The organism is Ralstonia sp. AU12-08 (assembly GCF_000442475.1).
Classification (GTDB): Bacteria; Pseudomonadota; Gammaproteobacteria; order Burkholderiales; family Burkholderiaceae; genus Ralstonia; species Ralstonia insidiosa.
Map to the genome: position 1 here is coordinate 1 of NZ_ASZV01000010.1, position 57671 is coordinate 57671.

Sequence of the window (57671 nt, forward strand, 5' to 3'; positions counted from 1 at the left end):
GATCAAAGGCCAGCTGTTTGCGTTGATGTCCCATGATTTTTCACCTTACGCCCGTCATCGAATGCATCTTTGCGTCGCCGGCCATAAGCGCGTCCAGTGTTATCGGAGGCGCCTTTCTGGATGAATTCTTGCGTGGCTTATTCTCCGTAAGAGTAGGGCAGCCTACCTTCAGCTTCAACACGTCCAGCGCGTTGCGTTCTGACACGTTTAGAGATTCCTCGGTGTAAGACTCGACGATCTTGATTTTCCGTTCCTCTTGCAGTTGAGCAGCCATTGATGCAAGTGGCGATGGCACCTCAAACGGACAGAGCAAGTCTTTGCGCGGTTGTATGCCGTTGACCATATGCGCGAGGAGCGCTTCGACTTCGGATCGATGCAGATTGTCGGGAGAAAGATAGGCTTTTCGGAGATCCTCGATGGCAACTGACGAGCGCCCCTCTTGCCTCATATGACGATACGCAAGGCAAATGAGACCGATGACGATTCGCTTCAAGCCGAACGTCATCTGAAAGAGCTCACGTTCATACGTCAGGACTGGCACCTTAAACCAGCTACCGGCCACGCGCTTGCACTCCGCCAAGTAGTCGCGCCAGTCGTCTGTCCCCGCACTCTCCGGTTGCAGGACGATGGGCCGAGATAGCAGGCGGTGTTGGTCCTGTTGGGGGCGCGTTTTCAAGGTATGACATAAGCTGTAGTTGGCTACGTACACGAGCGGCACGTTGAGGCCAAGCAGTGTCAGCAATGTGGATGTCGCTTTGGCGCTAGAGGTGCTGCCATGAGTGATGAACTGGCACTCGTCGGCGAACATCAATACAGAGAAATCACGGAATGCCCGCCATCTCGCATGCTTTGTGAGCTGATCTAGTCGAGCCCGAGCTGGCGCGGACTCCTCGTCGGGATAGGCGCATTTCCTTAGCGATGCCGCGACGGTAGGGTGAGTCCGAAAGCTCAAATTGATGCAGTGCGCTGCGGGAAAGGGGTCATGGCCGTTGCCAACAGCGATAGGGTCTTCGATCTGAAGCAGTCGGGCGATGGCTTGCGTCAATGCGCTCTTCCCGGATCCCGCCAGGCCGGTGAGGCAAATGGCGGCCGCGTCCGGAAAGTCATCCGCGAAATTGCGGTTGTACACGAGGCGAAGATACTCAAGACTGTCCGTATAGCGGGTGGCAGAGAAGCCGATTGATCCTCCAACCAGTTGCTTGATGATCTGACGTACCTGAGCTGTTGGGACGAACACGCTCTTGAGCGCAATCCGGAGTCTTTCCTCGGCAGCAGCAGGCGGCTCACCCGCGACCGCTTTTGCCGGTGCCGGCCGGACACGTGTTTTTGCAGCAATGACCGAGTCGTCGAGCAAAGGAGCGATTCGATCATAGAGGTTGTGCTTGAGGGTATTCATCGTGCGCTCCGATGTGCCGTGCCGAGGGCAGCTTCCGTCGAGGCTTGTTTGGACGCCTTTGATCGGGGACTGGGGTGGCCGGCTTTTCTTTTACCCGCATCCCAATCCATACCTGTCGTCTGTTCAAACAGCTGTCGGACCTCGCTATCAATGGCATTTATGTGCTCGCGAAGCTGCGATTCCGAAATCGCTTGTTGAGCTGCGAGGTCTTGCAACTCCGCGAATGAGAGCAGATAGTCCTGATCGCGTATCGCAAACACCGCGTCAACCTGGATGATTCGCCCCCGAATATCAAGCCAGACGTGGCGTACACACATGTCGAGAACGTAGCCCCGGACATTGATGGTTTGACCGTTCGCCAGGCTCTCAAAGATCCCCGTCTCACGCAGCGCTTGGGAGTTAAAGCATCGGTGTAGCAGGTAAGCTCCGTCGCTCCTGAGCGTGAATGTGGTAGGGGAGAGAAAGGACCGAACGGCTCTGTCGAAACTAATAGGGTTAGCGTCAGTGCGCCCGCGCGCAGACAAGTAGCTCCAAATTCCAGCTGATGTCGGCAGCACGCCCGCAGCGATCATGTCGGGTGTAAGCTTTGCCGATACGTCGCGTTTGTGGTTGTCCCTTACCACGCGCAGGATCTCGCGCACTGCCATCCGAACCGGACTGAGGTCGCTTTGCACGTAAGCGGGTTGGCCTTCCACTTTGATTTTTCGAGGGTTGGAACTCTCCACGGTGGCTTTGGATTGGGCAAACCAACTGGGAGTGCACTCCCGCATGGGAATACTGGTCTGGTCGAACTCGACAGCCAGCAGCTTTTTGCCCGGACCGTTGTCCGCGATCAAGAATGACGGAAGCCCTTCGCATTCCCAAGCGCCGTCGAAAAGCGTAAGCCCAAATAACTCGGCGAAGCGCTTCTTCGGAATGGCCATGCTGAACAGCGCCATTCGGTAAGCTTCTGACGTCTCGCTATTCAGCGAGAAGCCGACTCCTACGGTGCAAGAGGATGCAACGTCGACGATAGCGACGACACACAATGGTGGCAGGAGCGTCTTGCAATGTGGCGACGTCGGATAATCCTTCGTGTATCGTCCGTCAGCTTCCAATTTTTCCATCACGTTGGCGACCGCTTGAGAAAATCGCCCTTCGGGCGCACGCAGTCTGTTGCGTGTGCGAACGTCACCGTAGACGGAACGCTGCACCTGGTCTTGACCGAACGCTTTCCTGACGTGATACCTGTATTGCCCGTAGCTTGGAAACGGTTTTCCTGCAGGGTGGAAATACCGTTTAGCAAGGCGGCCGTCTGTGGAGACCTTGCATCCGAATACGTGATTCATCGCCTTACTGTAGATGGACGCGAGTGTCACCGCCGGCCCGCGATAGGTCACGTATGAGTCTTCAATGGCTTTCGCCATCGCTTCGTCAACGGGCCAACCACTACCTTTGCCTCGCGAGAGCGACGAGCGGCCAGCCTTCCTAGTCTGGTGCGCTCTGCTGTGGCGTCCAATATTGGAATAGTTCGGGCAAAGCGCCCAGGGCTCACGCCCAAACGCTAGATACGCGATGAACCAGAGGCGCATGCGTGTTTCGTTCTTTCCGAGTTCTCTTGCCATGCGGTTGATGATCTTGTTCGCCGTATCCGAGCGAAGAATTTCTTGCTCCCTTTCGAGAAGCGGGGCGATCGCAGAAAAACGTTCCTCAACGCGCTCGGTCAGCGTCTTCTTGGACTTGCTCCGGAGAGCATCGACAGCCATGAGTTCACCGTAACTCAGATCATGGGTGAACCAGAAGGGCCTGGTTCTCGGTTGAGTTGCTACGACGATGCCACCACTGAGTAGGCCTTCTTCAAATTCTGAGCGAGGCATACCGATAATCGCGCTGTCAGGGTGGTCATTGGGTCCTTTCCAAAACCAGGCGAGGTAAACCTGCGGGTTGGCGGCGCTATTGCTCAAGAAATGGTAAGTAACGCCCATGTTCAAGCTCTTGTGGCCGTTTGGCGCGACAAGTTGCGTTCCCATCATCATCACGCAGCCCTCCCGAACCAGTGCCCATAAACCTCCAGAACGTCACGCGACTCTGGCTTGAGTGGATGATCAAAGGTAATTGGACTAAACAGGTCGACGCGTAAGCGTCTGTTCCAGACGCCCTGATACAAAATCGTTCGACAATCGTGAAGATCGCAGCCGAACTCTTCAATAATGGTGCGAGACACATCGATCGGTGCTACATGCTTGCCGATGATTGACCGAAGTTTCTCTTCGATCTTTTGCCGTATTTCGGCAGAAACGCTTATCCGGTGTTGTTGGTATCCGTAGAGTTGTCGCAAATTGCACGCTACATCGAAGTCGATCTTCGCTTGTGTTACCTGTACGGTCCGAATGCCGGCATCTTCGTAATAAATACACTCCAATTCATGGCGGAACTTCGCGCGTTGCTGCCGGTTTTCTTCTCGAGTTCGAGTGCTTTTCAGGTCCAGTCCGCGCTTGAAGCCATTATCATCCTTCTTTACCGTCCAATTAATACAAAACGGCGTGTTGTCCTCGTCACGCAGGAATAACAACAGGTCGCCCATGAGTGGGATGGGGACGCGGAGATTGGTCTCGGGATCGCTTGGGTCACTGACGACAGTTGACGGATGGAGCTTAAGTTGCCCAAGGCGATCGGCTACGCTGACTGTCCCCTTAAACGCTGGCAAATCCAGACCACGAGTATCGCGGTGGCCACTCAAAGGATGGAAAGCCGGGCGAGGTGAGAGGACGCGTTGCTCATGTAGATCGAAGAGTCCGGGGTGATACAGGGCGAGGAGGCCCGCATATTGCTCCGGCGTAGACAGAAAATGGATGTCCCGCCTGAGTTTTGCCGAATAGATGCAAGACCGGCGTGAGCAACTCGGAGCCACGTCCGAGAAGGCAGTAATCGGCGGCTGGTAGGAGTCAGTCCATCCGTTCAGAGTGCGAGCGTTGAGGCGGGCGACATACCCTGGGACCCCCAGTTTTTTTGCAATCCAGCCGAAAATCGAGCCCAGCATGGAGGAGGCTGTCATGATTCTTCCTTATCAAGTGAACAGGCCGTTGGCTGCCAGAGCAGTAACGGCTTGGGTAGTGACACTTATGCCCGGGAAGAGACCGATGCAACGCGTAGGGGCGAACACCTCCACCAGTCGCCTTGACAGGCGTCTGGGGTCGTCACAGAATGACAGCGTCAGGCAACAACCGACACTGCAACTCAAGGGCCGCTACCTTTGCCGAGGTAGTGGCCCTTTCCGTATTCCAGGCTTCATGCGCGCGTGCCGTCATTGTTCGTGCATGTTTTTCTCCTGTTTGTTGGGCGCTGGTGCATGTAAAGGCGCTCTGCCTTCCTGATGCCCACATCGATACGCCCAACGCGTTAAATCAATCGCCTTCCGAAGGGCAACTTGAGCCCGAGTGGCTAGGCGTATCTCTTTCTTCCATCTACATGCGAGGATACTTTCAGGGTGCTGCCGCCATCACACTGGAACTGATCATTTCCGGTCGCTAGATGGAGCAAATCTCCTCGTAAGCTGATGCTGTTCTGTCGACCGCAAATTCTTTGCTTCAATTGGGGCGATTTCACTGGAAATCAGTATAGATGCGCAAATCGACTACATCATTCCGGCGCGAGCGGAATTTTATAGTTGCGTTCAAGCAATCTTTGATTATATCATTTCGCATTTTCTTTGTATAGAATTTTTTAATAGTCCGTTTAATGATACGTCTAGGATTTCTTTTGAATCGTGTGCGTATGAGGAGCGATGCTTTGGGTTTCGGTTTTTCGCCCCTCTTTGTCGTGGGCGCAGCGAGTTGGTTCGGGCTTGGCGCATCGAGCGGCATGGTTGATGCAGATGTTAGTGGACATGGCGCTCAGGTGGCTTGCGCCTTGGCACCCGGACAGTCCGCTTGTGGCGCGGTGTTGCCATGCTGAGGAGGGTTGTGCCTGAACTGGGCGAGTACATTCGCGGACACGCAGGGCGGTTGAGCTTGTGGAACGGATTCCTCTCCGCAGAAGAGCTTCTTCTGTTCCTAAACGGTGGAGCTCGCGGGAGGGAGCGAGACCCAGTCTATCGATTGATGGCGTCTCTTAGCGGACTGGATCCGGTAAGTTATCTGAAGGCTAACTCACTTCTTCCGTTCTGCTGTGTAGGCACTCGCAGTGATGACGTGTTCGACTATGAAAGCCCTGGTAGCTTGACGCAGAGAACGGCATGGAGGCAACTCAAGGAAGGCGCCTACCTTTGTTCGAGCTGTGTTGCGAAAGACGAGGGCACGCTAGGCTATTCGTACTGGCGTGCGTTCCATCAACTGCCGGGTATCGACACATGTCCGACTCATGCTACCGCGCTTGGTGTTGTGGAGGACATCGGCGCTTTTGATCTGCCACCTGCGTTTTGGGCTGCGACTGCGCAGCCAGTCTATGATGAACTTGTGTCCCTGCGCACGATGCCTGTTGTTGCTCGCTATGCGGAGATCGCTCATGCATTTATGACTGCGGGACGAAGGGTTTCGGGGGTTGTCGCTGCCAGATGTGTGGGTCCTCGAGCGGCCGCAATGAGCTTCCCAATCGGCACGCACATAGCTCGGTCTACGCTCGCACATTGCGTTCGTGATGCTTTTCCGTCGGTTTGGTTGGACGCGCACTATCCTAAACTGAGTGGAAGCGTGGATTGTTCAAGGGTCCAATCAGTTAACGGACTCTGCGGCGGCAGTGTTGTGAGTGGGGTGGTGTATGCGATGGCGCTCGCGGCGACTTTTTCAACGAGTGAGGAAGCCATCCAAGCTTTTTACGCAACGCCAAGCAGTCGCACTTTGAAGAGATCCCCTGCTTGGAGGGCAGGGGCGTTGCCGGAGCATCGCGAGCGCATCCTTCCCTACTATAATGCGAGCGAAGGGATCGTAACTCGCGTAGCCGAGATGCTCGGTTTCGAGAAAATGACGGCATTTTCCCGGCTTAGGGCGGTGGGGCTGCCGCCTCTTGGGCGGCTTCCTAAGTCGGATAGGCAACTAGTGATCGCATTCCTATCGAAAGCGTCAAAGACCGAGGTTGATCGTTGGATTGCGGCCGGATCGAGTGTCAGCGAAATTTGTAGTACTGAGAGCAGACGAGGGCGGCGTATGCAACGGTGCCGGGGCGCTGGCGATTAGCAGGATCGAGCTGCTGTTTTGTAGTGGTCAACTCATCCCGGACACTGCGTTAAGTTTTTCTTCTGCAACGGCCGGCGCCAGTCCGTCATTGAACTGATGTGGCCGTATCCAGTTATACCGGTGCATCAGGTAATGGCTGATGTCCCAGTGTGCTTCATGCACCGTCATGTAACCCACTGACGGTAACCACTCGGTCTTCAAGCTGCGGAACAGCCTCTCCATCGGAGCGTTGTCCCAGCAGTTGCTACGGCGGCTCATGCTCTGTTGTATCCGATAACTCCACAGGCGTTGCCGGAACTTACGGCTTGCATACTGGGTGAATTCACCCTGGCCACCTTGGTCCGAGTGGAACAACAGCCCCTGTGGTCTGCCACGCTGCTCATAGACCATGTCCAGTGCTTGCACGACCCGATCGGCATCGGGGCGTGTCGAGAATGCCCAGCCTACGACCCGTCGCGTGAGCAGTTCGAGCACTGCCGCCAGGTAATGCCAGCGGCCCTGAGCCCACACGTAGGTGATGTCACCACACCAGACCTGATTCGGCGCATCGACCGCAAACTGACGATTGAGCCGGTTCGGGATGTCGATTCGCTCCACCGTGGCCTGTTTATAGGTGTGGCCGCCGGGCAGCTTGCAGATCAGACCCAACTCCTCCATCAGGCGACTGACTTTGAAGCGGCCAATCACCGTGCCTTGTTCGCGCATCATGCCCATGATGCTGCGGCTGCCAGCCGAGCTTCGGCTCTCGACGAACAACTCGTGCACTCGGCTGCGCAGTGCCATGCGCTCGCTGTCAACTTGCTGGGCACGCTCCCGGTGGGCATATAGGCAAGACCGCGCCACGTCGAAGACGGCGCAAGCCATTTCGACCGATTCGCTTGCGCAGATCTGCTCGATTATGCCGAATGTCCCCGTCGCCTTTAATCAGGCTGACATCCCCTCAGCGGGAACCATAACCGATCAACTCCCCTTAGGTCATTGCATGGTTTGGCTCAAAATCCCGAGTCAGGGAGTCGCGCGTAAATTTGTCGATGTAGTCCATCATTGCATCGACCGCTTGACCGGCTTCCGCCTCATCGCCATCAGCAATCGTGTTGATGACGCGGGCGTGTAGCTGACTGACGGTCTGCACGTCATTCAGGCGCTCGCGCTGGATGTAGTAGAAGCGCCGGGACAGGGCATGCAGTGGTGCAATGGCCTCGGCAGCAAACGTATTGCGGGCCAGTTGTGCCATGAGCTGGTTTGCCTTGTACAGGCTACGCAGATACGCGAGAACGTCCTTGGATTCGCCTGCAGCAATCAACTCGCCTGCGGCTTCACGCATCTGTTTGCGTTCGCTTGGCAGGGCGCGTCGGGCCGCACGTTGAGCGATCAGTCGCTCCAGTTCTCGGCGCATTTCCAGAACAAGCAGTTGTTCGTGGATGTCTGGCTTCGTGATCATGATCCCGTGCCGCGGGACGATCTTTACCAAGTGCGCTGCTTCCAGCCGCTGCGCGGCTTCGCGGACTGGAGTCCGTCCGGTATTCAATTTCTCGGCCAGTGAGACTTCGGACCAAACACTGCCAGGCGCGAGCTCCAGCGTCACGATCAGTTCTTCCAGTTGCTGATGGGCTTGCTCGGCAAGCGTGCTGGGGACTTGTCCGACTTTAGACATAGTAGGGCCTGGAAAAATATCACTGCCATATTAGTGGAAGGGCGATCGATCTGTCCATCCGGCGTCGTTCATCGCGTTCCAGGCGTTTCTCCGCACTTGCTATCCAAGTCTGGTCCTAAAGCGGTGCTTAGGCCTCTTAAGGGCTTTCTGGATCACCTGTCGCATCCTCATAACAAGGGTAAAACCCAATTTCGCAGCATTGCTATCTTTCTGATACTGCACTGACATGTCACAGGAATTCCACAAAGATACTTGATGGGATAACCACGAGAGCGTAGGAGGCACGCCGTGAATATGAAGATCAACTACCGTTGGATCGTCGCGATAACTTTGTTTGTCGCGTACAGCATCCAGTTTTTGGATCGGGTCAAGACCAATCTATTGAATCCGTTCATCGCCGCTGACGTTGGATTGAGCGCTGCCGACATCGGCACAGGCACTTTCCTGATGCTCATCTTCTACGGGCCAGCCCAATACATTTCCGGGGTGCTGACCGACCGATTCGGTGCCAAGAAGATCCTGATTTTTTCGGTGATTTCGTGGTCGGTGATGACTGCTTGGATGGGGTTGATTCACAGCCGCGATGAATACTTCATCCGGATGGCGATCTTCGGCGTCCTGGTCGGGACCGAATACGTTCCATCAGCCCGCATCCTGATGCGATGGTTCAACAAGGATGGCCGTGCTCGAGCGCAGGCGTTGCTATCGTGGGCCTGGATTCTGACGCCGGCCTGGGCGGCCATCTTTGCTACCCAGTTGGCGGTCCATACCGGCAGTTGGCGTACGGTGTTTTTCATCACCGGCGCGCTTGGGGTGGTGCCATTGCTTCTGATCGTGCTTCTTGTGTTTGACCGCCCCGAGCAATATCGCGGCATCAGCCGAGAGGAGTTGCAGTACAGCTACAAGGACGAGATCGAGGCGGGCATTCTGACGGGCGACAACTTCCAGGATGTTCAGCGCCAGATTCTGAAAGTCAAAAATTTCTCGTTCCTGGACCTCTTCAAGAGCCGCGCCTACATTGCCGTCGTCGTCGTTGACGTCGTCATGCAGGTGACGTACTGGGGCGCTTCCATCTGGATTCCGCTGTACCTGGCCGACAAATTTGGCTTCAAACTGCTGTCGATGGGCTACTGGAGCGCACTGTACTTTGCGGCCGGAGCCATTGGCAGTTTCGTGTCCTCCTACCTGTCCGACAAGGTGTTCCGCGGCAATCGCCGCGTCATGATCGCGACATGCTTTGCCGGTCTGGCGCCTTTCGTCTTGGCCATGGCGACGCTGCAGACGGGCAATCAAACGGCGCTTGCGATTGTGCTCTGCGGCATGGGCTTTTTTGCCAACATGGCTTGGGGGCCGTTCCTCACGGTGCCGGCGGAAATCTTCACCCCCGAGGTCTACGGTAAGGCCATGGGCTTCGTGAACGGCGTCGGCTATGTCGTGGCCGCCTTCAGTGCCAAGATCTTTGCCGCTCTCATCGTCACCACCAGCGCCGGCAAGGACTACTCACAGGGTTGGCTGTTCCTGGCGGCTTGCATTCTGGTCGGCATTGCCGCGTCGTGGTTCATTCGAATCGAATCCTCACGTGACGCTCTTGCCCCGGCCGCCACATCTGGCAAGCAGGCGACGGCTCAGTAATCCAGTTATCCAAGTAGGAGAAATACATGCTGTTGACCCAACGGGATGGGCACATTGCCGTCCTCACCATCGACCGTCCGCAACGTCGCAATGCCTTGGGTTCTGAGCTGATTGCCCAATTGGGCCGGGCATTTTATGAACTGGATAGCGATCCAGACGTACACGCCATCGTGCTGACCGGGACAGCTCCAGGATTTTGCGCGGGAAGCGACCTCAAAGAGCTCGCAAACATGTCTCTGGCGGAAATGCGCGGACACGAATCGATGACCGCTGCGCTCGCCCGCGCCATCTCCATGTTGAGCACGCCGGTGGTCTGCGCGGTGTCCGGCTTTTGCCTGGGCGGTGGCTTTGCGCTGGCCGCCGCGTGCGACCTGGTGGTCACGACAGCAACGTGCCGCTGGCACATGCCGGAGGTCAAGATCGGTTGGATTCCACCGTGGGGCTTGCAGTTCCTGCTGGGTCGATGCACGCCGGCAACGGCACGTCGCCTCGCCTGGGGCGTTGAGGAAGTTGACGGTACCGAGGCGGAACGCCTCGGGCTAGCCGACTACGTCGCCACCGATGGCGATGCGTTGTCCAAAGCGATGCGCGTCGCCCAAACACTGGCGGATTACCCCACACCGGCGGTTGCCGCCACCAAGCGCTACTTCCGCGACAGCTTTGCCGTGGATGGCGAGATTCGCGATGCAGAAGCCAATCTGCTGTTCGCGGAGAACTGCAGCCATCCAGTTGCCAAAGCTACGCTCGCAAAATTTGGAGTCAAAGCATGAGCAAGATCTGCTCGGCCGATGAGGCCGTTTCGTTGATCCGTGACGGCAGCAACGTCGCAAGCGTTGGGGTTATCGGTTGGATCACGCCTGACAGCGTCCTGAAGGCATTGCGCAAGCGCTTCGATGCAAACGGCTCGCCGGCCAATCTGTCGTTCTATTTCCCGTGCGGAACTGGCGACGCGATGGGCATTCGTGGGATGGATTGGGTAGCGGCGCCAGGGCTCATGAAGCGCATCGTCTCCGGTTCCTATGTCAATCCAGTTGATCCCAAGACCGGCCGTCGGCCGGAGTTGATGAGGTTGATTCAAGAGAATGCGATCGAGGCGTACAGCTGGCCGATTGGTGCGAGCATGCATTGGTTGCGCGAGGTTGCCCGCAAGGGGCCTGGGTATCTGACGCGCATTGGCCTGGGTACCTATGCAGATCCGCGCCAGCATGGCGGCAAGTTGACCACCCGTTGTTCGGAAGACCTCATTAAGTTGGTCGAGTTCGAGGGGGATGAGTACCTGTTCTACCCGACGCGCAAGCTCGACGTGGGCATCATCCGGGCGACCAGCGCGGATGCATTTGGCAACTTGTCCTTTGAAGGCGAGGCGCTGATGTCGTCTTCGCTGGCCATTGCGCTGGCCGTCAAGGCTAGCGGCGGGCGTGTGATTGCGCAGGTGCAGCGCACGACGGAACGCCGCACGCGCGCGGTTCAGGACGTCAAGATTCCGGGAGTCTTGGTGGATCACGTCGTCGTCGACTCTGATCAGATGATGGTTACGGACACGCCTTTCGACGCGGCCTATCTGGGGGGGCAGGTGCCTGACTACAGTCGGTTGCAGCCGCTGCCGATGGCCCCCGACAAGGTGGTCGCACGTCGCGCCGCAAGGGAGGTGCCGCGTGAGACCGTGAGCATTTTCGGTTTTGGTGCATCGTCGGATGCGCCGCTCACCATGCTGGAGGACGGTCTGTTTGACGAGGGAGGGATCGATGACTACTGGATGACCACCGAACACGGGACGTTCGGTGGTCTGGTGATGAGCGGCTGGCAATTCTCCGCCAACTTGCATCCGGAGGCGTTGTTGGACGGCTTGGCTCAGTTCGACTTTATCAATGGAGGTAACTGCAAATTTGCCGCCCTTGCGTTTGCGCAGTTCGACGCGCAAGGCAACGTGAACGTGAGCCGTTTCGGAAGTTTCAACCCGGGGGCGGGCGGATTCATTGACATCGCCTACAACGCACGGGATCTGATCTTCACTGGTACGTTCACCACCGGTGGGCTGGTGACCGATATCTCGTCAGGCGGGCTGAGGGTCGTCAAGGAGGGACGTGTGAAGAAGTTCGTGCCGCAGGCCGAACAGATCACGTACCCTGTGATGAAAAACGTGCGCGAACGCGGGCAGACCGCAAAGATCATTACAGAACGCGCCGTGTTTGAAGTCCATCCGGACGGGCTTGTGCTGACAGAGGTGGCCAGGGGTATCGACGTGCGAAGGGATGTGCTCGAGCAGATGGAGTTTCAGCCCAAGCGTATTGCTGACACCCTGACGATGATGGATGCGAGTCTGTTTGCCGCATAGAAATCAGGTTGAGGACGACCGCGCCTCGGCGGCTCTGCGCGCCGAGGCCAGTGGTTCAGTCAATGCATATCAAGGGAATCAACCCATGGCAAAAACATACTCTTTAGCTGGCCTGGATAGACGGCCAGTCCACACCCTGGATGCAGACGTTCTTGTCGTGGGTGGCGGCGCAGCGGGTCTGGCGGCAGCCGTGACTGCCGCCCGCCAGGGGTGTCGGGTGGTTTTGGTCGAGCGTTACGGCTTCTGTGGCGGTGGCGCCGTTGCAGGGTTGTCCGGCACCGTCTGCGGCCTGTACGAGGCCAGCGATGGTAATGCTGCACCACGCCAGCTTGTGCATGGATTTGTCGATGAATTCATCGCACAGATGGAGCAACGCGGTGGACTGAGCGAGCCGCTCAAATACGGCAAGACGTACACGCGCGTGCATGAACCGCTGGCATGGCGGGAGACCGCGGACGCGCTCTTGTCTGACGCCGGCGTGACGATCCTCTACCACGCGTTGGTCACTGAAGTGCTGCTCGATGGGGATCGGATTGCGGGCGCGCAGCTGTACACGAAAGAAGGCAAGGTGCAGGTCCGTGCGGCCGTCACGATCGACGCGAGTGGCGATGCCGACCTGGTTTCCATGGCCGGATTGCCGACGTTCATGGGGGATGGCGGGCGGGTCCAGAACCCAACCATGATCTTCCGGTTGATGGGCGTTGACATGGAACGCTTTGTCGCCGCCTACGGCCGAGACACCATCATGCCGCCTGAAGTGTCGGCGCAGATCGCGAGCGCCAATACAAACGGCTACCGGCTTCCGCGCGCGAAGATCTGGCTGTTCCCGACCACGCGACCTGGTGAGCTGCTATGCAACTGCACGCGTGTGACCGGGGCAGATGGGCGCGAACTGAATGCCGTTCTGTATCGTGATTTTGCGGAAGCGGAGATCGAAGGGCGCCTGCAGGTGCGCGAATACGCACGCTTCTTCCGCAATCATCTGGCCGGCTGCGAAGCGAGTTGGGTGAACGACACCGCCGTGCAGGTTGGTGTGCGGCAGACTCGCCAGGCGCAGGGCGTCAAGACCCTGCGCAACGCCGACATTCTGGCCGGTGCGAAATTCAGCGATGGCATCACCCGATCCCCGTGGCCGATTGAACTGCATGCGGGGGATCGCCCCCGCGTCGAGTGGCTGCTGAACGACTACTACGAGGTGCCGTTCGGTTGCTTTGTGCCAAGCGCTGGCGAGTCATTGCTGGTTGCGGGCCGCTGTTTGTCGGCCGAGCACGAGGCGGTCGCCTCTGCGCGGGTGACGGCGCAATGCTTTTCCTACGGGCATGCAGTCGGGCACGCTGCGGCGCTGGCCGCCAACGAGCGCATCAACGTGCGTTCGATCTCTGGCGAAGACGTGCGACTACTTTTGAATCGCGATGGTGCCGGACTGGATTGAGACAGGGATGTTGTCATGCCGGCGGGTGTGCCGGCCAACCCTTATCAATTGGGAGACGCGCTGCAACGTGTTCTTGTTGAACCCCAACAAGTGCGCAGTCGTGTATTGCACATCGGTGTACATCTCGTTCACCCCGATCTGCTCAATCTCGTCATCGGAGAAGGAGAGATCAACACGGATATCAAGCTATCTTCCGGTGGCATGATTGAATGCATAGGGCGAGGAGACGGCCTCACCATAGTACTGGGCGCTCAACGGCACAACAATCCGGGCAAGGCCGAAATACTCGACATATCCCCAGAGATAGCCACCGCTCGAATTCCCACGCACACTGACAATGTGAGGCGTATACTCCGATGGGCGCTCGCTTACTAGGGCGCGCGCATAGAAGAGACAGTAAGGCGCGTCGCTCTTCTCATCAATAAAGTAGGGAAGCGCCAGTTCGCACGCTGAAGGCCGGACCTCTGCGTCCAATGCCATAGCAATCGCAGTTTTCACCATCGAGCGTCCGCCCAGCGGATCGTCGAAGATGGCGCCGAATGTAAGCGGTGAATCGAGGAACTCCGAGGGTGCCTGAGACGTGACCGGTATTCCGGTCAAGTTTTGCTGAGCGGGTTGAAGTTTATTGGATGGTGCCTGGTTGCTGTGCGGTCATCGGAGTTGGCAGGTGGGCGGCAGGTGCCGGTGGACGGTATCCAAGCGACGAATGTGGTCGCCGCGTGTTGTAGGGCCGGCGCCATTGTTCAATGACGATCTGTGCTTCCTTGAGGCCGTAGAACAGTTCACCGTTGAGTAGCTCATCGCGCAGTTTGCCATTGAAGGACTCGCAGTAGCCGTTCTCCCACGGGCTGCCCGGTGCGATGAACAGCGTCTTCGCGCCCAAACGTCCCAGCCAGTCACGCACGATGTTCGCAGTCATCTCCGCACCGTTGTCCTAGCGCACATGCGCGGGGATGCCATGTGCCAGCATGGCGTCGGCCAGTGTCTCGATGACGTCCATACTGTTCAAGCGTCGTCCTAACTTGATGGCCAGACACTGGCGCGAGAACTCGTCGACGAGTGTCATCAGCCGCAGGCTGCGGCCGTCTTGGGTAGTGTGGTGCACGGGTAGTGTGGTGCACGAAGTCGTAGCTCCAGACGTGATGTGGATAGTCCGGGCGCAGCCGCACACAGGAGCCATCGTTGAACCATAGGCGGCCCCTCGGACGCTGCTTCTTCGGTACCTTGAGCCCCTCGCGACGCCAGATGCACTGCACCCGGTCGCGGCCAACCTGCCGGCCACTGGCCCGCAACAGCGCTGTGATGCCTTGGTAGCCATAGCGACCGTACTCGGCTGCCAGCGAGACGATGGCCTGCGTGAGTGCATCCTCGTCAGCGCGCACCGTCGTCACGTAGCGTTGCACCGCTCGGGACTGGCCCACGACGCGGCAGGCTTTGCGCTCGGAGACCTCAAACCGTTCCTGCAGCATGCACACGGCGCGTCGACGTCGCTCGGGGCTTACCAGTTTCCCGAAGCGACCTCCTTGAGCATCGCCTTCTCCAGCAACAGGTCCGCAACCAGCTTGCGCGGCCGGGCGTTCTCGCGCTCAAGCTCCTTGAAGCGTTTGACTTGGTCGTGCTGCAAGCTGCCGTACTCCTTGCGCCAGCGGTAATAGCTCTGCTCGGAAATGCTGGCCTCCCTGCATGCCAACTGGGTGGTCTTGCAACTGCCCATCGCTACTTCGATGAGGCGCAGCTTCGCGATGATTTGTTCGGGGGTAACGCTCTTGCGGGGCATCTTGGGTTGCTCCTTGCCAGGGTTGAATTCTCTCTTTCAACCTGGACTTGAAACAACCGGTCACGTCAGAAAGGCACGTAATAAGATTTATCTACAACATCACGAGATACAGTTAGACACAGTACTTCGCGCTGACTGCATTATCGTTTTGTCATCGGGGTTCGATACGCTCCTCTTTCCCTGAACCTCGACACACCCTGTTGTGCCAGGCGACGTCCCGTCCGCCTGGCATTTTTTTTGGGGGGGCGGCAGTTCTATGACGACGCCCGCGCTGGCCGCGCTGATCGGAAGCGCTGCTTCGATGTGCTGGGCTAGCGTCCGGCGATCTTCGAGCCAGAGCGTTCGCCTTTGCTCTTGTCGGGGGCGCCTCGAATACCTTAATGGCACTTGCGCCACAGCGTTGGCCAGCCCACAGACCTCGCGCATCACTTCACACCCAAGTTTCTTGATGTAACGGCTGCGCCGCGTGGTCCGCAGCCGCCCCGCATGCTTGTGCGAGTGCTCGGCTTGCTCGGTAACACCATTGCAGGCGTTGTTGCGTGTCGCCCTCGCCACGGCTCCGGTATTGCCGGGCTTAACGATTGTTTTTGAGCGGCCAAGCCTTTGTCCGATAACCTGCCATGGTTCGCTACCTGCTGATGACTTGGAGGAGCGGGGGCTTCTGATCGCTGATCGAGCCGGGGGGCGAGACACATCTCTCATGTCGAGCTTTGGTGTCGCAAAGGGGGATAACAAAGATGGGGCGGCACCTGAAATGATGTTGAGAAAACAAGACTTTGAAAAGGCGATCGGCGAAGAACAGCTATCGCTGGTGTTCCAGCCAAAGGTGAGACTCGCTGACGGACGGGGTGAGGGCTTTGAGGCACTTACACGATGGAGCCACCCCGAGCACGGCTATATCTCACCCGAGGTCTTTGTCCAGATCGCGGAGGCATGTGAGCTCATTCATCCATTCACGAAGTGGGTGATGAGGCGGTCTTTTTCGCAGCTTCGCTATTGGTGTCACGCAGGGTTGAGAACATCATTGTCGATCAACGTTAGCGTACGGAATTTCGCATCACCACATTTCGTCGACGACATGAGAGCGATGTTGGATGAGTTTGAAATTCACCCGGCATCGATTGAATTGGAGATCACGGAAAGCGCGCTCATCCAAGACTCGGCCATCGTATGCAAGCGATTGCTGATGCTTCGAGACCTTGGCGTCAAGCTGTCCATCGACGATTTTGGAGCAGGCTATGCCTCGCTCGCTTACCTGAAGATGCTGCCGGTGGATGTGCTCAAGATCGACAGATCATTTATCGCGGCATTGGACAGCAACAAGGCGGACCAAAGAATCGTGGCGTGGACCATCCGGCTTGCTCACGACTTCGGCATGCAGGTCGTGGCGGAGGGTGTGGAGACAAAACAAGTCATGGACTTGCTGCGGGAGATGGGGGGCGATATGGCGCAAGGCTATTTCATTGGCCGCCCGATGCGGGCTGACGACGCCCACGCATGGTGGGCAGCGAATGCATCAAGCCAGGCTCGATTGATGTCCCCTGTTTAACGCTACGTTGACTGCCGAAAAATGAGTCACGCGTGATTATCGATAGCTACGAAAAGCTGCAGTCTGCTCTGCTCAGCGGTCAAGTTGATGCTTGCACTGCATTCCTTGCGTCGCGCCATGATTCAGACAAGGGGCAGGCGGAATACTGGTACTGGCAGGCCCAGATGTATTACCGATCGGGCCGGCTTCTGCGCGCACTGGATATCTGCTTCATGCTTACGCGAGAGGCAGGCGCCTTCGGTATGCACTTCCATTGCCTTGCGGACATCTGCGCCCATCTTGGTACAAAGGAAATCGGCCTCGCGGTACTTGAGATGCTGGCATCCAAAGCAGAGCTATCCCGCGAATCGTCTTACTACGTGCGGCTGTCTGGCTCCCACTATGTTGGCGAAGATGATCGGGCACTGAGCATCCATCCCGGTCATGCCGTCCAGCCATCGTGCATGAGCGAACATATTCGCGCGCGCAGCCTCATGCGGAGGCGCGGTATCCCAGCAGGTATCCACGTTTTCCATCAGACCTATTGCAGCCAACAGGCTGTTGCCGAGCTATGGCCAGTACAGGATGTCGAACGTTACTGGTGTGGGCAGCAGCATGAACTACCCAAGCAACTGACCATCAAGGGGTTCTCATGTGGATTCGGCGATTTCATTCAGTGGATTCGGTATGCACGGGCCCTGAAGACAATTGGCGTTGAGATTGGCTGGGACGTTCAGTTCGATGGACTGTTGGGTGATTGCAGCCTCAACGATCAAGACCATCAATCCGCGCAGCAGTTGAAGCTCGCGGATTTCGTGTATGGGCGTAGCGATGCGCATATGTGGACCACGCCATTCACGCTATTTTTGTCGTTATTTCCCGTGCTTGGCTATGGGTCTACCAGTCGCCATATCGAGTCGCGTAACGATCAGCAGGTTGAGCAGCAACTTAGTGAAATACGCAAGCGGGCGCAAGGTAGAAGATGCGTTGGTATCTTCTGGTCGTCATGTGAGTCGAACGACCTATATGCGCGCAAGAGCCTGCGCCATGGACATCTTGATCCGCTTCGGAGGCCTCGAGCGACATCCATTGGGTGGTCATGCCGCGTGGATACGAACGAATGTGCTGGGCCGATGGGGCGTACGCGAAAGACCCTCAAAGCTGCACCGTTCTGCCGCAGCACTTTAGCCTTGCGCAAGTAATTGGGATCATCGATCAACTAGATGGATTCATTGGAAACGATGGGGTCCTCACGCATGCCACTGGCGCACTGAGCAAGCCTGGTTGCTTGTTGCTGGATGCGCAATGCGTAGATTGGCGCTACGAACACAATGTGGATGCGACGCCTTGGTACCCGTCTCTGAGTGTGCTCAGGCCCGACACGATGGGCGATTGGGACGGACTGATATCTAAGTTGATATCGCGCGTTCCGTATGTGGGTGCGCCGTAAGCGGATGGCTGTGCGAAATGGGCAGCCGGCTCGCATGAGCTGTCGCCAATGATTCGCATGCGTGCGGTGCAAAGGTACGCTTGCGTTGGCAGCCGACGGAAATTTGGTTTTAGAAGAGGTGCTTTATGTTTCCAGAACAGCGTGCGCTGTCATTCATTCTTGCGGCGACCAATCATGGCACGCTGATCGTCAATCGCAATGACTACGCATTGGTCGAAGGGCGGCCCAGTTACGGCGTAGGTTTGAACCTACTGGAAACGGCTTCGTTTGACGGTTCGGAGGTGGATTTTCTATTGTCGCTCTTGCGTGTTCAGCGACAGCGGTCGGGAGACGGCGTGGTATTCCTTGATTGCGGTGCCAATATCGGCGTGTTTTCGGTAGAGGCCGGACGCTTGATGACGCACTGGGGCACTGTGCATGCCTTCGAACCGCAGGATTTTATTTTCTATGCGCTGGCAGGCAACGTTGCCATCAACAATCTCTTCAATGTTCAGGCACATCATGTGGCGCTGGGTGCGATAAACGAAGTCATCACGATACCGCATGTGAATTACTGTCAGCCCGGTTCCTACGGAAGTCTTGAAATCAGAAAGCCTGAGAACCCGATGCTGTCGGTCGGGCAGTCACTTGACTACACACCGGAGAAAGGGCGTCAGGTTCGCCAGATCGCTCTGGACAGCTTGAACCTAAAGAGAGTCGATTTACTGAAGATCGATGTGGAATCGATGGAGCTTGATGTGTTGAGGGGGGCGCGATCGCTCATTGCGGCATACGCACCGTTAATTTGGGTGGAAATTCTAAAAACAGAAAGACAGCGTATAAAAGATTTTTTAGCGCCGCGGAATTACCACTTCTTCGAGGTGGGGCAAAATATGCTCGCAGTGCCTAGTCGCGACCGTGAACTACTCAGGCGTTTTTGGATGGACGAACAAAACACTCTTTTCGTGAAGGTGTAATGGGAGGCTACCGGCATATTATTCGCCGCATTGAAGACGCCGCCAGAAAATCAGCATTTTATTGACTATGACATGTTCAAGGTTGCCGTCCGCCCCCGTCATAAAAATATCCAACCGCGTTCACCTAACCAGCAAACCTTCTTCCCCCAATGATCGATCGCGCATTTATCTGAGACACCGTCAGGTGATCCACGAACGTCAAGTTTTGGACGAGTGTGACTACTGCCCTATGCAACAGGGCAGCCAGTGGTGGTGCGGTGACTAGGAGGTAGGCATGGCTGGCATCGCGATTTGGGCAACGCGGCCTCGATCGCGGCTGGCGGTGGTGAAAATTTGGCATAGCAAAGCTCACTTAGTACGACCCGGTGCCGATACTAGTATGAAGACGGCAAGTTGGATTGACCGGGGAGCGAGCGATGACCTTGCAGCAACTGCATGTTTTCCTGAACGTGGTAACACAAGGCAGTATCCATGGCGCAGCGCGCGCGCTTGGCGTGACACAGCCAGCCATCACCGCAAGCATGCGTGAACTGGAAAAAGCGTTGGGCGTACCGTTACTGCTGCGATCGGTAAGGGGCGTGAAGCTAACATCTTACGGGGCGGTGTTTTACCGTCGTGCGAAATCCATCACGGCTGACATGAAACGTGCTGAGGACGAACTGCTGGAAATGCAGGGAGGGCAGCCAGGAAGTGTCGTAGTGGGGCTGTCTGAATTGGCAGAGTGCTCCATGCTGCGGAAGGCATTCAGTGAGTTTCGGCGAGCAGGACACAGCACATTGCTGTCCTTCTACCAAAGCAGCTTTTCCTCCGCGTTGGGCCGGCTGTTCGAAAACGCCATCGACTTCGCGATTGTCAATGGGCTTAGGGATGTGAAATTCCCGGATTTCGTGGTGCCGAAGCGGTTGTTTTCGATGTCAGTGGTGGTGGTTGCCAGGCCCTCACATCCCAAGATTCGTGCGCAGCGTATCGATGCACTGATCGATGATGAATGGCTGTTGCCATGCGAGGCGGGTGACGATACCGACCGCGCGTTCACGTACTACTTCGACGCTATTGGCTTACAAGTACCCAGGGTCTCTCGTTGCCTAACGGTCTCGACGGCTGCGCTCTTGCTGCAGGAGGCAGACATGATTGCCCCTGTTCAGTATCCGACATTCAAACTAAAGTTGGAGAGCCACGGTCTTGAGGTGATCCCGATCGAGCTGGAAGGGGTCGTCATGTCCTCTTATCTTCTGACGCGGCGCGACCATCGCTTGTCGGACGCCGCTGAGACGCTTCTCGCAATCTTCGAAGAAGTGGCCAGGGAGGTTCCATTCGTTGAGCGTGATGCCTTGACCACCTGATCTTCCCTCAAACATTGCATAGAGGCAGGTTAGCGAGTTGTCACGGTTGGTCGACGAGCGCTTTGCGATGCGTTAGCCATGCCGAATTTTTCTCAGAACGTCTTGCAGCATCACACCTTCTAGGTTCAAGTCGGCCGCCAAACGTTTGGCTTGACACTCTCCTCCTCAAGCCGACCGTACGGTGCAGCTCAGCAACACCGATACCACTGCACTTCCCCTTCGACTTCATCATGGCAAGTGCCCGCGTTCGGGCGGCAATGCTGTGGGTTCTTCTTTAGGTCTATCGCGTCCAGGGCTTGAGGGTAAGAAGGGGGCAACTGTGGTCTGTTGAAGCTTCGCGCGTACGAGTGCAGTTCTGCCACCAAGTGGACGTGGCGCCGTGTGTCAGTCCGAATGGCGGCGCTGGATACGGTATGGCACGCATCCATAATTCAATTGTAATAATTATGTCAATAATAATATGTATTTATATTAATAAAGGCATCTTATCTTGTGGGTTCAAAATTGTCTTGGTAGATTTGGCTCGCTCGAGCCTGCCTGGAGAATAGTCCGTGAATCGGGTTTTGATATTAAACAATTGTATATAAATAATATTTTTTTTGTGCGTGCGAGAGGCTGGCTATATGGATTTTGAGTTGCCTATTCCATGCTGGAAAGCATTTGATGTGGTGTGGGGAAGCATTGTAAGTGCGCGGATTGAGCCCGTGCTGATATGAGGTAAATATGAAGATTGCTTTGGTAGAGGACAGTGAGGATCAAGCAGAGTTGGTTTGCAGGATTGTCCAGTCCACTTCACATGAATGTGAGAGCTTTATAAACGGCGTGTCGCTTATTCGCGCATTGAGGGACCAGTCTTTTGATTTATTCATACTGGACAAGAACTTACCGGATTTAAGCGGCGACGAACTGGTGGTATGGATTAGGAGGACCGTAGGGCTGCATACGCCAGTCATGTTTTTGACGTCGTGCCAGGCAGAGGAGAGTCTTGTGGGCGCGCTCAATGCGGGGGCGGACGATTACGTCTCGAAACCAATTCGCCCTGCCGAACTGGCGGCCAGAATTGTGGCATTGCTTCGGCGCGCTTATCCGTCCAGCCACGTCGACGATACCGTGATTGAGTTGGGGCCATACAGTCTGGATGCCGTGACAAAGACTGCACGTTTGCACGGTGTTGATGTTGGTCTGGCTCCAAAGGAATTCGAGGTCGCTTTGTACTTGTTTGGAAATGTTGGACGACTGGTGCCGAGGGATGTCATCGAGAAGGCGGTTTGGGGGCGCGCCATTGGTCCAGACTCAAGGACGCTGGACACGCATGTCTCGCGCGTGCGAACCAAGATGGCCATCAAGCCGGAGCACGGACTCAGGCTGGTGAATGTGTATTCACACGGGTTTCGCCTGACGCAGTTGAGTGCGGAAGATGGGCAGGTGAGCTGCAGTTATTAGGCGTTCGCGTAGTCCACCATGCAGTGTGTGCTTCGGGCCATGTGCATCATCAATCTGCCTGCCCGGCCAACTGGCGCGTGATTTTGGAAATCAGCTGTTCTGCCCCGAGTTGAAGGTCCAGCGCAATGTCAGCGCCGCGTTGATTGACGACACGTACCAAGTATTTTGCGCGATCGTTGTCGGGCAGACCGGCGACATGCACGGTTTCGCAAAGACGAAGCCAGCTACCTCGGTGCGCAAAACAGGTGGCTTTGCGTTGAGCCAGAAGGCAATTGAGAGCGAGCTGAATATCCTTGCGCGACACCATAGAAAAGCTGATTGATTGCTGCTTTTTGAAAAGGACGCTTTGGATAGTAAATCAACAAAGATAAGGGTAAAAAAATGACTGTTACGGTGTGGTCTGCTCTACCTGGTGATCCATCGCATCGCGGTGGTTTGAGCTTCTTCAGTGGCGCTGGCGTTGCAACAGTAGAACTTTTTTTAGGGGGGGGCTCGGAGTCGATTGGAGGGTGGTGAGGTCTACCAGCAATTTCCCAGGCTGGGCGCCGCATTGGAGCGCATGTTGCGTAACACTGAGGTGGTGATGAATACGTTGGAGCTCTGGTGCAGGACGGCGCGGGCCTGGTCGGTAAACCAGTGCTCCCCGATGGCCGTCAGCGATCCGGGCTTTTCAAAGTGACGTCATGCAGCGGCCTGTGCTGATTGAAATCCAGGGCAATGCTTGGTGGTGTTGTTGCCGTCTGAGCACGGCGAGCATCGCCTTGCAGAAAACAGGCAGACACAGTTGTTTTGAGTGGTTCTGATGCATGCAACCGCTATATCCGCGGGTGCTTCATGGCGTAACTGCGCCAAATGTGGCAGGGCTCAGCTGGCCCCGCACACCTCTGTTCACAACCGAGTGTCTGTTCTCCCTTGAAAGCGGTGGCATCCAGACACACGAGTTTTTATTCCCCTGGCCACGCCGGGGCACGATGGTCAACAGATAGGGATTTAGCAACTCTTCTTTGACATCGTGTCTGACGTGCAAAACGCGGGCGGGTCGCGTTTGCGTCCCCACAACCATCGCATGCCTTTGATTGCAGTACTCGCCCTGGTGAACCTCATCACCTGGACACGTGCGCTGCATGCACTGCATGCCTTGCTTTTTTGACCAACCTGCTCGCGCCAACAAAAAGAGGGATCAACATGAACAAGACTTACAAGAGCATTTGGAATGAGGCGCTGGGCGCTTGGGTGGCGGTATCTGAGATTGCGAATGCACGTGGGAAACCCTCGCGGGGCGTCTCTGGAGTTGTGGGAGATGTTTTCAGGCCAAACTTGAAAGCAGTTTGCCTCGCCGCTGCGACGGCTGTAGGACTGGGGTTGAGTGCAGATGTAGTTTGGGCCGGGGCCATTGGAAACTGCAATGGCTCAACAACGGCCTGGGGTAGTTCGATTGGTACCGGCTTTGTCTCCAGCACCTGGAGCCTCGCGGAAGGAAATTGCGGTACAGGTACCGGTGTGATATTGACTGAGAGTTCGACCGCGAACGCTGGTACCGCCGGCAGTATGGCTTATATGTTTGTCGGTCAGACGGGCAATAACCCAACTGGCGTGATCACTCTATATGGACCCAGCGGAATCACCCTGAAGGGTGTGACGTCACTGAACGGCAACAAGATCACAAATTTGGCAGCGGGTTCGCTCGCGGCGGGTTCGACGGATGCAGTGAATGGTTCGCAGCTGAGCACGACGAACAGCACGGTGACGTCGCTGTCGACCTCGGCATCGACGGGGATCAGCACCGCGCAGAGTGGGGTGAACTCGCTGTCGACGGGTTTGAGCACGACGAACAGCACGGTGACGTCGCTGTCGACGTCGGCGTCGACTGGGATCAGCACCGCGCAGAGTGGGGTGACCTCGCTGTCCACCGGTTTGAGCACGACGAACAGCAACGTTGCATCACTGTCGACGGCAGTCTCGGCCGGACTCGCGGATGCAGTGCAGTACGACGACAGCACGCACACCAAGGTGACGCTGGGTGGTGTTGGCGCTAGCACGCCGGTGACACTGACGAACGTGGCAGCGGGTGCGGTGAACGCGACGAGCACGGATGCGATCAACGGTAGCCAGCTGTCTTCGCTGTCGACGTCGGCGTCGACGGGGATCAGCACGGCGCAGAGTGGGGTGAACTCGCTGTCCACCGGTTTGAGCACGACGGACAGCAACGTTGCATCGCTGTCGACCGGCCTGAGCACGACGAACAGCACGGTGACGTCGCTGTCGACCTCGGCGTCGACGGGGATCAGCACCGCGCAGAGTGGGGTGAACTCGCTGTCCACCGGTTTGAGCACGACGGACAGCAACGTTGCATCGCTGTCGACGGGCCTGAGCACGACCAACAGCACGGTGACGTCGCTGTCGACGTCGGCGTCGACGGGGATCAGCACGGTGCAGAGTGGGGTGACCTCGCTGTCCACCGGTTTGAGCACGACGAACAGCAACGTTGCATCACTGTCGACGGCAGTCTCGGCCGGACTCGCGGATGCAGTGCAGTACGACGACAGCACGCACACCAAGGTGACACTGGGTGGTGTTGGCGCTAGCACGCCGGTGACACTGACGAACGTGGCAGCGGGTGCGGTGAACGCGACGAGCACGGATGCGATCAACGGTAGCCAGCTGTCTTCGCTGTCGACCTCGGCGTCGACGGGGATCAGCACGGCACAGAGTGGGGTGAACTCGCTGTCCACCGGTTTAAGCACGACGGACAGCAACGTTGCATCGCTGTCGACCGGCCTGAGCACGACCAACAGCACGGTGACGTCGCTGTCGACGTCGGCGTCGACAGGGATCAGCACCGCGCAGAGTGGGGTGACCTCGCTGTCCACTGGTCTGAGCACGACGAACAGCAACGTTGCATCGTTGTCGACGGGCCTGAGCACGACCAACAGCACGGTGACGTCGCTGTCGACCTCGGCATCGACGGGGATCAGCACGGCGCAAAGCGGGGTGAACTCGCTGTCCACTGGTTTGAGCACGACGAACAGCAATGTCGCATCGCTGAGCACGGGTCTGAGCACAACGAACAACAACCTGACGTCGTTGTCGACAGTGATCTCGACCGGCCTTGGGAACGCTGTGATGTATGACAATGCATCGCATAACAGCGTCACCCTAGGTGGGGTCGGAGCAACAGCCCCTGTTCTGCTCACCAATGTTGCAGCTGGAGCGGTGACTGCGAGCAGTACACAGGCGGTCAACGGCAGTCAGCTGTACAGCCTGTCGACTTCCTTGAGTGGCGAGATCACTTCGTTGTCGACTAGCTTGGGGGCAACGAACACTCAGGTGACGTCACTGTCAACCACGGTGATTTCAGTGAATGGTTCGGCTTCAGGGACGGGGGCGCCAGGTGCGGTTGGCGGTACTGCGCCTGGCGGTGCGCTCCTCACACAAGGGACTTCTGGGACAACGGTCACCCAGGTATCGGCCTCCTGTACGAGTGCCAACGGCGTCGATGCAATGGCGAACGGGGTGTGCGCACATGCAACGCAAAACGGAGCGACAGCTTACGGTTCAAATGCGCGAGCCGCTGCCGAAAACACGACTGCTATCGGCTTCCGCGCGGTTGCTTCCCAGGACGGTGCCGTCGCCATTGGCTACAACGCCCAGGCGACCGGAGATCCGACCGTCGCCATCGGCTACAACGCGACAACGTCCGGCAACAACTCGGTTTCCATCGGGGCCAACGCATCGGCACCTGCGAACAACGCGGTTGCATTGGGGGCGGGCTCGGTGGCGGACCAGGACAATACCGTATCGGTAGGGGCGCCGGGCGCAGAGCGTCGTATTACCAATGTTGCACCTGGCGTCAACCCGACGGATGCAGTCAACGTGTCTCAGCTTCAAAGCGTCCAGCAAAGCGTCAATACTGTTGCCAAGCAAGCCTATTCAGGGGTTGCAATGGCCGGTGCGCTGGCGGGCCTGCCGCAGGTGGAGCCAGGTAAGACAGCTCAGATTGGTGCGGGCTTTGGGAGCTATGGCGGCTATACCGCACTGGCAATTGGAGGGAGCGCGCGCGTGACACAAAACACGATTGTCAGGCTGGGCGTGAGTGCCACGACATCTGGCCGCACGATGGTCAATGGAGGCGTGGGGTACTCATGGTAACGCCTCATGTGTTGGAGCCTTGCGAGATTAGCGGCCATGGCTAGTGGTCCACATGGTATATGACCGGGAGCCTGCAGCGTTTGGTGGCACCCGGTCGTGTGCCCTGTTTTTGGGTGTGAGCGAACATGAGCGGATTGCGTATTGGAATCACCATCGGCCTTCGTGAGCCAAACGAGAGCCTGTGGGTCAACGGCATCAAGCAGAACGCCTTGTTTCTCGCGAAAGTGTTGATGAAGTCCGACCGGGGGCATCGGGTGACGCTGCTCAACACAACCGATGTGCCCGTGACGAGTGCTCTGCCATGGCGCCTGAGCGAGTTTGATACACGCCCCTTTATGGAGACCAAAGATGACCTTGATGTTCTTATCGAGCTCGGCGGCCAGATCGACGCTGAGCAAACCGCTTACTTGAAGGCGCGCGGTGTCAAAATCATCAGCTACGTCTGTGGTGTGGAGTACATCCATGTCACCGAGTCGGTGCTGTTCGGCCGTCGGATGTGGGACACGTTGTTCGTCAACAGAGGGTATGACGAGATCTGGGCGATTCCTCAGGTTGCCAAGTCATCGCTGCCATTCCTGCAGTCGCTGCGGCGTTGTCCAGGGCGTATTGTTCCGTTTGTGTGGGATCCCATGTTCCTGGAGGAACGCGCTATCACATTTCCGGCGGAAGGGGAGTACCGGCCAAGCGGAAAGAGCGGGAAACGGCTGAGTGTGATGGAGCCCAATCACGATGTCGTGAAGTGCTGCCTGTATCCGATGCTGATTATCGACGAGGTTTATCGTCGTAACCCTGGGTTGATTGCGTTCACGCACGTAACGAATGCCGACCACCTGGCCCATGCGAGTCCTGAGTTTGCGATGTTGATGAACCAACTGGAGATGGTTCGTGCCGGCAAAGCCAGCTTTGTCGGTCGGTTTGAAACGCCGGCGTTTTTGTCGGAGCTGACCGATGTAGTGGTATCCCACCAGTGGGAGAATCCGCTCAACTATTTCTATTTTGATGTGTGCTGGCAAGGATACCCTCTCGTGCACAACGCGAGTCTTGCCCAGGACATCGGCTACTACTACCCAGGCAACGACGTGCAGAACGCATCGGAGCAACTCACGATTGCGCTGCAGCATCACGACGAAGACTGGGAGGGCTACATGCGGCGACAGCGGCAATCTCTGCTCCGATTCACGTGCGAGAGTCCGGCGGTGGTTTCCAGGTACGACGCGCTGATAGATAACCTGTTCCGATAGCGTTGTTGGGCGAACTGATTTGTGGAGCGGGTGAAGGATGTGTTTAATGCAAAAAGATAACGATAGGCTTCGAGTTGGCATCTCGCTGTTTGCGCGTGACGGTCAGGTTATCTGGGAAAACGGGATCCATCAGAACATCGCCTTTCTGGCCATGATGCTGAGTCGATCGGACCGGGTTGGCCAGCTCTATTTCCTCAACGGAGGCGATGCGCAGTCGTTACCGGCGGGGTTGGATCTTGCTGGGCTGAATGTGCCGCTGGTCAATCCACGCGACGTCACGCACGAACTCGACGTCGTTATCGAGATGGGTGCACAGTTGCCGGTTGAGTGGCTTAAGCAGATGAAGGCGCTGGGCAAGAAACTGGTCGCGTTCTTTGTGGGGCACGTGTATGCGGCATTGTGCGAAACCCCGATGTTTGGCAGACCGTCTGGGCACATATTCAATGGTGGCCCATTCGACGAGATCTGGACATTAGCAGAGTACGAGAAGACCTCGAAAGCATTGTTGCAGACACTGACGCGCGCACCTGTCCACGTGATGCCGCACATCTGGTCGCCTTACTTTCTGGAACGCCGCATTGCGCAACTGGCCAGCGAAGGTATCGCGTTCGGTTATCGGCCGGGGCGTGGTCAATGGCGCCTGGCGACACTGGAGCCGAACATCTCCGTTGTGAAGACCTGCCACTATCCGATGCTGGTCTGTGAGGAGTTCTTCCGCGCAAAGCCGGATGCCGTTGAACATCTCTTCGTCGTCAATTCGTTGCACTTGAAGGAGCATCCAACCTTTTTGTACTTCGCAAATAGCTTGAACCTCGTCCGGAAACACAAGGCGACGTTCGAGCAGCGGCATGAATTGCCGGGTTTCCTGGCGCAGCACGCGGATGCCGTTGTTTCGCACCAGTGGGAAAACGCACAGAACTATCTGTACTACGACGTGCTGCATGGCGGCTATCCGCTCATCCACAACTCTACGATGCTTGGCGATGCCGGGTACTACTACCCGGACTTTGATTCTGAAGCGGGCGGTCGAGCCCTCCAGAATGCTTGGCAGATGCACGACGCCCAGCTTGATCGCTATCGGGCGAAAGCTAATGCGTTGCTGAGATCCGTCGCGATCGACCATCCTTCAAACCTCGACGCGTTCGTTACGCGTCTTCTCACCTAATCTCTTGTAGAGAGGACGTATGTCGATATCGAAATCTCATGACGTGATCAATGGCAACAAGCGTCTGGTGGTTGGTGTCTCGTTGTTTGTGCGAGGCACGGGCCAGTCGTTGTGGGAGAACGGCATCTTTCAGAACTGCCTGCTGCTGATTCTCTTGCTGCGCCAATCGCCGGTTGTGGCCGAGGCCGTGATGGTGAGTGGGGGTGGTGGTGGGGCTGCAGACCCGAGGATGATGCTCGATGAGTGGAGTGTTCCGTTGCTGACGCAAGACGAAGCTATGCAACGCTGCGATCTGGTCATTGAGATGAGTGCGCAGTTCAGCATTGATTGGATCACGGCCTTCCGCCGGCGCGGCGGGAAAGTTGTGACGATGCGCGTGGGCAATGACTATGTTATTGATATTGAGCGCGCCATCTTCAATAAGCCATCGGGGTTCCTGTTCTCTGGTGCGACGTACGATGGCGTATGGACGATCCCGGAATTCGAGCATTCCTGTCTGCACTACTACCAAACAGGGTTGCGCTCGCCCGTGAAGATCCTGCCGCATCTATGGCATCCAATGTTGTTCGATCGAGCTCGGGCCACTCTGGGCGCTGGCCTGTCGTTCGGCTATCAGCCTGGCAATCCGCGTTGGCGAGTCGCGATGTTCGAGCCAAACATCTGTATGGTGAAGACCAGCATCATTCCAATGCTGATCACTGAGGAAGCGTATCGCACCCGGCCAGACTTTCTCGAGTATGTGCGGGTGTGCAACACGCTCCACATGAAGGATCACACGACGTTTGTGCATTTCGCCAGAAGTCTGGACATTGTCACGCACGGATTGACGACGTTCGAAGGGCGGTTTGCGGTCTATGAGTTCATGGCGGCACATGGTGATGCGGTGGTCTCCCACACATGGGAGAACGCACAAAATTACCTCTACTATGAGCTGCTATATGGAGGCTACCCCCTGATCCATAACTCGCCATATCTTGGCAAGGCAGGCTATTTCTATCCTGACTTCGATTGTCAGGAGGGGGGCAGGGCATTGTTGGATGCGTTCTCAGAACATGATGAAAACCTTGATGCCTATCGCGAAGAGGCGGCGCATGTTCTTGATGCTGTGAGTATCGATAATCCAAAGAATGTTGCCGCCTACACGGAAGCGATCTCAGTGCTCTATCAGACTATATAGAGGCAGGGAAAGTGATCAACGGAGGCAGATTGGATTTCCCGCCGATTGGCGGGGCCTGAAGATGAAACCAAGTCTGACATGCCCTCACAAGATTCCATCTAACGGAGGGTCATAGCGTTCCACGACGCATTCCAAAGGGTCACCGCTCCGGTATGCCAAGCCAAGAGATCTGCGTTGTGGTGAAGCTAAAGCCGTCAACGCATATCAGCGAATAGACATCTCTGTTTGAGCTTGTCGGTTAGCCGGGGGCAAATTGCACCTTAGGTTAATCGTTATTTGCACCGTAAGTGCGCTCGCTTTCGCCTACCCAACGAACTCCATATGTGAACATTTTGCCGACCGCCTTTGCGTTGTCCGGTCCGTTGAGCCAGAGGCACGTGCCTCCGGTTGTGAACGAGACCCATTACTGTCCGGCGTAACGATTGTTTTTTGATCTAACCATCTTCCGTTCGATACCCTGCCATGGTCGGCGATCTATCGATGATCACGAATAGCCAAGCATGCCTTGGTTTCCGAGGAATCGGAGTGTGACACTTGAAATGATCGCCTACAGAATAGCACCAGAAGCGAACACTGACTTGACGGTTTTTCGTCTTGCCTCCCGGGTGTTGCTGATTTTTTAGAATGCCACTAATCCGATGTGAGATATGAAAGTTGCTTCTGTTGAGGATGATACTGCGCAGGCCGATTTAATAAAGAAAATTGTTGAATCAGCCGGTTATGAGTGCGAAATTTTTGGGGATGGAGTTTCAATTATTCGTGCGCTCAGAAGTCAGATGTTTGATCTTTTTATATTAGATAAAAATCTACCTGATATTGATGGGCAGGAGTTGGTTCAGTGGATACGAAATACGGTTGGTTCAAGCGCGCCAATCATTTTTCTGACGTCCTATGTTTCGGAGTCATTCGTGGTTGGGGCATTGAATGCGGGAGCCGATGACTACGTAGCGAAACCGATAAAGGCGAATGAGCTTGTGGCAAGAATAAGCGCGTTGATGCGGCGGTCCTATCCTTCATCGCGATTTGAAAGCGCAGTCCTTCACATTGATCCGTTCAGTCTTGATGTGCGAACGAAGACCGCAATGCTGCATGGTAAGGACGTCGGGCTGGCGCCTCGTGAGTTTGATGTAGCGATGTACTTGTTCAAAAATATTGGGCAACTCGTGCCGCGGGATGCAATTGAGAAGGCGGTTTGGGGACGCGTGATCGGGCCGGATTCGAGAACACTGGACACGCATGTATCGCGAGTGAGAATGAAGTTGGGGGTAAGGCAAGAGAACGGCGTACGATTGATCAATGTCTACTCTCACGGGTTTCGCCTAGTCAGGGTGAGTGAAGGCGGAGAAGATCCTCTGCGGAGTGCACTGGCTGCCATCTAGATCCCCCTTTATTGAAGATCATGAACATGCAAAAGGCGCGTGCCGACTTTTTTTCAGATGTCTATCAAAAGAATCTGTGGGGGAGTGCTCAGAGTCGATCCGGTGAGGGCTCGGAGCTGGGGTGGACCAGCGACCTAGTGGAAAAGTTGCCGATCTTGCTGCGCACGCATGGCGTGCGATGCCTGCTAGATGTGCCGTGCGGCGATTTCCACTGGATGCAGGCGATCGATCTTGAGGGCGTGGAATACATCGGCGGTGATATTGTTCCGCAGATCGTGGTTGCCAATCAGGAGCGGCATGGTTCGGCAAGCCGCCGCTTTATCGAGCTGGATATTGTTGCTGATGCTTTGCCATCGGCTGACATGATCTTTGTGCGGGACTGTTTCATCCATTTCGACAATGCACTGGTGTTTGAGGCGCTGCACAATATTGCGCGAAGCAGTATCCGGTATCTGTGCATGACGCATGATCTGAATGCGGCCCGCTATCCGAACGGACAAAACATCGAATTAGATCGTGCGAAAGCAGGGGTTAATTTCGAGTATCGTCCGATTCACTTCGAACTGCCGCCGTACTCGTTTCCACCTCCCGCTGCGGCAGTGAAGGATGGTGATCACTGGGCCATGTCGGGCGGCGTCAAGACGATGGCGGTATGGGACATGGCAGCGGTGAGGGCAACGCTATCTGCGCGATGACGCCTTTTCTTTCTGCATCACCCCACGTCAGAGTTGGTCGCGTCAGGAAGTCAAGATTTCGTGCATCGGCGAGGGGGATTGGTTCGCTCTTCAACTGTAAGGGCGGTAACCATGCAGTCGACTGGGACGCCGAAGCACTCGATGTGGCGAGGCGGTTCCTTGCGGGATTCGTACCATGATGCTTGGCGCTTGCGCTGACTGTCTTGCTGGTTGCTATGCTCGAAGTACACGTTGCCGGAGTTGAGCTCACGCATGACTTGGGGCGTATTAAATGCGTAAACCTTGTGACATTAGAATCGTCAGCCCGCAGGCCGGCTCGGTACATGAGTACCCGTGAGCGCTGGTTGAGCCACGGTTTCCGGGATGCGAATTAAGCAGGTCAACTGCTCAGTGATCGCGCAGCGCATCTGGACAGAAACACTGCGCAACCGGTCGTACCGTGAGGCACGATTCGCCGCGGCGTATTACTCAGCGATCAGGTGTCGATCAAATGAAGGAACTGCCTCACGCGTGGACTGCTGCCGTCACTAAAGAAGGCTTGCGGCGTTGTATCTTCAGCGACCACACCGCCGTCCATGAAAACGACTCGGTCCGCAACATCTCGGGCGAATCGCACTTCGTGCGTGACAATTAGCATTGTCATGCCTAGTTTTGCGACATCACGCATTACGTTCAGGACATCCTCACGTAGCGCTGGATCGAGGGCGGACGTAGGCTCGTCGAAGAGTATGACTTCCGGATCCATCGCGAGCGCGCGTGCGATCGCTACTCGCTGCTTCTGACCTCCGGATAGCCGTCCCGGATATTCGTTGGCCTTTGCTGCCAGGCCAACCTGTGTCAGCAGGTGCATAGCACGCTCGGATGCCTGCGCATGAGGAACGCCCTTGACGCTGATCGGACCCTCCATCACATTTTCCAGTGCAGTTCTGTGCGGAAAGAGGTTGAATGACTGGAATACCATTGCCGTGCGCTGGCGGATCGCGCGAATCTTCCTCTTATGCTCAAGCGAGGGCTTCGAAGAGCCTGCGCATTCGACATCAATGCCGCACACAGTTACGGTTCCCGCATCCGGCATTTCGAGGAAATTCAGCGAGCGTAGCAGCGTGGTCTTGCCCGACCCAGATGGGCCCATCACCACAACCACTTCGCCCTTCGATACGCTGAAATCGACACCGCGCAAGACCTGGTTGTCGCCGAAAGCCTTCGAAAGCCCTTGAACTTCAATTGTCCTGATACTCGTATTCATACAAAGCGCCTCGACAAGCGATTCTCGAGGATCGTCTGGACTATCGTGAGAATCTGGTTGATGCCCCAGTAGATAAGGCCGACCATCAGGAATATTTCCATGTAGCGGAAGGTGGACGCGCCAACCTGATCGGCCACGCGGGTTAGCTCTACTACGGTGATGGTTGAAGCAAGCGATGTGTCTTTGATTAGTGCAATCAATCGGCTGCCGACGGGCGGAATGGCGATGCGCAGCCCCTGAGGGAGGATAACTCGCGACATGGCTTTCCAATATCCCATGCCCAGCGACATTGCGGCTTCCCATTGACCTTTGTCCACTGCGTTGATGCCCGAGCGGAAGTTTTCGCTCAGATATGCTGCCGCGAACAGCGATAGCGCGAGAAGTGCGGCGGGAACCGGGTCAAGTGTTAGGCCATATCGGGGCAAACCGAAATAGATAAGCAGTATCTGCACGAGCAACGGTGTGCCGCGGAAGATCGAAACGTATGCGAATGCGAGCGCGCGCAGTACACCGATGCTCGAGATACGGGCCAGCGCAACGAGCAACCCAAGCGTCGAGCCAAGAACGAATGACGTTAAGCCGAGGAAGATCGTCATCAGCACCGCACTTCGCAACAGCGGCAGCGAGCGCATGAAGAGTTCAATCATGACTACTCCTTTTGCGCCTTTGCTTTGGCGATCGTTCCTGGCATGTCGTAGTCGCGTCCGACCCACTTCTTCGCAATGTCCCGAATCGTTCCGTCGGCCATCATTTCCGCGATCGCCTTATTGACTGCTGCGCGCAAGGCCGGTTGCCCCTTCACCATTGCGGGTGCGGATAGCTGATAGATCAAAGGTTCGCCCACCTCCTTCACCGGTAAGTGGTTGACGTTGGCGTACTTCATGCCACCGAAGTGAGAAATAATCACCGCGTCGATCCGGCCACTGCCCAGATCGTTAAAGACGAGTCCCCCATTATCGTAGGAGCGGATAGCCGAGTTACTCAGGTGTGCGCGTGCCCATATTTCATTGCTGGAGCCTGTGACTACGCCCACTCGCTTACCTGTAAGCGTGTCTTTTCCCTTGATGTCCGTATTGCTGGCAGATACAAAAATACGGAAATCCTCCACGCCGTATGGATCGCCGAAATCAACCTGTTGCTCGCGTTCAGGCGTAGGTGTGAGATCGTTCATTACGAGGTCGTACTTGCCCGTCTTCAACCCTTCTACGAAGTTCTTGAACGAATCGGCGACGAATACTACATTCGGCACGCCAATGCGCTTGCCCACTTCCTTTGCAATCGCGACGTCATAGCCGACCGGATTGTTGCTTTCGTCAAGCATGCTCCACGGCGGACTGCTCTGAGTGTTGGCCACCCGCAATGTGCGGTTCGCTTTCGCTTGAGCAAGCAGGTCTGCCGCTTGCACAGTAGCGGCAAAACTGAACGTTGCCCAGAACGCCACGAAACTCGCTGTCGTGAGGGCGTGTCTCCATTTATCGATTGTTTTCATGTCGTACTCACAAATCAAAGTCAGTTGAACGGAAAAATACTAGGTACCGGCTGCCCGGCTTCGTTTGAATGCGTCCAAACCGGTAAACAGGTCTTCAAGTAGCATCGTTGGGTCCTCCAACCCAATTGAAAGGCGCACGATCGGCCGGTCGGTCAACGGGAATGCACGCTCGGCCTGCAGTGGGGCCGGATAGTAGGCAGCGAGGCTATGCACGCCCCCCCAGCTCGCACCGATGGCGAAATGCTGGAGCGCATCAAAAAATGCAGCGAACGCGGCCTCCGGTCCGGGTTGGAGAATCAAAGAGAAGAGACAGCCGCTGCTCGAAAAGTCCCGCCTCCAAATGGCGTGGCCGGCGTCGGACGGTAGCGCCGGGAACAACACCTTGTTCACTTCCGGGTGGCGTTCGAGTTCTCTCGCAATTTGAAGCGCCGCGGCGCTTTGGGCTGCGAAGCGCACCTTCAACGTTTCCAGACCGCGCATTACAAGGAAACAATCGTCGGGACTGGTCTGCTGGCCGAGAGTGCTCTGGGTCTCGCGCAATGTTGCGTAGTAGTCGGCATCATTCATGCTGATGCTGCCCATAAGCAGATCAGAATGGCCGCCGAAGAATTTCGTCGCGGCTTCGATGCTGAAGTCCACACCGTGCTCCAGGGGCTTGAAAGCCAGCGGACTTCCCCACGTGTTGTCCATCATCGTCAACACACCGTGATGCTTTGCGATCTCGACGATCGCCGGGGTGTCGGGCATTTCCATCGTCACCGTGCCCGGTGACTCCATGCAGATCATGCGAGTGTTGGGCTTGATGTAGTTATCAATCTCAGCTCCGATTGCGGGCGGATACATTTCGACGTCGACGTTGAAGTGCGCCAGCCAGTTATGCGCGAACGTCTTCAGTGCGCCATAGCAGGCAGCGGACACAAGCAGGTGATCGCCACCGCGCACGAATCCCATGACGGTCGTCATCAGCGCGGACTGGCCTGAAGGGGTCACCACGCAATGCGCACCGCCTTCGAGTTCGGCGATGCGATGCTCCAGTTGGCGAGCCGTTGGTGTTCCGGTGATGCCATAGCTGTAGCCGTCCGGTTGACGCTCCTTACGGTGCGTAAAGTCGGCCAGAGAGTCGAATACGACGGTGGATGCCCGTACGACGGCTGGGGACAGGCTGCGGAACGGCTGCGGCGCATTCTGGATTTGACTTGTCATCGTGCTCTCGGTGATTGCTAGTGTTGTCTCGACGACTTCAGTTTACTTTCGCTCGAGCCTAGGTCAACATCGCGGATAATTAAGTTAATAAGCGGAAGTTATGAGAATCAGGGATATCGAAGTGTTCAGGGCGGTCATGAATGCGGGTAGCACGAGCAAAGCGGCAGCCTTGCTCGGCATCTCGCAACCAGCTGTGAGTCAAGCCATCAGGCGTCTGGAGACCATGGCGGACTTCGACTTATTCGAGAGGGTGCGTAGCCGGCTCGTTCCGACCCAAGAGGCTGTCGCTCTGATGCGAGAGGTGGACCAGTATTTCCGTGGCTTCGAGGTCATCGAGCATCGAATCCGTAGTCTGCGGTCTTACGGATTGGGGCGGATGGCTATCGCCTGCCTACCAGCACTAGGTACAGGCTTTTTGCCTCGCGTCATCGCAGCGTTTGATGCTTCGTCCAGACACGTACAAATATCGCTGCAAGTAATGAGCTCACGCGAAGTACATGAAAAGGTTTTGGCAGGGCAGGTGGATTTCGGCCTGATGTCCGACGAGATGTCGATGGCCGGCCTGGAGCACTCGGTATTTTTACGGATGCAGGCTGTAGCAGTAATGAACCGACATCACCCTTTGGCTACGCGTCCTTTCATCGCCGTCGCGGATTTGCCCGAATTCCCCTTCATCGCGCTGAATCCCGAAGACAGCACCAGGCTGCGCCTGGACACGCAGCTTACGGCGTGCGGAATTCGCCTCAAGACGGTTGTCGAAACGCCGTATTCGCACACAGTATGCGAACTGGCGCTCGCGGGGGTTGGCATAGGAATCGCTCATCCTCTCGTGACGTTGGACTTCGCGGAGCGGGGACTCGTCGTGAAGCCGATTGACGTCGAGGTGATGTTCACGGGAGTACTCGTGTTTCGCCCCGGCACCCCCCACACTGAGACCGTGAGGCTATTCATGCGACACATGAGAATGCAGCTCGAACGTGACCAAAAGGCGCTCAAACTAAGAAGCCGCCAGGATTCGTGAATATGTGAGGCTTGTCGACTCCCCGCAAATCAGTGCCAAGCCAAACTTGAGGTCGCCAGGTTGTTGTGAATGCGGAGTTCGGCGGGTGTACTGCCGAGGCTGTCATATGGAGTCTCTTGATTGCAATCGGCTAACCATTGCTCGGTGTGCTCACGTACCTCGCCGAGCGTGTGGGGGCGTGCATATCGAGCGCATCGCGTTGATAGCTGCCTTTGAGGTGTGCGATGCATTCTGCATCGGGCGATCCGGTTCGATGAAGTCCAGCGCTATCCCCTACGTGCGGCTCATTCGGCCAGCGCCAGCCCGATGAACTCCTGGCCGTTGTCCAGGCACAGTTTGTCCGGGTAGGCGACAGCCGCAGAAGCTATCGGTTGGTCCGCATAGCGGTAAGAATGGCTTCGAAGCTTTGCTGGTCAAGCCTTCCGTCCTCTGAAAGGGAGTGCGCTGTGCGGCACCTCGACAGACTTTATTTTTACCCGACAGACTTTATTTTTACCGATCAGCATCAGCAAACTCCACAGGACTCCGTTACACTAATGATTGACGCATCAATCATTGATGTATCATTTGTCTTTTCCATCTTCCATTATGGCCGTCCACACCGCGCTACCGCACTCCCATACCCAAGTCTTGCCGTTCAAGGAATCGCTGCTGGCGATGATCGGCATCTGCTTCGTCGTCGTGCTGGTAGCGCTGGATCAGACTGTGGTCGGTACCGCACTTCCGACAGTGGTGGCGGAGCTCAAGGGCTTTGAACTGTATGCGTGGGTGGCAACGTCGTATCTGCTGACCTCCGTGGTGACGGTGCCGATCTTCGGCCGACTTGGAGACTTCTACGGTCGCAAGCCGTTTGTGATTGCGTCCATCGTGGTGTTCACGCTGGCCTCCATCATGTGCGGCATGGCGGGCAGCATGAGCTTCCTGGTGTGGTCGCGTGCGCTGCAGGGCATTGGCGGCGGCATGCTGGTCGGCACGGCCTACGCATGCATTCCCGATCTGTTTCCCGATGCACGTGTACGTTTGCGCTGGCAGGTGATGCTGAGTGCCTCGTTCGGTATCGCCAACGCCATCGGCCCGACACTGGGCGGGTGGATGACGCAGGCGTTCGGTTGGCGCTCGGTGTTCTACGTGAACATTCCGTTTGGTGTGCTGAGCCTGTGGTTTGCGTGGCGCTTTCTGCCGCACCTGCGCCAGAACGTGCATACGGGGCGTATCCGCCTGGACTGGCAGGGCGCGGTGCTGATTACCGCGGCGCTGGGGGCGCTGCAGTTCTTTGTCGAGCTGCTTCCGCGCCAAGGCCTATCGCTGCCATTGCTGGGCTGGCTGGTGCTGTCGGTGGCGGCGTTCGTGGGGCTGTGGTGGTGGGAGCAACGCGCCGAACAGCCGCTGCTGCCGTTCGACATGCTGCGCAACCCCGCTCTGGCCACGCTGTTCGTGCTGGCCATGCTGTCGGGCTTCTCCATGTTTGCGGTGCTGTTCTATGCACCGTTGCTGTTCCAGGGCGGTTTCGGAATGTCGCCGCAAGAAGCGGGGCTGGTCATCACACCGCTGGTGGTGTGCATCACGCTGGGCAGCATCATCAATGGGCGCATCGTTACGCGTATTCCCAATCCGAATGCCATGCTGTATGCCGGGTTTGCGCTGTTCACGCTGGCGCTGGCGGGCATGGCGGTGTCGTCCAAGACAATGCCGCACGCGGTGCTGGCCGGGTTGATGTTGCTGGCAGGCCTGGGGCTTGGTTTCGTGCTGCCCAACCTGACCGTGTTTGCCCAGCAGACCGCTGGGCGGGCGCATCTGGGCATTGCCACGGCGCTGCTGCAGTCGCTGCGCATGGTGGGTGGCATGGTGGGCACGGCGCTGGTGGGTACGATGGTCAGCGAACGCTATGCTTCCGGCGTGAGCGACGCCTTGCGCGCAGACAACGCCACTCAATGGCTGCACAAGCTGGCTGACCCGGAAATCCTGATCGACCACGATGCACAAACTGCCTTGCTCACGCAGATGCACGCTGCGGGCCATGATGGCGCGGCACTGCTGGAAGCCGCGCGGCATGTGCTGGTGGGCGCGATCCATATTGGCCTGATCGCCGCGACGGTGGTGGCGGCCATTGGCCTGTGGCGCGTACGCCGGGTGCCACCGGTGGTGCTGCATCACGTGGAACCCGTGCAACACACGGAATGAGAGCCGCTAACAAAACCGCCCTGGCGTCGTTGCGCCTCCTTGCCGTACTACTTGTACTGTCTGCGTCGGCACGCCTAGCCAGGACAGTTTTGTTAGCGGCTCTAAGGCGTTTGTACGCAGCTTGTGCCACTTAGCGGTTACGATGCGCGCATTCCCGCAATTTCATGCCTGATCGATGACCTCTGAACGCGAACGCTTCGCCGTCATGCACCAGTTTGGCCGCACCTACCGTGCATTCATGGCTGCCTTCGAGGCGCATGTCGGCCAGCCGATGCCGCGCTGGCGCATCCTGCTCGCGCTGCACGACAACACGGGCGGCGGCCTTGCCCAGAAGCAGCTTGCCGAGCGTCTGCAGATGGACCCCGGCGCGCTCACCCGCCAACTCAAGGTGCTCGACCAGCTCGGCTGGATCGAACGCACCACCGACGCACGCGACAACCGCCTGACCAACGTGTCGCTCTCCGACGCCGGCGTGGCCGTCGTGCTCGAATGCATGCCGCGCCGCATTGCCTTTATCAATGCCACGCTGGACGGGCTGCCCGATGATCTCGTCCATGCGCTGTCTGAAGCGCTGGCGCAGATCGAAACGCGCCTAGCCGATGTGCCCATGCTGTCCAGCGAGACAGGCACCAAGAACGCCGCTCAGCCCGAAGAACGCTAGAGCGTTCGGACTGCGCCCGGAGACACGCCATGCCCATGGTGATCAACAGCGCGTTGTACCGCAACGGTAAGCGCGAACGCGACCTCTCGGTCGAAGACATCAGCGACGTCCTGCACACGCCAGGCTCCTTTGTCTGGCTCGGCCTGCATGAGCCGGACAACGCCATGCTCAAGCAAGTGCAGGAGGAGTTTGCCCTGCACGACCTCGCCATTGAAGATGCGCGCAACGCCCACCAGCGCCCCAAGCTGGAGGTGTATGGCGACACGCTGTTCATCGTGCTGAATACCGCGCAGATGGAAAACGGCAACGTCGTCTTTGGCGAGACGCACGTGTTTGTCGGCAAGGACTTTCTCGTCTCGGTGCGGCACGGGCCGTCGGCGTCGTATTCCCCCGTGCGCGAGCGCTGCGAACGCACACCGCAGCTGCTGGCCAAGGGCGCACCGTTTGCGCTGTATGCGGTGATGGACTTTGTGGTCGACAACTACCAGCCCGTGCTCGAGCGCATGCAGGAGGAGTTCGAGCACATCGAGAGCCAGATCTTTGGCGACACGTTTGACCGCGCGGCCATCGAGCGGCTCTACACGCTCAAGCGTCAGCTTCTGCGCCTGCGCGGTGCAGCCCTGCCAGTAGAAGACATTGCCGGCCAGCTCGTGCGCTTGCATGAAGACGTGGTGCCCAAGGAGCTGCGCGCGTACTTTCGCGACATTGCCGATCATGCGCACCGCGTGGTGGGCGCGCTCGACGTGATTCGCGAAATGCTGACGACGGCCATCTCCGTGAACGTGGCGCTGGTGTCCGTCACGCAGAACGATATCGTCAAGCGGCTGGCGGGGTGGGGCGCTATTCTCGCCATTCCGACCGTGGTGTTCAGCAACTACGGCATGAACTTCAAGGGCATGCCGGAGCTGGAGCACCCTGCCGGCTATCCCATCGTGCTGGCGTGCACGGCCACGGCGTGCGTGTGGCTGTATCGCAAGCTGCGCAAATCAGGCTGGATCTAGGAGACGCGAAATGACGAAGGCGCGCTGCTGCTGGGCGGGTGAAGACCCGCAGATGATCGCGTATCACGACACCGAGTGGGGCGTGCCCTCGCATGATGATCGTCACCTCTACGAGATGCTCATCCTCGAGGGGGCGCAAGCCGGGTTGTCGTGGCAGACCATCCTGCGCAAGCGGGCACGCTACCAGGAGGTGTTCGAGGGGTTTGACGCGGCACGCGTGGCGCGCTTCACGCCGGCGCGCATCGAAAAACTGCTGGCCGATCCCGGCATCGTGCGTAACCGTGCCAAGGTGGAAGGCGCCGTCATCAACGCGCGCAAGGTGCTGGAGTTGCAGGAAGAAGTGGGTTCGCTCGATGCCTTCCTGTGGGCCTTCGTCGATGGAAAAACCATCGTCAACCGCTGGAACAGCTACCGCGATGCACCCACCGCCACCGATGCGTCCAAGGCGATGAGCAAGGCGCTGGTCAAGCGTGGTTTCAAGTTCGTGGGCCCTACCATCTGCTACGCCTTCATGCAGGCCACCGGCATGGTCGATGACCACGAAGCCGGGTGCTTCCGCGCCGGCAAGGCATAGCCCAACGATCGACTACTTGGCGGCGACCGGCTTGAGCTGCATGACCCAGTGCGCAAAGCGGTCGGCCTCTTCCGGCGTGATCGCATTCGGCGGCATGGTGCCTGCGCCCCATTTGCCGCTGCTGCCTTCCAGCATGCTCTTCTTCAGTTTGGCAATCGCGTCCGGATCATTCTTGTAGCGCTCGGCAATCGAGCGGAACGGCGGGCCGACTTTGGTCGTGTCCATCGTGTGGCACGCACGGCAGGTGTCTTCGTGAGAAGAAGAGGCGGCGTGCCCGGGCACAACCAGCATGCCGGACAACGCCGCAAACATGGAGAGCACTGCCGATTTCATCAACGTCATGGAATTCAGTTCTGTTCTTGTACGGGCGCCCGCTGCAAGCCTGCACAGGCGGGCGCCGCGATTTGGCTGTGTACTGCTACACGTGATTAACGACGCGGCCAGGGCTTGCTCGGCGCGCCCAACACTGGCTCACCCAGCAGCGGCGTCGACAGGGCGTAGGCGCCATCTTCGGTAAAGGCCCAGATGATGTTGCGGTCGTACTCGGTGTAGATCGCAAATACGCCTTTGCCCAGCGTGTACGACGGCAGTTGCGTCTCGTCCGCCAGCGCGGGGATGAAGTAGCCCGCGATGGACGGATGCGCCGGGTCTTTCACGTCATAGATCTGCACGCCCGCGTTGTAGAACGAGTACGGCACGATGCCCTGCTTCCAGCCGCCAGGTTGGCCGATGGCGTTGGCACGCTTCGGGCCGTAGTTGCCACCGCGTTGGCAGAAGTGGGTGAACGGCGCGCCCGGCGGAATCTCCGGTTCTGGCAGCTTGGTCGCGATCTTCAGGTGCTTCGGGTCACGCGCGTCGACCACGAAGATGTCCTTGTAAGGCTCATAGCAATCGCGGTTCATCGGATAGCCGTTGGTGAACACGTAGCCGGTGCGCGCGTACTGGCTCACGTCGGCGTTGTCGTATTCGGTACCGGCAAAGCTTGGCGGCGTGTTCACGTTGCTGAGCATCTTCGGCTTGGCCGGGTCCGACAGGTCGAACGAGTACAGCCCCAGACCGCCCATGGCGCCAAAGCCGATCTTGCCGCCGGCTTCCAGCGGCTTGGGCAGGAAGATCGGGTTGCGCGAGCCCATCCACGATGTGCGGTTGCCCGCGCGCGGGTTCATCAGATACGACTGCTCGTGCTCGGCATTGCCCAGGATCTGGCCCGGCACGGCAATCTGCGAGACGAACTTCGGATCGGCCGGATCGGACATGTCCCACACCTGGTAGCCCGGCGAGTACAGATAGTTCGGGTACTCGGTCAGCGCGTAGCTGTCGTTGGGCGCGGAAGACAGGATCATGTACTTGCCGCCGTAGTACTCGGGCGCGTCCAGCGAGCCGGAGCCCTGCTGCTGACCGATCGGCGCATCGGGGTGCTGGTAGTCGGTGGTGCGGGTGGCAATCAGCTTCCACTGATCCGGCAGCGGGCCGTCCATCTCGAACACTTTGAAGCCCTTGAGCGAGTTGTAGTTGCGCTGAGCCGCCACCTTGTCGGGCTGGTCGATCTTCTCAGTCATCAGCCCGTAGCGGCCGATCTCGAACGAGGCAACCAGCACCGGCTTGCCGAGCTTCTTGCTCCACGCAATCGTGGCGCCGCCCAGGTAGTCCTGCACGGTGTTCGGGTCGTACTTTTCGCTCGAACCTTTCGGGCCCCACACGCCGCCTTTGGAGAAGACGACCTTGCCGTTGGCCGGATCGGTCACGTCCATGATGCGCAGGTAGTCGCGGTCGTGGATGTACAGGTAGCGCTTGCCCTGGAAGTCGGCGATGTTGTTCCACGCATGGAAGGGCGAATCGACGCCCGGATAGAACGCCAGCACCTTGACGTTCTTGGCGTAGACGTTCTTGTCCCACGAGGTCATCTCACCGGGGAAGCGCTTGCCTTCATGCACTTCCGGCGTGGCCTTCGGCCAGATGAACTTGCCGGTGGCCGGGTCCATGCCGTAGTCGACGCCGGCCTTGAGCGGCGCGGGTTTGCGGTCGGGCGTCAGGCGCAGCCAGTCGGCCAGGTACGGGTCTTTCACGTTGGGCGTGCCTGGCGTACCGGACGGTGCCACTGCCGGTGCCTGGCTGGCGGCCGCCTCACCCGTGGGGGCGGGGCCAGACGCCGTCGCCAGCGACGATGCCGTGGCGAGAATGAACGCGAGCGTCGCGCCCTGGGTCAGGGCGGTTTTCAGACGCTGATGTCGCGATCGAAGCATGGGGTTCCTCCTTGGAATGAAGACGGATCAGAATGCGTGGCGGATGCCGATCTGGTAGCCGGTCGGGCTTTGGCCAGCGTTCGGGTAGGCCTGCCACGTCACCGGGTACGGGATCGACACGTTGTTCTTCAGCTTGATGTGCGCCACGGTCGCGTACAGGTCCGTCCGCTTGGACAGCCCGTAGATGTAGCCCGCCACAAAGCCGACCGCGTTGGAGACCTTGGTGTTGTTGTCGTCGTGACGATACACGGCGCTGGCGTAGAGGCGGTTGCGGCCATCGATGTTCCAGCGCGCACCGAGCTGTGCATCCCAGCCGCGCGAGTTGAACGCGACGTACGGCGGGTAGGCGTAGTAACCGTTGTACGTGTGGAAGATGGCCGTGGGCTCGAAGCCGCCGATCTTGTAGACAGCCGAGAAGTAGTTGTCGCGCGACGAGTTGATGACCGCCTTGTTGAAGATGTCGCGCGTGTACTGCAGCTCGCTCACGGCGCCCAGGAAGATCGGGCCGTTGCGGTATTCCAGGCTCGTGCTCAGGAAGCGCCCGGCGCGCGTGGTGTCTTCCAGGCCGGTGGCATACATGACGCGGCCGGTGAAGTTGTAGAAGGTGGGTGTCTTGTACTGGATGGCGTTGTCCACGCGGTACGACGCGTAGAAGAACTCCATGTTGTTGACCATGCTGAAGTCGGCCGCCCAGCTCGGGTCGGCATAGCCGGCAATCCAGTACGACGGTGTGAACTGGCGGCCGAGCGTGACTTCGCCCAGCGTGTCGCTCTTGAGACCCACGAAGGATTGACGGAACTGCGTCGATTGCTTGCCGTCATTGGCGGTGAACATCGGCTCGACCGTGAACACGGCCTTGTTGCCGTCGCCCAGATCTTCCACGCCGCTGATGTTGAAGCGCGAGTTGTTCAGGCCGCCGCTGGACATGCGCGTCAAGGTGCCGTTGCCGGAAGAGGTCAGGTGCTCGATGTTCATGTCGACGTAGCCGGACAGCCAGACACGCGAGTCAGCCTGCGCAGAGGCGCACACGCACAGCAGAGCGCCGGCGGCGATGAGGTTCCTTTTCATTGGGTCTCCGAGTTTTTGTGTATTTGCTGCAGGGAGGGCAGCGCACGCTGCGGCAGATCGTGGTGTCCGCTTTTCGCTCGCATGGCTGGGCTGAACGGCCCTTCCTGTCTGTATTTACGTTCTTGTGTATACACAGACGTAAAAAATTATACGTAGAGAAGCATTTGAATTAAGAGCACTATTTTTTTATACAAAACGACGGTTTGGTTATAGCGGGTTGACCCGAATAGCCACGGCGCATCAGAACAGGTGCCGGATACCGACGGCATAGGTCATGGCTGCGCCATAGCCGCTCTGGCGGTCGTAGACCGTAAGGGCATAGACATCCGTGCGTTTGGAGAGGGCGTAATCGAGCCCTGCCGCGCCGGTGTTGCGGGCGCTGGCAACGTTACGTGGCGCAGTCCGGCGCGTGTATGCCCATTCGCCCAGCAGCGACAGCTGTGCGGTAAGCGGCACGGAAAGCCCAGCCTGGTACGTGTGCGAGCCGATGCCTGTTGTATTTGTGCGCGTGCCCTGTACGGCGCCGTACAGCTTCAACCAGGCAAAGTCATAGGTTGCCCCGGCAAGGTAGGCGTCCTGGCTGGGCGCCGTGGCTCCTGTAACGATGCGGTTGCGTTGCACGGTTGCGACGGCGGTAAACGGGCCTGCTGTGTAGTGCAAAGCTGCGGCAGCGTTGTACACGCCCGATGCCCCCGCCATGCCGCCCGGTGCATACACGGCGGTGGCCTTCAGCCCGTTCATGCTGGGGCTGCTGTATTGGATGCCGTCGTTCCAGACCGTGTCGCCCGCAGTCGCGCCGCCGTACGAAGCGACGAACGTCTGCATGACCAGTGGCGAAAACAGGATCGACGCCTGGAACGGGTTGACGGCCTGTTCGCCCAGATACATCAGGTTGGTATGCCGCCCGAACGTCAGCTTGCCGAAATCGCCCTCCAGACCGACATAACTGTTGCGGCCCCAGAACGGGTCAGCCGATGTGCGGCCCGTGCCGCCGGTATCCGGCTGGAAGAAGCTTTCCAACACCGCGATGGCGCGGGTGCCGCCGCCCAGGTCTTCGGTGGTCTTGATGCCCCAATAGGGTGCGGTCAGCCCCGGAGCTTGCTGCATGAGCGTTGCGGGCGGGCCGCCGCTGCGTTTTGAACTCGCCATGTCGAGCCCGACCAGGCCGTACAGCGTGACAGAGGTCTGCGCCCAGGCGCAGTGCGACACCGACAGGCCGGCCACGCAAAGGGCCAGCGCCGGCAACGAGCGAACGTGCATGAAGATCCCCCAAGGGTTTGGGAGTGGGCGGAAAGACGCGGCAGACGTTGTGTCGGCCGCGCCGGCGGGTTTCAGGCAGTGGGTACTGCGAGGTCCACGCGGGTGCGCGCGAAGTGCTGCGACAAGCTGGCGAGCAGTGCGTCCCGCTGCGCCAGCCACGACGCGGGCGAACGGCCAGCCATGTGCGGCGTGATCAGAACATCGCGGTGGCCGAAGAGCGCGGCCGGTACTTCGGGCTCGTTCTCGATCACGTCGAGCCCGGCGCCGGCAATCTCGCCCGCATCCAACGCATCGAGCAGCGCGCTGGTATCCAGCACCGAGCCGCGCGACACGTTGACGACGTAGCCCGACTTGCCGAGCGCCTGGAGCACGGCGCGATTGATCAGGTGCCGTGTTTCCGCACCGCCGTTGCACGCGATGACCAGGAAGTCGCTCGCTGCAGCCAGCGCTTCCGGGCTGGCGTAGTAGCGGCCCGGCGCATCGTCTTGCGCGCGACGGCCGTGATAGCCGATCGTCATCGCAAAGCCTTGCGCGCGGGCAGCAATCAACCGGCCGATACGGCCCATGCCAACGATGCCGAGCGTTGCCCCCGTCAACGTCGGCCGGGCCTGGCGTGATTGCTGCCATCGCCCTTGCTGCACGGCGGCGGTGAGCGGTGCATAGCCACGCGCCAGTGCCAGCAGCATGCCGAACGCGTGGTCGGCCACGGTATCGGCATTGGTGCCCGGCGCATGCGTGACCACGATGCCGCGTCGCGTTGCCGCTGCCACGTCAACGTTTTCATAGCCCGCACCAAACGCGCAGATGATCTCCAACGCCGGCAACCGCGCCATCTGCGCATCGGACAACCCCGTTGAGCCGTTGGTGACAACGGCCCGGATCAGTGCGGCGTCCGGCACGTCGTGAGGCATGCCGTCTGGGTAATGGTGCAGCGCGTACTGCTTGCGCAGCGCATCGAGCGTCGATTCCGGCAGCGCAATCAGCGCGAGCACCGCGGGCGGTGCATGGGTGCTCATGACTGCGTGGGCGCGACTTCTTTCACTGCGCCTTTCCAGCCGTTCTCCGTGATGTCGAAGACCGTGCCATCGGGCATGCGGTACTTCACCTCGTAGAACACGTTCGGGTCTTTTTCGTGGCGCCCCGTCAGGTAGGTGCCGCCCGCGGCGACGACGCGCGCTGCGGTCTCTTCCACGCTGTCGACCCACATGCCGAAGTGGATCACGCCGCGCACATCCTTCAGGCCTGCGTAGCCCGGCACGGTCTCGTCCTTGAAGTTGAGGAGCGCGACGTTCATCGTGCCGTCTGTCATATAGATGCCGCGCATGGCATTGCCCGCGCGGCGCATGCCGAAGGCTTTCTCAAAGAATTGGGCGGCGGCTTCCGGGTCCTCAACGGAAAGCGCGATGTGGCGAAGTTTGTCCATGGATGTGTCCTCGAAGCTTGGCGGCGTGTGCCGTGATGGAAGGTGGGCACGACTGTGACGCAAGTTCCCTGGAGGTTTCACTAGGTATACTACTTATACGTTATGTATACACAAAGATGAATTTATATACCAGAATAGCTTCCAGTCGCCGTCCGATGGAGTTGGAGCCGGTGTGCTTCGTCTCGGACCTTGTTTTCGGGCGCTATGCAGGAGGCTGTGGATGCAGGTTTTGCAGGAACCGCTCGGCAATCTTTCCGCCGAGCTGAGGCAGCGCTTTGCGCAGATCGGCGCCGTATGGGGACGCGACATCAATGCGCACCGCGATCTGGTGGTCAATGCGTATACCCCGCTGGTGGCGACTGCTGCCAATGACGTGGCCGATGGATGCGAAGTCCAGCGCGAGGTGTCATACGGGCCGCATGAGCGCCAGCGCCTGGATGTGTTCGTCCACACCGCAACGCGTGAGGCCGGTTCGGCCGATGTGGTGGTGTTCGTGCACGGTGGCGCGTTCCTGCGCGGCAGCAAGAGCTTCAACGGGCTGATCTACGACAACGTGTCGCGCTGGTTTGCGCGGCAGGGGTGCGTGGCGGTCAACGTGGAATACCGGCTCGCACCACAGGCGCCGTATCCAGCCGGGGCCGAGGACGTGGCCACCGCACTCGATTGGGTGCGCACGCATGCCGTAGAACTGGGCGGCAATCCACAGCGGATCTTTCTGGTGGGCCACTCGGCGGGTGGGGCGCATGTCGCCACGTATCTCGCCGATCCGGCATTGGCCGCGCGGCGCAGCACGCCCGTCGCAGGCGCGGTGCTGATCAGCGCCCGCGTGGTTGCCGACGTGCTGCCCGACAACCCCAACGCCGCTGGCGTGCGCGCGTATTTCGGGGATGACGCAGCGTTGTACGCAGAGCGCTCACCGCTGACCCACGCAGAACACATCGACGTGCCGCTGATGGTGGTCGTGGCCGAGCACGAGAACCCGTACCTCGACGCCTATGGCGCGGCGTTCTTCGAGCGCGTGGCCCAAGCACGCCAGCGCACCGGCCGCCCCGCACGCGCACCGCGCTTCGTGCAGATGCTCCGGCACAACCACACCTCGGTGGTCGCGCATTTCGATTCCGGCGAGACGCTGCTTGGCGACGCGATGCTCGACTTCTTCCGCGCGTGACGGCTCGCCGTTCCGCTCATCGCTTATCCCCATAGGAGACCCGCATGTCCGCATTTGGCAAGCCGCGCGTATTCGTGCCTGTCGTCACGCCGTTTCGCTCTGACCTGAGTGTCGATACACCGCGCTTTGTCGCGTTCTGCCGCTGGCTGGTTGGGCAGGGCGCAGGCTTGGCCGTGTTCGGCACCAACAGCGAGGCGAATTCCCTGAGCCTTGCCGAACGCCGCGCTGTGCTGGACGCCGTGTTTGCCGCCGATATCGACCGCGCGCAACTGCTGCCTGGCACCGGTGCCTGCGCGCTGACAGAGGCGATCGAGTTGACGCGCCACGCGGTGGCTGGCCGCTGCGCGGGCGTGCTCATGCTGCCGCCGTTCTACTACCAGGGCGTAAGCGACGACGGCCTGTTTGCGTACTACTCCGAGGTCATCCAGGCCGTGGGGACGGATGCACTGCGCGTGCTGCTGTATCACATCCCGCAGTTCACGGGCGTGCCGATCTCGCACGCGCTGATCGAGCGGTTGATTGCGGCCTACCCGAACACGGTGGTCGGCATCAAGGACAGCTCAGGCGATTGGGCGAATACCGAGGCGATGCTCAAGCGCTTTCCCGGGTTTGCCGTGTTTCCGGCATCTGAAGCGTTGCTGGGCAAAGCGCTGCCGCTGGGCGCGGCGGGCTGCATCTCTGCCACGGCCAACCTGCAGCCGCATGCGATTGCCCGCCTGTTGGCGGCAACCACGGCCGAGGACCGTGCAGTCTGGGAAGCAAAGGTGACAGGGTTGCGCACGGTCGTGCAGGCGCTGCCGATGATTCCGGCACTCAAGGCCGTGGTGGCACACCACATGCAGCACGCCGGCTGGAGCCGCGTGCGCCCGCCCTTGACGGCGTTCAGCGCAGAGCAGGCGAATGCGCTGCTCGCGCAGCTCGATGCATTGGGGTTCTCGATGCCGCCGGTCGATCAGGTGGCGGTATGAGCGTGTGGTTTGTGCCGGAAGAGGCCTCAGGCGCTGGCGCGGTTCGTGTGCTGCTGCTTCTTCAGGCGGCCCAGCACGACGATCGACAGGCGCGCCGTGTGGTCGCGCATCGCGTTGTAGGCGCGCTCCGGATCGGCGTCGAGGATGGCGGAGACAATCTCGCGGTGCTCGTCGGTGGCGGCCTCAAAGCGCGAGGGCGTTGCCGGCTGCGCGGCGCGGAAGCCCGCCAGGCGCTGGCGCTGCACCGCAATGATCGACGCCAGCGACTTGCTCTGCGCGCCCTTGCAGATCAGCTCGTGAAACTCGCGGTTGAGCTCGAAATAGCCCGCCTCGTCGCCGCGTGCGATGGCCTCGTTCATGTCGCTCTGGAGCACTTCGAGCTGCTTCTTCTCGACCACGCTCATGCGCTGCGCGCTCAGGCGGCAGCAGAGCGCTTCGAGCTCGCACATGGCTTCGAGCATGTCGGCCAGCTCTTCGATGCTGAACTGCGCCACCACCACGCCCTTGCGCGGCGTGAGCTCAACCAGCCCACGGACGGCCAGCTCGCGCAGGGCCTCGCGGATGGGCGTGCGCGAGGCGTTGAAGCGCTCGGCCAGCGCCGCTTCTTCGAGCTTCTGACCGGGCTCAAGCGTGCCGTCAATGATCTCGTCGCACAGCAGTCGATAGATTTTGGAAGAGAGCGTCGTCATCGTGTCAGCGGTGGGGTTGGGCGCAACGGCGTCTGCGGCAGATGTGCGTCGCATTATGCGCCAGCCGCCCCCCAGGGCAACCCGATGCGATGCGTCGCACGTGCTGTATCGGCATCAACGACGTGCCTGCGAAGGCCCGCAGTGCGCCGGTTTTTCTGGAATGGGAGTATACGCTAGTTACATGTTGAATACATAGATTGGTATATGTATACAAAACAAATTCACTCATCACGACAGTGGGGACACAAGTGATCAGGTTCGGGATTGCAAGCTATGAATTGAATGGCCGCGTTGCCGCGGGTTTGAGCGTTGGCGACGCGTTGTACGACATGCAGACCGTGTTGAAGCAGGCCACGGGAGATGCAGCGCCGGTGGACGTTGACGCCCTCGTTCGGGGCTGGGACCAGAACGGTGCGGCCGCTGTGAAGCAGTTCGAGACCGCCGCACGCGCCATTGCCGACGGCACCATTGATGCCAAGCCGCTCACCGGCTACCGGCTGCGCGTGCCGTTCACGCCGCGCCGCATCTTTGCCGCGGCGTCCAACTATTACGAGCACGCCCGCGAGATGGGCACCGAGCTGGCCCCGCGAGAGGAAAGCACGCCGTACATGTTCATGAAGGCTGAGACCAGCGTGGTGCCGACGCTGGCTGAAGTGCGCATTCCGCCGCAGGCCGAACGTGTGGACTGGGAGGTGGAGCTGGCCGTGGTGATCGGCAAGCCGGGCCGCCATATCGCCCTTGAAGACGCGCTGGACTACGTGGCGGGCTACACCGTGCTGAATGACGTGAGCGCGCGCGATCTCAACCGCCGGACAGACTATCCGTTCAAACACGACTGGTTTCGCGGCAAGAGTTTCGATACCTTCGGGCCCCTGGGGCCGTGGCTGGTGCCCCGCGCGTGCATTGCCGAGCCGCAAAATTTGCGCATGCGGCTCACGGTGAACGGCGAGACCATGCAGGACGGCAACACGTCGGAAATGATCTTCAGCGTGGCCGAGCAGATTCACTATCTGTCGTCGATCCTGACACTGCAGCCGGGCGATGTGATTGCGACGGGCACGCCGACGGGGGTCGGCATGGGCCGCGGTATCTACCTGAAGCCGGGCGACGTGATGGTGGCGTCCATCGACGGCATCGGCTCGATCGAGAATCCGCTGGTGCAGGGGTGACACACGTGTGGTCCGGCCAGAGTACATCTTGACGGGAGAAGACATGCTGGAGCGGGTATGTGCCTTGATACGCGGGCTGGTGTTCGCGGCAGGGCTTGGAGCAGGGCTGGTGTCAGTGGTGCATGCGGCTGACACCGTACGCGTCAACCTGGCGTGGCTGCCGCAGGGCAGCACGGGTGGCATCCTGGTTGCACAGGCCAAGGGCTACTACAAGGAAGCCGGGCTGGACGTCACGGTCATGCGCGGCTATGGCGGGCAGCGCACCGTCAACGAGGTCGACGCCGGGCTCTTCGAGTTCGGTTACGGCGACCCGGTGAGCGTGGCGCTCAACCGCGCGCACGGCGGGCACACGGTGATGGTGGGCGCGATAAACACGCGCTGGCCGGGCGCCATGTGCTATGTGGAGCGGCCCGGCTTCAAGGTGACCTCGCTCAAGGATCTGGCTGGCATGACGCTGGGCGGGGGCGGTGCATCGGCGGTGCAGAACATCGTGCCGGCCTGGCTCAAGCAGAACGGCATGGCACCCGACGCCATCAAGCTGGTGCGGCTGGACCCGGCGGTGATCAACACCGCGCTGCTGCAGAAGCGCATCGACTTGTCCGAATGCTGGGAGGGCGCCAGCCTGCCGGTGCAGCAGGCGTTTGCGCAGCGTGCGGGCCAGAAGCTGGGCAAGGTGTACTACCGCGATTTCGGCCTCGACATGATGGGCAGCGGCATCGTCACCACCGACGGCTACATCGCGCAGCATCCGGATGTGGTCAAGCGCTTTGTCGAGGCCACGTACCGCGGCTACGCCTTCATGCGTGACCAGCCCAAGGCCGCGGTGGACGCGATCGTCGCGCAGCAGCCGCTGCTCGACCGCGCCATCCTGCAGCAGCAGATTGCGGAAACCAACAACCTGATCTCGGACGAACCGGACAAGCACAAGATTGGCTGGCTGCGCCCCGAGCGTATCAACGGGACGGTCGAGTTCCTGTCGCGCGCGTTTGACCTGGGCGGCAAGGTCAAGCCTGGCGATCTGTATACGAACCGCTTTGTCGAATGAGCGGGCAATGAATCCGGGGCTACGGCCCAACCCGCCCACCATGTATGGGCACATTGGAGTGAGACACATGAACAGCTTGCGTCCCAAGCGGCTTGGACACATGGTTTTGATGGTGCGGGACATCCAGCGCTCGGCCAAGTTCTACACCGAAGTCCTGGGCCTGAAGGTGTCGGACTGGATTGGCGACCAGATGGTCTTCCTGCGCGCCGGCACCGACCACCATGACCTGGCGCTGTCCCAGTTGCCGAAGGATTCGCCGGACTTCAACGACCTGCCGCGCTACTCGCGCCCGGGGCTGGAGCACTTCTCTTACCTGATCGACAGCGTTGAAGAGATGGAGCGCTCGGTCAAGGTGCTGCAGGAGCACGGCGTGGAGATCGTGCGCGGCATCGGCCGACACGGCCCCGGCGACAACTACTTCCTCGTCTTCAAGGACCCGGACGGCAACAACGTCGAGGTCTACTGCAACATGGAGCAGATTGGCGAGCGCGACCCGCGCGAGGCGCAGGTGTGGGAGCGCAGCATCGAGTCGTTCGACCAATATCGCTTCGAGCGCTTTGTCGTGCCGCCGCCGCCGCACCTCGTCGCGCAAAAGTCCGGCGGAGCGGCACCCCAGGCGGAATCTGCCGATAAAGAGAAGCCCGGAGACAAGTCATGAGGCGTGCGCTTGAAACCGTCGCGTTCTGGATCGTTGTCGGGCTGGCGTGGGAGTTTGGCGTGCGCTGGAGCGGCGCGCCGGAATATGTGTGGCCGTCGCTGTCGTCTGTGCTGGCTGCCGGCTGGGAGATGCGCGCGCAGCTGCTGAGCGACACCGTCACCACGGCGGGAGAAGTCTTCGCCGGCTTCATGCTCGCGCTGGTGAGCGGGCTTGCGCTGGGGTTGCTGGCCAGCACGTCGGCCATCGCGCGCCGCACGCTCTTCCCGCTGGTGACGGCTCTGCAGAGCATGCCCAAGATTGCGCTGGCACCGCTGCTGATCGTCTGGTTTGGCTACGGGTTTGCTTCCAAGCTGGCTGCAGCGGTGTTGTTTGCGTTCTTCCCGATCGTGGTCGCCACCATGGGCGGCCTGGCGGGTGTGCCACAGAACCTGGATGAGCACTTCCGCGCGCTGGGCGCTTCGGCATCGCGCACGTTCTGGCATTTGCGCCTGCCTGCGGCCATGCCGGCCTTGATGGACGGCCTGAAGATTGCGATGCCGCTGGCGGTGATCGGCGCGATCGTGGGTGAGTTTATCGGCTCGGAATCGGGGCTTGGGCATCTGATCGTGTTTGCAACGTCGAATGCGCAAACGCCGCTGTGCTTTGCGGCCATCCTGATGGTGACGGCGCTGGCGATGGTGTTCTACGCCGCAGTGGATGGGGTCTCGCGTGCTGTCTGGTGGAGAGGAGTCACGGTCTGATGGGAATCGTCAATCTGTCGCGCGTTGTGCTGCGCGAAACGGCAGTGCTTTCCGCCGCCACCAACCCTGCTCCTCTGGACGCGGAGGCTCGCGTGATGATCGATGTCGACAACGTCGGCAAGCGCTTTGCCGCGCGTGGTGGTGCTGCGGCCTTCAATGCACTCGAAGATGTGTCGATGCAGGTACGGCAGCGCGAATTCGTGTCCATTCTGGGGCCCAGCGGCTGCGGCAAGAGCACGCTGCTGCGCATGGTGTCGGGGCTGGTGCCGTGCGATGCGGGTGAGATCCGTGTCGATGGCCGGTCGATCACCGCGCCAGTCCCCGAGATCGGCGTGGTGTTCCAGACCAGCAACATGCTGCCGTGGCTCACGGTGGGCGACAACATCCGCCTGGGCGCCAAACTGCGCAACCTGCCGACCGTGAAGACCGAGGCGCGCCTGCCGGGCTTGCTCGACACGCTGGGCCTCACGCAGTTTGTCGACCGCTACCCGCACGAGCTGTCGGGCGGCATGCGGCAGCGCGCCGCCATCGGCCAGATTCTGCTGCTGGAGCCGCGCGTGATGCTGATGGACGAGCCATTCGGCGCGCTGGATGCGCTCACGCGCGACAAGCTCAACGTCGAGCTGCTGCGCATCTGGCAGCAGAGCACGCTGACGGTGCTGCTGGTCACGCACAGCATTCACGAGGCAGTGTTCCTGTCCGACCGTGTGCTCGTCATGTCGCCACGGCCGGGCCGCGTGCAGCACGACGTGAAGATCGACCTGCCGCGCCCCCGCCAGCCGGACGAGATCAAGCGCGACCCCCGCTACGGCGAATACGTGTCGGAGCTGTCGCGCATGATGGGGGTGTTCTGACCGGATTGTGGGTTCTGCCCGGGGCGGGCGGCTGCTACGATCGCGCATCGCCCGCCCTGAATGCACACTGACATGCAAGCCAATCCGCTCAGCGAGATCTCCCTGATCCGCCGGCTGAAACTGAATCAACTGATGATCTTCGAGCGCGTGCTGGAAACGCGCTCGGTGGTGCGCGCCGCCAACGAGATGCGGCTGACCCAGCCGGCGGTGACCAAGGTCATCCACGAACTGGAATCGTGCTTTGACGGCGCGCTCTTCTCGCGCTCCAACCGCGGCGTGGTGCCGACGGAGTTGGGGCTGCTGCTGGGCCGGCGCGTGAAGTCGTTGATGGCCGAACTGCGCTACATGACCGACGAGTTGAACGATTTCCGGCTCGGTACCAGCGGGCACGTCATTGTCGGCACGTTGATCTCGGCATCGGCGCGGTTGCTGCCACGCGCCATTGCCATGCTCAAGGCGCGTACACCCAACGTACTCGTCACCGTGCGGGAAGGCACCACGGCGCACCTGTTCCCAGCACTGGCGACGGGCGATCTGGATATCGTGGTCGGTCGCCTGCCCGAACGGGAACTGCCGATTGCCAGCGCGTTTCCGCTCACGCACGAAGTGCTATTCGATGAGTCACTGTGCGCGGTGGTGGGCAAGGGTTATGGCGCGTTGCCTGAGCGAGTGGCGCATCTGTCGGAGCTGGCCGATTCGCCCTGGATTCTGCCGACGCCGGATTCTCCTGCGCGGCTGGCCGCCGAGCATCTGTTTCGTTCAGCCGGGTTGCCGCTGCCGACCGATATTGTCGAATCGCTCTCACTGCTGACCAATATCGGCCTGCTGCTGGAGACACCGCGCATTGCGCTGATGCCGCGCGTAGCCGCTCGGCAGTTCACGGATGCAGGCCTGCTGCGCATTCTCGATCTGCCTGAGACGGCAGCATTCGGCACCGTCGGGTTCTCGCTGCGCTCGCACAAGGAGCAGAGCGCTGCGTGCCGGGTTTTTATCGAATGCCTGCGAGAAGCCGCACAAGCCACCGCGCCCGATACCGGCGCGTAGCCCCGAAACCCAAGCGGGGCAAGGCTTGCGCTGGTATTCCGGTTTGGGATACTCAGCGCCGAATGTTTCATTGTTCATCTCTGCCGCGCGTCCCTAGACTCCTGCAAAACCTTCAACAAGAGCAGGAGACGCTGTGAATCAGGAATCGGCTGACGCCGCACGCACCCCGCGGCTTTTACGGCATTACATCAACGGCGAATTCGTGGCGAGCGCCACCACCTTTGCCGATGTCAGCCCTGTCGACGGCACGCTGGTCGCCCAGGTGTGCGAGGCTGATGCGGCCGCTGTGGACCAGGCCGTGCGCGCTGCACGTGTGGCGCAAGCGGCAGGCTGGCGCGACACTACCCCCGCCCAGCGCGCCGACTGGCTGCACCGCATTGCCGATGGCATCCAGGCGCGGTTTGACGAATTCGTTGCCGCCGAAGTGGCCGACACCGGCCGCCCGCTCACGCAGGCCCGCACGCTGGATGTGGCACGCGGCATCGCCAACTTCCGCACGTTTGCCGACCTGATCCGCACGGCCAACAGCGAATTCTTCGAAACCCACACGCCGGACGGCAGCGAGTTCATCAACTACGTGCGCCGCAAGCCGCTGGGCGTGATCGGCATCATCTCGCCGTGGAACCTGCCGCTGCTGCTGTTCACGTGGAAGGTGGCGCCGGCGCTGGCCATGGGCAACTGCGTGGTCGCCAAGCCGTCGGAAGAGACGCCGGGCTCCGCCACGCTGCTGGCCGAGGTCATGCACGACGTGGGCCTGCCGCCGGGCGTGTTCAACCTGATCCACGGCCACGGGCCGAACGCGGCCGGGGAATTCCTCACCCGCCATCCGGACATCAGCGCCATCACCTTCACGGGCGAATCGCGCACCGGCAGCACGATCATGAAGACCGTGGCCGACGGTGTGAAAGAGATCTCGTTCGAGCTGGGCGGCAAGAATGCCGCCGTGGTGTTTGCGGATGCGGATTTCGATGCGGCAGTGGAGGGCGTCGTCAAATCCAGCTTCACCAATGCCGGGCAGGTATGCCTGTGCAGTGAGCGCGTGTATGTCGAGCGGCCGATCTTCGGCCGCTTTGTCGCGGCACTCAAAGCACGCACGGAAACGCTGTGCGTTGGCGCGCCGGACGATCCGGCCAGCACCATGGGCCCGCTCATTTCGCGCGGCCATCGCGAGAAGGTGTTGTCCTACTTCCGCCTGGCGGTGGAAGAGGGGGCGACGGTCGTCACCGGCGGCGGCGTGCCGCAGTTTGGCGACGCACGCGATGACGGCGCCTTCGTGCAGCCGACGATCTGGACCGGCCTGCCCGATACCGCGCGCTGCGTCACCGAAGAAATCTTCGGCCCCGTGTGCCACATCGCTCCGTTCGATAGCGAGGAAGAGGTGATCCACCGCGTGAACGACAGCGCCTACGGCCTGGCCGCCAGCATTTGGACCACGCAGCTCGCACGCGGCCATCGCGTGGCCAAGCAGATCGAAACGGGCATCGTGTGGGTCAACGCGTGGTTTGTGCGAGACCTGCGTACGCCGTTTGGCGGCGCCAAGCTCTCCGGTATCGGCCGTGAAGGCGGGCGCCATTCCCTGGACTTCTATTCCGAATTGACCAACGTCTGCGTGAGGGTTGCATGAGCGCCATCGATATGAACGCGGCCATCGCGTTGGCCCATCAGCTGTGGCAGGCCGAGCAGGAGCGCGCACCGCGTGCGCCGGTGCGTGACGCCATTGCCGCACTCGGTGGCAATCCGCTGGAAGCAGCGTATGCCGTGCAGCGCGTCAACACGGAGCGCAAGCTGGCCAGCGGCCGCCGCCTGGTCGGCCGCAAGATCGGCCTGACGTCGAAGGCTGTGCAGGCGCAGCTCGGCGTCGATCAACCCGACTTCGGCATGCTGTTCGACGACATGGCGATTGCCGACGGCGAAGAGATCGCCCTGTCGCGCACGCTGCAGCCAAAGGTCGAAGCCGAGATCGCCCTCGTGCTGGAACACGACCTGCCGTACGAGCGCCACACCATTGCCGACCTGATTCGTGCCACCGCCTACGCGTTGCCCGCCATCGAGATCGTCGGCAGC

47 protein-coding genes and 6 pseudogenes (1 of these 53 running past the window's edge) are annotated in these 57671 nt (G+C 59.2%); 33 read left to right on the forward strand and 20 right to left on the reverse strand.

Going from position 1 to position 57671, the window contains the following annotated elements; translation table 11 throughout:
* Nucleotides 1-40: 40 nt before the first annotated feature.
* From C404_RS37085 to C404_RS37090, 3 genes are read right to left on the reverse strand one after another with little or no spacing between them, the layout of a single operon-like run.
* A complete protein-coding gene (locus tag C404_RS37085) occupies nucleotides 41-1396 on the reverse strand; it encodes a hypothetical protein (protein WP_021193829.1) in 1356 nt (451 codons plus the stop codon).
* Nucleotides 1393-3414 carry a hypothetical protein gene (locus C404_RS58820; protein ID WP_152524428.1) on the reverse strand — a complete coding sequence of 674 codons (2022 nt, stop codon included), beginning with the start codon at nucleotides 3412-3414 and terminating at the stop codon, nucleotides 1393-1395. The genes C404_RS37085 and C404_RS58820 overlap by 4 nt, the downstream gene beginning before the upstream one ends.
* The gene (locus C404_RS37090; RefSeq protein ID WP_021193831.1) at nucleotides 3411-4430 is read right to left on the reverse strand and encodes a hypothetical protein; all 1020 of its coding nucleotides are present in this window, start codon (nucleotides 4428-4430) and stop codon (nucleotides 3411-3413) included. Before C404_RS37090 ends, C404_RS58820 begins: the two co-directional genes overlap by 4 nt.
* A gap of 892 nt (nucleotides 4431-5322) precedes the next feature.
* On the opposite strand from C404_RS37090, the gene C404_RS60970 reads away from it, so the two are divergent.
* Nucleotides 5323-6546 carry a TniQ family protein gene (locus C404_RS60970; RefSeq protein WP_081659343.1) on the forward strand — a complete coding sequence of 408 codons (1224 nt, stop codon included), beginning with the start codon at nucleotides 5323-5325 and terminating at the stop codon, nucleotides 6544-6546.
* Between the two features lie 27 nt (nucleotides 6547-6573).
* Here the strand turns inward: C404_RS60970 and C404_RS37095 are convergent.
* Both C404_RS37095 and C404_RS37100 read right to left on the reverse strand, forming a co-directional pair.
* Nucleotides 6574-7455 (reverse strand): annotated as a pseudogene (locus C404_RS37095) (IS3 family transposase); the annotation flags it as partial.
* Between the two features lie 61 nt (nucleotides 7456-7516).
* Nucleotides 7517-8200, reverse strand: coding sequence for a GntR family transcriptional regulator (locus tag C404_RS37100; RefSeq protein ID WP_021193833.1), 684 nt, complete (start codon nucleotides 8198-8200; stop codon nucleotides 7517-7519).
* Between the two features lie 294 nt (nucleotides 8201-8494).
* On the opposite strand from C404_RS37100, the gene C404_RS37105 reads away from it, so the two are divergent.
* The 4 genes from C404_RS37105 to C404_RS37120 all read left to right on the forward strand — a co-directional run bounded on the left by C404_RS37105 (nucleotide 8495) and on the right by C404_RS37120 (nucleotide 13599).
* Nucleotides 8495-9832: an MFS transporter gene (locus C404_RS37105; RefSeq protein ID WP_021193834.1), complete on the forward strand. Its 1338-nt coding sequence runs from the start codon at nucleotides 8495-8497 to the stop codon at nucleotides 9830-9832.
* Between the two features lie 26 nt (nucleotides 9833-9858).
* Nucleotides 9859-10602, forward strand: a complete 744-nt coding sequence (locus tag C404_RS37110) for an enoyl-CoA hydratase/isomerase family protein (RefSeq protein WP_021193835.1) — start codon at nucleotides 9859-9861, stop codon at nucleotides 10600-10602.
* Nucleotides 10599-12167 (forward strand): acyl CoA:acetate/3-ketoacid CoA transferase, encoded by a 1569-nt coding sequence (locus C404_RS37115; protein ID WP_021193836.1) that lies wholly within the window; start codon nucleotides 10599-10601, stop codon nucleotides 12165-12167. The genes C404_RS37110 and C404_RS37115 overlap by 4 nt, the downstream gene beginning before the upstream one ends.
* An 85-nt stretch (nucleotides 12168-12252) precedes the next feature.
* Nucleotides 12253-13599, forward strand: a complete 1347-nt coding sequence (locus C404_RS37120) for an FAD-dependent oxidoreductase (protein WP_037011265.1) — start codon at nucleotides 12253-12255, stop codon at nucleotides 13597-13599.
* Nucleotides 13600-13785: 186 nt separating this feature from the next.
* On the opposite strand, the gene C404_RS37125 is transcribed toward C404_RS37120, so the two are convergent.
* Nucleotides 13786-14199 (reverse strand): hypothetical protein, encoded by a 414-nt coding sequence (locus tag C404_RS37125; protein ID WP_021193838.1) that lies wholly within the window; start codon nucleotides 14197-14199, stop codon nucleotides 13786-13788.
* Nucleotides 14200-14221: 22 nt separating this feature from the next.
* Nucleotides 14222-15376, reverse strand: a pseudogene (locus C404_RS37130) (IS3 family transposase).
* Nucleotides 15377-16076: 700 nt separating this feature from the next.
* Between C404_RS37130 and C404_RS37140 the strand changes: the two are divergent.
* The 5 genes from C404_RS37140 (at nucleotide 16077) to C404_RS37160 (ending at nucleotide 22096) form a co-directional block, all read left to right on the forward strand.
* Nucleotides 16077-16925: an EAL domain-containing protein gene (locus C404_RS37140; RefSeq protein ID WP_064496292.1), complete on the forward strand. Its 849-nt coding sequence runs from the start codon at nucleotides 16077-16079 to the stop codon at nucleotides 16923-16925.
* Between the two features lie 32 nt (nucleotides 16926-16957).
* The gene (locus C404_RS37145; RefSeq protein ID WP_021193843.1) at nucleotides 16958-18106 is read left to right on the forward strand and encodes a hypothetical protein; all 1149 of its coding nucleotides are present in this window, start codon (nucleotides 16958-16960) and stop codon (nucleotides 18104-18106) included.
* A gap of 373 nt (nucleotides 18107-18479) precedes the next feature.
* Complete coding sequence (locus tag C404_RS37150; RefSeq protein ID WP_021193844.1) at nucleotides 18480-19310, forward strand: FkbM family methyltransferase; 831 nt, start codon at nucleotides 18480-18482, stop codon at nucleotides 19308-19310.
* A 416-nt stretch (nucleotides 19311-19726) separates the two neighbouring features.
* A complete protein-coding gene (locus C404_RS37155; protein ID WP_021193845.1) occupies nucleotides 19727-20653 on the forward strand; it encodes a LysR family transcriptional regulator in 927 nt (308 codons plus the stop codon).
* A gap of 723 nt (nucleotides 20654-21376) precedes the next feature.
* A complete protein-coding gene (locus C404_RS37160; RefSeq protein ID WP_021193846.1) occupies nucleotides 21377-22096 on the forward strand; it encodes a response regulator transcription factor in 720 nt (239 codons plus the stop codon).
* Between the two features lie 49 nt (nucleotides 22097-22145).
* Here C404_RS37160 and C404_RS37165 read toward each other — a convergent pair whose 3' ends face one another.
* The gene (locus tag C404_RS37165) at nucleotides 22146-22403 is read right to left on the reverse strand and encodes a DUF7696 family protein (protein ID WP_021193847.1); all 258 of its coding nucleotides are present in this window, start codon (nucleotides 22401-22403) and stop codon (nucleotides 22146-22148) included.
* 878 nt (nucleotides 22404-23281) lie between these two features.
* Here C404_RS37165 and C404_RS60975 point away from each other — a divergent pair.
* The 8 genes and pseudogenes from C404_RS60975 to C404_RS37195 all read left to right on the forward strand — a co-directional run.
* Nucleotides 23282-23374: pseudogene (locus tag C404_RS60975) on the forward strand (ESPR domain-containing protein); the annotation flags it as partial.
* 345 nt (nucleotides 23375-23719) lie between these two features.
* A pseudogene (locus C404_RS60980) lies at nucleotides 23720-25414 on the forward strand (hypothetical protein); the annotation flags it as partial.
* A 177-nt stretch (nucleotides 25415-25591) separates the two neighbouring features.
* A pseudogene (locus tag C404_RS60985) lies at nucleotides 25592-26245 on the forward strand (YadA family autotransporter adhesin); the annotation flags it as partial.
* Between the two features lie 125 nt (nucleotides 26246-26370).
* On the forward strand, nucleotides 26371-27486 hold the full coding sequence (locus C404_RS37180) for a DUF2827 domain-containing protein (protein ID WP_021193851.1): 1116 nt from the start codon (nucleotides 26371-26373) through the stop codon (nucleotides 27484-27486).
* 46 nt (nucleotides 27487-27532) lie between these two features.
* Nucleotides 27533-28651, forward strand: a complete 1119-nt coding sequence (locus C404_RS37185; RefSeq protein WP_021193852.1) for a DUF2827 domain-containing protein — start codon at nucleotides 27533-27535, stop codon at nucleotides 28649-28651.
* 19 nt (nucleotides 28652-28670) lie between these two features.
* Complete coding sequence (locus tag C404_RS37190; protein WP_031329047.1) at nucleotides 28671-29828, forward strand: DUF2827 domain-containing protein; 1158 nt, start codon at nucleotides 28671-28673, stop codon at nucleotides 29826-29828.
* Nucleotides 29829-30475: 647 nt separating this feature from the next.
* The gene (locus C404_RS0129750) at nucleotides 30476-31207 is read left to right on the forward strand and encodes a response regulator transcription factor (RefSeq protein WP_037011268.1); all 732 of its coding nucleotides are present in this window, start codon (nucleotides 30476-30478) and stop codon (nucleotides 31205-31207) included.
* A gap of 20 nt (nucleotides 31208-31227) precedes the next feature.
* Complete coding sequence (locus C404_RS37195; RefSeq protein WP_235180639.1) at nucleotides 31228-31902, forward strand: class I SAM-dependent methyltransferase; 675 nt, start codon at nucleotides 31228-31230, stop codon at nucleotides 31900-31902.
* Between the two features lie 475 nt (nucleotides 31903-32377).
* Here the strand turns inward: C404_RS37195 and C404_RS37200 are convergent, their stop codons facing one another.
* From C404_RS37200 to metC, 4 genes are read right to left on the reverse strand one after another with little or no spacing between them, the layout of a single operon-like run.
* Nucleotides 32378-33148, reverse strand: coding sequence for an amino acid ABC transporter ATP-binding protein (locus C404_RS37200; RefSeq protein ID WP_021193856.1), 771 nt, complete (start codon nucleotides 33146-33148; stop codon nucleotides 32378-32380).
* Nucleotides 33145-33795 (reverse strand): amino acid ABC transporter permease, encoded by a 651-nt coding sequence (locus C404_RS37205; protein WP_021193857.1) that lies wholly within the window; start codon nucleotides 33793-33795, stop codon nucleotides 33145-33147. Before C404_RS37205 ends, C404_RS37200 begins: the two co-directional genes overlap by 4 nt.
* Before the next feature lie 2 nt (nucleotides 33796-33797).
* Nucleotides 33798-34637, reverse strand: coding sequence for a transporter substrate-binding domain-containing protein (locus C404_RS37210; RefSeq protein WP_081659346.1), 840 nt, complete (start codon nucleotides 34635-34637; stop codon nucleotides 33798-33800).
* 39 nt (nucleotides 34638-34676) lie between these two features.
* Nucleotides 34677-35840: a cystathionine beta-lyase gene (metC, locus tag C404_RS37215; protein ID WP_021193859.1), complete on the reverse strand. Its 1164-nt coding sequence runs from the start codon at nucleotides 35838-35840 to the stop codon at nucleotides 34677-34679.
* Between the two features lie 100 nt (nucleotides 35841-35940).
* Between metC and C404_RS37220 the strand changes: the two genes are divergently transcribed.
* Nucleotides 35941-36861, forward strand: coding sequence for a LysR substrate-binding domain-containing protein (locus C404_RS37220; protein WP_021193860.1), 921 nt, complete (start codon nucleotides 35941-35943; stop codon nucleotides 36859-36861).
* 29 nt (nucleotides 36862-36890) lie between these two features.
* On the opposite strand, the pseudogene C404_RS60640 reads toward C404_RS37220, so the two are convergent.
* A pseudogene (locus tag C404_RS60640) lies at nucleotides 36891-37208 on the reverse strand (integrase core domain-containing protein); the annotation flags it as partial.
* Nucleotides 37209-37449: 241 nt separating this feature from the next.
* On the opposite strand from C404_RS60640, the gene C404_RS37225 reads away from it, so the two are divergent.
* From C404_RS37225 to C404_RS37240, 4 genes are all read left to right on the forward strand, one after another.
* Nucleotides 37450-39042, forward strand: coding sequence for an MFS transporter (locus C404_RS37225; RefSeq protein ID WP_021193861.1), 1593 nt, complete (start codon nucleotides 37450-37452; stop codon nucleotides 39040-39042).
* Nucleotides 39043-39217: 175 nt separating this feature from the next.
* Nucleotides 39218-39703, forward strand: a complete 486-nt coding sequence (locus C404_RS37230; RefSeq protein WP_021193862.1) for a MarR family winged helix-turn-helix transcriptional regulator — start codon at nucleotides 39218-39220, stop codon at nucleotides 39701-39703.
* A 29-nt stretch (nucleotides 39704-39732) separates the two neighbouring features.
* The gene (locus C404_RS37235) at nucleotides 39733-40704 is read left to right on the forward strand and encodes a magnesium and cobalt transport protein CorA (RefSeq protein ID WP_021193863.1); all 972 of its coding nucleotides are present in this window, start codon (nucleotides 39733-39735) and stop codon (nucleotides 40702-40704) included.
* A 10-nt stretch (nucleotides 40705-40714) separates the two neighbouring features.
* Nucleotides 40715-41278: a DNA-3-methyladenine glycosylase I gene (locus tag C404_RS37240; protein WP_021193864.1), complete on the forward strand. Its 564-nt coding sequence runs from the start codon at nucleotides 40715-40717 to the stop codon at nucleotides 41276-41278.
* A 12-nt stretch (nucleotides 41279-41290) separates the two neighbouring features.
* On the opposite strand, the gene C404_RS37245 is transcribed toward C404_RS37240, so the two are convergent.
* The 6 genes from C404_RS37245 to C404_RS37270 form a co-directional block, all read right to left on the reverse strand.
* Nucleotides 41291-41620, reverse strand: coding sequence for a c-type cytochrome (locus tag C404_RS37245; protein WP_021193865.1), 330 nt, complete (start codon nucleotides 41618-41620; stop codon nucleotides 41291-41293).
* Nucleotides 41621-41706: 86 nt separating this feature from the next.
* Complete coding sequence (locus tag C404_RS37250; protein ID WP_021193866.1) at nucleotides 41707-43521, reverse strand: hypothetical protein; 1815 nt, start codon at nucleotides 43519-43521, stop codon at nucleotides 41707-41709.
* A 27-nt stretch (nucleotides 43522-43548) separates the two neighbouring features.
* Nucleotides 43549-44589, reverse strand: a complete 1041-nt coding sequence (locus C404_RS37255; protein ID WP_021193867.1) for a porin — start codon at nucleotides 44587-44589, stop codon at nucleotides 43549-43551.
* Nucleotides 44590-44829: 240 nt separating this feature from the next.
* Nucleotides 44830-45849 carry a porin gene (locus C404_RS37260; protein WP_021193868.1) on the reverse strand — a complete coding sequence of 340 codons (1020 nt, stop codon included), beginning with the start codon at nucleotides 45847-45849 and terminating at the stop codon, nucleotides 44830-44832.
* Nucleotides 45850-45920: 71 nt separating this feature from the next.
* Nucleotides 45921-46865, reverse strand: coding sequence for a 2-hydroxyacid dehydrogenase (locus C404_RS37265; protein WP_021193869.1), 945 nt, complete (start codon nucleotides 46863-46865; stop codon nucleotides 45921-45923).
* The gene (locus C404_RS37270; RefSeq protein WP_021193870.1) at nucleotides 46862-47272 is read right to left on the reverse strand and encodes a VOC family protein; all 411 of its coding nucleotides are present in this window, start codon (nucleotides 47270-47272) and stop codon (nucleotides 46862-46864) included. The genes C404_RS37265 and C404_RS37270 overlap by 4 nt, the downstream gene beginning before the upstream one ends.
* 220 nt (nucleotides 47273-47492) lie before the next feature.
* Between C404_RS37270 and C404_RS37275 the strand changes: the two genes are divergently transcribed.
* A complete protein-coding gene (locus tag C404_RS37275; RefSeq protein ID WP_021193871.1) occupies nucleotides 47493-48440 on the forward strand; it encodes an alpha/beta hydrolase in 948 nt (315 codons plus the stop codon).
* A 44-nt stretch (nucleotides 48441-48484) separates the two neighbouring features.
* Complete coding sequence (locus tag C404_RS37280) at nucleotides 48485-49408, forward strand: dihydrodipicolinate synthase family protein (RefSeq protein ID WP_021193872.1); 924 nt, start codon at nucleotides 48485-48487, stop codon at nucleotides 49406-49408.
* 26 nt (nucleotides 49409-49434) lie between these two features.
* On the opposite strand, the gene C404_RS37285 is transcribed toward C404_RS37280, so the two are convergent.
* Nucleotides 49435-50151, reverse strand: a complete 717-nt coding sequence (locus tag C404_RS37285; protein ID WP_021193873.1) for a GntR family transcriptional regulator — start codon at nucleotides 50149-50151, stop codon at nucleotides 49435-49437.
* A gap of 194 nt (nucleotides 50152-50345) precedes the next feature.
* Between C404_RS37285 and C404_RS37290 the strand changes: the two genes are divergently transcribed.
* The 8 genes from C404_RS37290 to C404_RS37325 form a co-directional block, all read left to right on the forward strand.
* Nucleotides 50346-51266: a fumarylacetoacetate hydrolase family protein gene (locus tag C404_RS37290; RefSeq protein WP_031329055.1), complete on the forward strand. Its 921-nt coding sequence runs from the start codon at nucleotides 50346-50348 to the stop codon at nucleotides 51264-51266.
* A gap of 43 nt (nucleotides 51267-51309) precedes the next feature.
* Nucleotides 51310-52311: an ABC transporter substrate-binding protein gene (locus tag C404_RS37295; RefSeq protein WP_031329057.1), complete on the forward strand. Its 1002-nt coding sequence runs from the start codon at nucleotides 51310-51312 to the stop codon at nucleotides 52309-52311.
* A gap of 67 nt (nucleotides 52312-52378) precedes the next feature.
* Nucleotides 52379-52969 (forward strand): VOC family protein, encoded by a 591-nt coding sequence (locus C404_RS37300; RefSeq protein ID WP_021193876.1) that lies wholly within the window; start codon nucleotides 52379-52381, stop codon nucleotides 52967-52969.
* The gene (locus tag C404_RS37305; protein WP_021193877.1) at nucleotides 52966-53709 is read left to right on the forward strand and encodes an ABC transporter permease; all 744 of its coding nucleotides are present in this window, start codon (nucleotides 52966-52968) and stop codon (nucleotides 53707-53709) included. The genes C404_RS37300 and C404_RS37305 overlap by 4 nt, the downstream gene beginning before the upstream one ends.
* Entirely contained in the window at nucleotides 53709-54563 is an 855-nt protein-coding gene (locus C404_RS37310) for an ABC transporter ATP-binding protein (protein ID WP_021193878.1), read from the forward strand. Before C404_RS37305 ends, C404_RS37310 begins: the two co-directional genes overlap by 1 nt.
* A gap of 72 nt (nucleotides 54564-54635) precedes the next feature.
* A complete protein-coding gene (locus C404_RS37315; protein WP_021193879.1) occupies nucleotides 54636-55607 on the forward strand; it encodes a LysR substrate-binding domain-containing protein in 972 nt (323 codons plus the stop codon).
* 133 nt (nucleotides 55608-55740) lie between these two features.
* A complete protein-coding gene (locus C404_RS37320) occupies nucleotides 55741-57231 on the forward strand; it encodes a 2-hydroxymuconic semialdehyde dehydrogenase (RefSeq protein WP_021193880.1) in 1491 nt (496 codons plus the stop codon).
* Nucleotides 57228-57671, forward strand: the 5' portion of a protein-coding gene (locus tag C404_RS37325) for a 2-keto-4-pentenoate hydratase (RefSeq protein ID WP_021193881.1). Its footprint extends 378 nt past the window's final position; the window shows 444 of its 822 coding nt (coding positions 1-444); its start codon is at nucleotides 57228-57230; its stop codon lies beyond the right edge, outside the window. The genes C404_RS37320 and C404_RS37325 overlap by 4 nt, the downstream gene beginning before the upstream one ends.

What these genes read in the sequence shown, in the direction of transcription:
- C404_RS37085 (WP_021193829.1), bottom strand. Translation starts at nt 1,396, where the DNA reads ATGAATACCCTCAAGCACAACCTCTATGATCGAATCGCTCCTTTGCTC.
- C404_RS37090 (WP_021193831.1), bottom strand. Translation starts at nt 4,430, where the DNA reads ATGACAGCCTCCTCCATGCTGGGCTCGATTTTCGGCTGGATTGCAAAA.
- C404_RS60970 (WP_081659343.1), top strand. Translation starts at nt 5,323, where the DNA reads ATGCTGAGGAGGGTTGTGCCTGAACTGGGCGAGTACATTCGCGGACAC.
- C404_RS37100 (WP_021193833.1), bottom strand. Translation starts at nt 8,200, where the DNA reads ATGTCTAAAGTCGGACAAGTCCCCAGCACGCTTGCCGAGCAAGCCCAT.
- C404_RS37105 (WP_021193834.1), top strand. Translation starts at nt 8,495, where the DNA reads ATGAAGATCAACTACCGTTGGATCGTCGCGATAACTTTGTTTGTCGCG.
- C404_RS37110 (WP_021193835.1), top strand. Translation starts at nt 9,859, where the DNA reads ATGCTGTTGACCCAACGGGATGGGCACATTGCCGTCCTCACCATCGAC.
- C404_RS37115 (WP_021193836.1), top strand. Translation starts at nt 10,599, where the DNA reads ATGAGCAAGATCTGCTCGGCCGATGAGGCCGTTTCGTTGATCCGTGAC.
- C404_RS37120 (WP_037011265.1), top strand. Translation starts at nt 12,253, where the DNA reads ATGGCAAAAACATACTCTTTAGCTGGCCTGGATAGACGGCCAGTCCAC.
- C404_RS37140 (WP_064496292.1), top strand. Translation starts at nt 16,077, where the DNA reads ATGTCGAGCTTTGGTGTCGCAAAGGGGGATAACAAAGATGGGGCGGCA.
- C404_RS37150 (WP_021193844.1), top strand. Translation starts at nt 18,480, where the DNA reads ATGTTTCCAGAACAGCGTGCGCTGTCATTCATTCTTGCGGCGACCAAT.
- C404_RS37155 (WP_021193845.1), top strand. Translation starts at nt 19,727, where the DNA reads ATGACCTTGCAGCAACTGCATGTTTTCCTGAACGTGGTAACACAAGGC.
- C404_RS37160 (WP_021193846.1), top strand. Translation starts at nt 21,377, where the DNA reads ATGAAGATTGCTTTGGTAGAGGACAGTGAGGATCAAGCAGAGTTGGTT.
- C404_RS37165 (WP_021193847.1), bottom strand. Translation starts at nt 22,403, where the DNA reads ATGGTGTCGCGCAAGGATATTCAGCTCGCTCTCAATTGCCTTCTGGCT.
- C404_RS37180 (WP_021193851.1), top strand. Translation starts at nt 26,371, where the DNA reads ATGAGCGGATTGCGTATTGGAATCACCATCGGCCTTCGTGAGCCAAAC.
- C404_RS37185 (WP_021193852.1), top strand. Translation starts at nt 27,533, where the DNA reads ATGCAAAAAGATAACGATAGGCTTCGAGTTGGCATCTCGCTGTTTGCG.
- C404_RS37190 (WP_031329047.1), top strand. Translation starts at nt 28,671, where the DNA reads ATGTCGATATCGAAATCTCATGACGTGATCAATGGCAACAAGCGTCTG.
- C404_RS0129750 (WP_037011268.1), top strand. Translation starts at nt 30,476, where the DNA reads ATGAAAGTTGCTTCTGTTGAGGATGATACTGCGCAGGCCGATTTAATA.
- C404_RS37195 (WP_235180639.1), top strand. Translation starts at nt 31,228, where the DNA reads ATGAACATGCAAAAGGCGCGTGCCGACTTTTTTTCAGATGTCTATCAA.
- C404_RS37200 (WP_021193856.1), bottom strand. Translation starts at nt 33,148, where the DNA reads ATGAATACGAGTATCAGGACAATTGAAGTTCAAGGGCTTTCGAAGGCT.
- C404_RS37205 (WP_021193857.1), bottom strand. Translation starts at nt 33,795, where the DNA reads ATGATTGAACTCTTCATGCGCTCGCTGCCGCTGTTGCGAAGTGCGGTG.
- C404_RS37210 (WP_081659346.1), bottom strand. Translation starts at nt 34,637, where the DNA reads ATGAAAACAATCGATAAATGGAGACACGCCCTCACGACAGCGAGTTTC.
- metC (WP_021193859.1), bottom strand. Translation starts at nt 35,840, where the DNA reads ATGACAAGTCAAATCCAGAATGCGCCGCAGCCGTTCCGCAGCCTGTCC.
- C404_RS37220 (WP_021193860.1), top strand. Translation starts at nt 35,941, where the DNA reads ATGAGAATCAGGGATATCGAAGTGTTCAGGGCGGTCATGAATGCGGGT.
- C404_RS37225 (WP_021193861.1), top strand. Translation starts at nt 37,450, where the DNA reads ATGGCCGTCCACACCGCGCTACCGCACTCCCATACCCAAGTCTTGCCG.
- C404_RS37230 (WP_021193862.1), top strand. Translation starts at nt 39,218, where the DNA reads ATGACCTCTGAACGCGAACGCTTCGCCGTCATGCACCAGTTTGGCCGC.
- C404_RS37235 (WP_021193863.1), top strand. Translation starts at nt 39,733, where the DNA reads ATGCCCATGGTGATCAACAGCGCGTTGTACCGCAACGGTAAGCGCGAA.
- C404_RS37240 (WP_021193864.1), top strand. Translation starts at nt 40,715, where the DNA reads ATGACGAAGGCGCGCTGCTGCTGGGCGGGTGAAGACCCGCAGATGATC.
- C404_RS37245 (WP_021193865.1), bottom strand. Translation starts at nt 41,620, where the DNA reads ATGACGTTGATGAAATCGGCAGTGCTCTCCATGTTTGCGGCGTTGTCC.
- C404_RS37250 (WP_021193866.1), bottom strand. Translation starts at nt 43,521, where the DNA reads ATGCTTCGATCGCGACATCAGCGTCTGAAAACCGCCCTGACCCAGGGC.
- C404_RS37255 (WP_021193867.1), bottom strand. Translation starts at nt 44,589, where the DNA reads ATGAAAAGGAACCTCATCGCCGCCGGCGCTCTGCTGTGCGTGTGCGCC.
- C404_RS37260 (WP_021193868.1), bottom strand. Translation starts at nt 45,849, where the DNA reads ATGCACGTTCGCTCGTTGCCGGCGCTGGCCCTTTGCGTGGCCGGCCTG.
- C404_RS37265 (WP_021193869.1), bottom strand. Translation starts at nt 46,865, where the DNA reads ATGAGCACCCATGCACCGCCCGCGGTGCTCGCGCTGATTGCGCTGCCG.
- C404_RS37270 (WP_021193870.1), bottom strand. Translation starts at nt 47,272, where the DNA reads ATGGACAAACTTCGCCACATCGCGCTTTCCGTTGAGGACCCGGAAGCC.
- C404_RS37275 (WP_021193871.1), top strand. Translation starts at nt 47,493, where the DNA reads ATGCAGGTTTTGCAGGAACCGCTCGGCAATCTTTCCGCCGAGCTGAGG.
- C404_RS37280 (WP_021193872.1), top strand. Translation starts at nt 48,485, where the DNA reads ATGTCCGCATTTGGCAAGCCGCGCGTATTCGTGCCTGTCGTCACGCCG.
- C404_RS37285 (WP_021193873.1), bottom strand. Translation starts at nt 50,151, where the DNA reads ATGCGACGCACATCTGCCGCAGACGCCGTTGCGCCCAACCCCACCGCT.
- C404_RS37295 (WP_031329057.1), top strand. Translation starts at nt 51,310, where the DNA reads ATGCTGGAGCGGGTATGTGCCTTGATACGCGGGCTGGTGTTCGCGGCA.
- C404_RS37300 (WP_021193876.1), top strand. Translation starts at nt 52,379, where the DNA reads ATGAACAGCTTGCGTCCCAAGCGGCTTGGACACATGGTTTTGATGGTG.
- C404_RS37305 (WP_021193877.1), top strand. Translation starts at nt 52,966, where the DNA reads ATGAGGCGTGCGCTTGAAACCGTCGCGTTCTGGATCGTTGTCGGGCTG.
- C404_RS37310 (WP_021193878.1), top strand. Translation starts at nt 53,709, where the DNA reads ATGGGAATCGTCAATCTGTCGCGCGTTGTGCTGCGCGAAACGGCAGTG.
- C404_RS37315 (WP_021193879.1), top strand. Translation starts at nt 54,636, where the DNA reads ATGCAAGCCAATCCGCTCAGCGAGATCTCCCTGATCCGCCGGCTGAAA.